The sequence below is a fragment of the Pseudomonas sp. GL_103 genome (genome assembly GCF_057835175.1).
This window is the reverse complement of record NZ_CM174420.1, coordinates 5,591,483-5,645,818: the sequence shown is the minus strand read 5'-3', so window position 1 is coordinate 5,645,818 and position 54,336 is coordinate 5,591,483. Positions and strand designations below refer to the sequence as shown.

At 60.5% G+C, this 54,336-nt stretch carries 62 protein-coding genes (2 of these 62 only partly in view); 45 read left to right on the top strand and 17 right to left on the bottom strand.

Annotated features, from left to right (window positions below):
* The 25 genes from rpsS to bfr all read left to right on the top strand — a co-directional run.
* Positions 1 to 107 carry the final stretch of a 30S ribosomal protein S19 gene (gene rpsS / locus AC3IP0_RS25500; protein WP_002555486.1) on the top strand. The gene continues 169 nt to the left of window position 1, outside the view, so the window shows 107 of its 276 coding nt (coding positions 170-276); the start codon falls outside the window, past its left edge; the stop codon is at positions 105 to 107.
* An 11-nt stretch (positions 108 to 118) separates the two neighbouring features.
* Positions 119 to 451 (top strand): 50S ribosomal protein L22, encoded by a 333-nt coding sequence (rplV, locus tag AC3IP0_RS25495; RefSeq protein WP_003103908.1) that lies wholly within the window; start codon positions 119 to 121, stop codon positions 449 to 451.
* Positions 452 to 464: 13 nt separating this feature from the next.
* Positions 465 to 1,151 (top strand): 30S ribosomal protein S3, encoded by a 687-nt coding sequence (rpsC, locus tag AC3IP0_RS25490; RefSeq protein WP_008065719.1) that lies wholly within the window; start codon positions 465 to 467, stop codon positions 1,149 to 1,151.
* A gap of 12 nt (positions 1,152 to 1,163) precedes the next feature.
* A complete protein-coding gene (gene rplP / locus AC3IP0_RS25485) occupies positions 1,164 to 1,577 on the top strand; it encodes a 50S ribosomal protein L16 (protein ID WP_003228729.1) in 414 nt (137 codons plus the stop codon).
* Positions 1,577 to 1,768: a 50S ribosomal protein L29 gene (gene rpmC / locus AC3IP0_RS25480; protein ID WP_002555481.1), complete on the top strand. Its 192-nt coding sequence runs from the start codon at positions 1,577 to 1,579 to the stop codon at positions 1,766 to 1,768. Before rplP ends, rpmC begins: the two co-directional genes overlap by 1 nt.
* A gap of 2 nt (positions 1,769 to 1,770) precedes the next feature.
* Positions 1,771 to 2,037, top strand: a complete 267-nt coding sequence (gene rpsQ, locus AC3IP0_RS25475; protein ID WP_003176419.1) for a 30S ribosomal protein S17 — start codon at positions 1,771 to 1,773, stop codon at positions 2,035 to 2,037.
* Positions 2,038 to 2,060: 23 nt separating this feature from the next.
* Complete coding sequence (rplN, locus tag AC3IP0_RS25470) at positions 2,061 to 2,429, top strand: 50S ribosomal protein L14 (RefSeq protein ID WP_002555479.1); 369 nt, start codon at positions 2,061 to 2,063, stop codon at positions 2,427 to 2,429.
* Between the two features lie 11 nt (positions 2,430 to 2,440).
* Complete coding sequence (rplX, locus tag AC3IP0_RS25465) at positions 2,441 to 2,755, top strand: 50S ribosomal protein L24 (protein WP_003176416.1); 315 nt, start codon at positions 2,441 to 2,443, stop codon at positions 2,753 to 2,755.
* Positions 2,756 to 2,777: 22 nt separating this feature from the next.
* Complete coding sequence (gene rplE, locus AC3IP0_RS25460) at positions 2,778 to 3,317, top strand: 50S ribosomal protein L5 (protein WP_003210069.1); 540 nt, start codon at positions 2,778 to 2,780, stop codon at positions 3,315 to 3,317.
* Positions 3,318 to 3,330: 13 nt separating this feature from the next.
* Positions 3,331 to 3,636, top strand: a complete 306-nt coding sequence (rpsN, locus tag AC3IP0_RS25455; protein WP_003176414.1) for a 30S ribosomal protein S14 — start codon at positions 3,331 to 3,333, stop codon at positions 3,634 to 3,636.
* 209 nt (positions 3,637 to 3,845) lie between these two features.
* Positions 3,846 to 4,238 carry a 30S ribosomal protein S8 gene (gene rpsH / locus AC3IP0_RS25450; protein WP_003186040.1) on the top strand — a complete coding sequence of 131 codons (393 nt, stop codon included), beginning with the start codon at positions 3,846 to 3,848 and terminating at the stop codon, positions 4,236 to 4,238.
* Between the two features lie 12 nt (positions 4,239 to 4,250).
* Complete coding sequence (gene rplF / locus AC3IP0_RS25445; protein WP_003176412.1) at positions 4,251 to 4,784, top strand: 50S ribosomal protein L6; 534 nt, start codon at positions 4,251 to 4,253, stop codon at positions 4,782 to 4,784.
* 10 nt (positions 4,785 to 4,794) lie between these two features.
* Positions 4,795 to 5,145 carry a 50S ribosomal protein L18 gene (gene rplR / locus AC3IP0_RS25440; RefSeq protein WP_003186037.1) on the top strand — a complete coding sequence of 117 codons (351 nt, stop codon included), beginning with the start codon at positions 4,795 to 4,797 and terminating at the stop codon, positions 5,143 to 5,145.
* Between the two features lie 3 nt (positions 5,146 to 5,148).
* Positions 5,149 to 5,649: a 30S ribosomal protein S5 gene (gene rpsE, locus AC3IP0_RS25435; protein ID WP_003186035.1), complete on the top strand. Its 501-nt coding sequence runs from the start codon at positions 5,149 to 5,151 to the stop codon at positions 5,647 to 5,649.
* A gap of 2 nt (positions 5,650 to 5,651) precedes the next feature.
* Entirely contained in the window at positions 5,652 to 5,828 is a 177-nt protein-coding gene (rpmD, locus tag AC3IP0_RS25430; protein WP_003176408.1) for a 50S ribosomal protein L30, read from the top strand.
* A 3-nt stretch (positions 5,829 to 5,831) separates the two neighbouring features.
* Positions 5,832 to 6,269 carry a 50S ribosomal protein L15 gene (rplO, locus tag AC3IP0_RS25425; protein WP_003228720.1) on the top strand — a complete coding sequence of 146 codons (438 nt, stop codon included), beginning with the start codon at positions 5,832 to 5,834 and terminating at the stop codon, positions 6,267 to 6,269.
* Entirely contained in the window at positions 6,270 to 7,598 is a 1,329-nt protein-coding gene (gene secY / locus AC3IP0_RS25420; RefSeq protein WP_003228718.1) for a preprotein translocase subunit SecY, read from the top strand. It abuts the gene before it with no gap.
* A 24-nt stretch (positions 7,599 to 7,622) separates the two neighbouring features.
* Positions 7,623 to 7,739: a 50S ribosomal protein L36 gene (rpmJ, locus tag AC3IP0_RS25415; protein ID WP_002555468.1), complete on the top strand. Its 117-nt coding sequence runs from the start codon at positions 7,623 to 7,625 to the stop codon at positions 7,737 to 7,739.
* 130 nt (positions 7,740 to 7,869) lie between these two features.
* Positions 7,870 to 8,226, top strand: coding sequence for a 30S ribosomal protein S13 (gene rpsM, locus AC3IP0_RS25410; protein WP_009045849.1), 357 nt, complete (start codon positions 7,870 to 7,872; stop codon positions 8,224 to 8,226).
* Positions 8,227 to 8,256: 30 nt separating this feature from the next.
* On the top strand, positions 8,257 to 8,646 hold the full coding sequence (gene rpsK / locus AC3IP0_RS25405) for a 30S ribosomal protein S11 (RefSeq protein ID WP_002555466.1): 390 nt from the start codon (positions 8,257 to 8,259) through the stop codon (positions 8,644 to 8,646).
* Positions 8,647 to 8,664: 18 nt separating this feature from the next.
* A complete protein-coding gene (rpsD, locus tag AC3IP0_RS25400) occupies positions 8,665 to 9,285 on the top strand; it encodes a 30S ribosomal protein S4 (protein ID WP_003176404.1) in 621 nt (206 codons plus the stop codon).
* A gap of 22 nt (positions 9,286 to 9,307) precedes the next feature.
* Positions 9,308 to 10,309 carry a DNA-directed RNA polymerase subunit alpha gene (locus tag AC3IP0_RS25395; RefSeq protein ID WP_007970428.1) on the top strand — a complete coding sequence of 334 codons (1,002 nt, stop codon included), beginning with the start codon at positions 9,308 to 9,310 and terminating at the stop codon, positions 10,307 to 10,309.
* Positions 10,310 to 10,351: 42 nt separating this feature from the next.
* Positions 10,352 to 10,738 (top strand): 50S ribosomal protein L17, encoded by a 387-nt coding sequence (rplQ, locus tag AC3IP0_RS25390; RefSeq protein WP_046041617.1) that lies wholly within the window; start codon positions 10,352 to 10,354, stop codon positions 10,736 to 10,738.
* Positions 10,739 to 10,975: 237 nt separating this feature from the next.
* Positions 10,976 to 12,430 carry a catalase gene (locus tag AC3IP0_RS25385; RefSeq protein WP_489326171.1) on the top strand — a complete coding sequence of 485 codons (1,455 nt, stop codon included), beginning with the start codon at positions 10,976 to 10,978 and terminating at the stop codon, positions 12,428 to 12,430.
* 148 nt (positions 12,431 to 12,578) lie between these two features.
* A complete protein-coding gene (gene bfr, locus AC3IP0_RS25380; protein WP_007970123.1) occupies positions 12,579 to 13,043 on the top strand; it encodes a bacterioferritin in 465 nt (154 codons plus the stop codon).
* Positions 13,044 to 13,107: 64 nt separating this feature from the next.
* On the opposite strand, the gene uvrA is transcribed toward bfr, so the two are convergent.
* The gene (gene uvrA, locus AC3IP0_RS25375) at positions 13,108 to 15,942 is read right to left on the bottom strand and encodes an excinuclease ABC subunit UvrA (protein ID WP_223445010.1); all 2,835 of its coding nucleotides are present in this window, start codon (positions 15,940 to 15,942) and stop codon (positions 13,108 to 13,110) included.
* Positions 15,943 to 16,133: 191 nt separating this feature from the next.
* Between uvrA and AC3IP0_RS25370 the strand changes: the two genes are divergently transcribed.
* Positions 16,134 to 17,531, top strand: coding sequence for an MFS transporter (locus tag AC3IP0_RS25370; RefSeq protein ID WP_489317406.1), 1,398 nt, complete (start codon positions 16,134 to 16,136; stop codon positions 17,529 to 17,531).
* Positions 17,532 to 17,540: 9 nt separating this feature from the next.
* Positions 17,541 to 18,059 (top strand): single-stranded DNA-binding protein, encoded by a 519-nt coding sequence (locus tag AC3IP0_RS25365; RefSeq protein WP_007984430.1) that lies wholly within the window; start codon positions 17,541 to 17,543, stop codon positions 18,057 to 18,059.
* 104 nt (positions 18,060 to 18,163) lie between these two features.
* Here the strand turns inward: AC3IP0_RS25365 and AC3IP0_RS25360 are convergent, their stop codons facing one another.
* Positions 18,164 to 18,712: a cysteine hydrolase family protein gene (locus AC3IP0_RS25360; RefSeq protein ID WP_489317405.1), complete on the bottom strand. Its 549-nt coding sequence runs from the start codon at positions 18,710 to 18,712 to the stop codon at positions 18,164 to 18,166.
* 101 nt (positions 18,713 to 18,813) lie between these two features.
* Between AC3IP0_RS25360 and AC3IP0_RS25355 the strand changes: the two genes are divergently transcribed.
* The 3 genes from AC3IP0_RS25355 to AC3IP0_RS25345 all read left to right on the top strand — a co-directional run bounded on the left by AC3IP0_RS25355 (position 18,814) and on the right by AC3IP0_RS25345 (position 21,868).
* Positions 18,814 to 19,806, top strand: a complete 993-nt coding sequence (locus AC3IP0_RS25355; protein ID WP_489317404.1) for a GlxA family transcriptional regulator — start codon at positions 18,814 to 18,816, stop codon at positions 19,804 to 19,806.
* Between the two features lie 198 nt (positions 19,807 to 20,004).
* Positions 20,005 to 21,111: a DUF3182 family protein gene (locus tag AC3IP0_RS25350; protein ID WP_489317403.1), complete on the top strand. Its 1,107-nt coding sequence runs from the start codon at positions 20,005 to 20,007 to the stop codon at positions 21,109 to 21,111.
* Positions 21,101 to 21,868 (top strand): alpha/beta hydrolase family protein, encoded by a 768-nt coding sequence (locus AC3IP0_RS25345; protein WP_489326169.1) that lies wholly within the window; start codon positions 21,101 to 21,103, stop codon positions 21,866 to 21,868. Before AC3IP0_RS25350 ends, AC3IP0_RS25345 begins: the two co-directional genes overlap by 11 nt.
* A gap of 36 nt (positions 21,869 to 21,904) precedes the next feature.
* Here the strand turns inward: AC3IP0_RS25345 and AC3IP0_RS25340 are convergent, their stop codons facing one another.
* The 4 genes from AC3IP0_RS25340 to AC3IP0_RS25325 form a co-directional block, all read right to left on the bottom strand.
* Complete coding sequence (locus tag AC3IP0_RS25340) at positions 21,905 to 22,891, bottom strand: lysylphosphatidylglycerol synthase domain-containing protein (protein ID WP_489317401.1); 987 nt, start codon at positions 22,889 to 22,891, stop codon at positions 21,905 to 21,907.
* Entirely contained in the window at positions 22,878 to 24,170 is a 1,293-nt protein-coding gene (gene clsB / locus AC3IP0_RS25335; protein WP_489317400.1) for a cardiolipin synthase ClsB, read from the bottom strand. Before clsB ends, AC3IP0_RS25340 begins: the two co-directional genes overlap by 14 nt.
* Positions 24,167 to 24,931 (bottom strand): endonuclease/exonuclease/phosphatase family protein, encoded by a 765-nt coding sequence (locus AC3IP0_RS25330; RefSeq protein ID WP_489319824.1) that lies wholly within the window; start codon positions 24,929 to 24,931, stop codon positions 24,167 to 24,169. The genes clsB and AC3IP0_RS25330 overlap by 4 nt, the downstream gene beginning before the upstream one ends.
* Before the next feature lie 186 nt (positions 24,932 to 25,117).
* Complete coding sequence (locus tag AC3IP0_RS25325; protein WP_489317399.1) at positions 25,118 to 26,329, bottom strand: MFS transporter; 1,212 nt, start codon at positions 26,327 to 26,329, stop codon at positions 25,118 to 25,120.
* Between the two features lie 205 nt (positions 26,330 to 26,534).
* Here AC3IP0_RS25325 and AC3IP0_RS25320 point away from each other — a divergent pair, with 205 nt between their 5' ends.
* Complete coding sequence (locus AC3IP0_RS25320; RefSeq protein ID WP_489317398.1) at positions 26,535 to 28,658, top strand: mechanosensitive ion channel family protein; 2,124 nt, start codon at positions 26,535 to 26,537, stop codon at positions 28,656 to 28,658.
* Between the two features lie 153 nt (positions 28,659 to 28,811).
* Here AC3IP0_RS25320 and AC3IP0_RS25315 read toward each other — a convergent pair whose 3' ends face one another.
* Positions 28,812 to 33,119, bottom strand: coding sequence for a DEAD/DEAH box helicase (locus tag AC3IP0_RS25315; RefSeq protein ID WP_489326167.1), 4,308 nt, complete (start codon positions 33,117 to 33,119; stop codon positions 28,812 to 28,814).
* Positions 33,120 to 33,335: 216 nt separating this feature from the next.
* Here AC3IP0_RS25315 and AC3IP0_RS25310 point away from each other — a divergent pair, with 216 nt between their 5' ends.
* On the top strand, positions 33,336 to 34,220 hold the full coding sequence (locus AC3IP0_RS25310) for a sugar nucleotide-binding protein (protein ID WP_046041630.1): 885 nt from the start codon (positions 33,336 to 33,338) through the stop codon (positions 34,218 to 34,220).
* Entirely contained in the window at positions 34,213 to 35,142 is a 930-nt protein-coding gene (locus tag AC3IP0_RS25305; protein WP_489317396.1) for an NAD-dependent epimerase/dehydratase family protein, read from the top strand. Before AC3IP0_RS25310 ends, AC3IP0_RS25305 begins: the two co-directional genes overlap by 8 nt.
* 199 nt (positions 35,143 to 35,341) lie before the next feature.
* Here the strand turns inward: AC3IP0_RS25305 and AC3IP0_RS25300 are convergent, their stop codons facing one another.
* The 5 genes from AC3IP0_RS25300 to AC3IP0_RS25280 form a co-directional block, all read right to left on the bottom strand.
* Positions 35,342 to 36,040 carry an OmpW/AlkL family protein gene (locus AC3IP0_RS25300; protein ID WP_489317395.1) on the bottom strand — a complete coding sequence of 233 codons (699 nt, stop codon included), beginning with the start codon at positions 36,038 to 36,040 and terminating at the stop codon, positions 35,342 to 35,344.
* 222 nt (positions 36,041 to 36,262) lie between these two features.
* The gene (locus AC3IP0_RS25295; protein WP_090451674.1) at positions 36,263 to 36,781 is read right to left on the bottom strand and encodes a DUF3299 domain-containing protein; all 519 of its coding nucleotides are present in this window, start codon (positions 36,779 to 36,781) and stop codon (positions 36,263 to 36,265) included.
* Between the two features lie 11 nt (positions 36,782 to 36,792).
* Positions 36,793 to 38,058, bottom strand: a complete 1,266-nt coding sequence (locus tag AC3IP0_RS25290) for an ABC transporter permease (RefSeq protein ID WP_489326165.1) — start codon at positions 38,056 to 38,058, stop codon at positions 36,793 to 36,795.
* 1 nt (position 38,059) lies between these two features.
* Complete coding sequence (locus AC3IP0_RS25285) at positions 38,060 to 38,770, bottom strand: ABC transporter ATP-binding protein (RefSeq protein ID WP_489317393.1); 711 nt, start codon at positions 38,768 to 38,770, stop codon at positions 38,060 to 38,062.
* Positions 38,771 to 38,893: 123 nt separating this feature from the next.
* Positions 38,894 to 39,484, bottom strand: a complete 591-nt coding sequence (locus tag AC3IP0_RS25280) for a DUF2796 domain-containing protein (RefSeq protein ID WP_489317392.1) — start codon at positions 39,482 to 39,484, stop codon at positions 38,894 to 38,896.
* Positions 39,485 to 39,619: 135 nt separating this feature from the next.
* On the opposite strand from AC3IP0_RS25280, the gene AC3IP0_RS25275 reads away from it, so the two are divergent.
* Complete coding sequence (locus AC3IP0_RS25275) at positions 39,620 to 39,961, top strand: hypothetical protein (protein ID WP_489317391.1); 342 nt, start codon at positions 39,620 to 39,622, stop codon at positions 39,959 to 39,961.
* Between the two features lie 89 nt (positions 39,962 to 40,050).
* On the opposite strand, the gene trxA is transcribed toward AC3IP0_RS25275, so the two are convergent.
* The 3 genes from trxA to AC3IP0_RS25260 all read right to left on the bottom strand — a co-directional run bounded on the left by trxA (position 40,051) and on the right by AC3IP0_RS25260 (position 42,178).
* On the bottom strand, positions 40,051 to 40,923 hold the full coding sequence (gene trxA, locus AC3IP0_RS25270; protein ID WP_489317390.1) for a thioredoxin: 873 nt from the start codon (positions 40,921 to 40,923) through the stop codon (positions 40,051 to 40,053).
* 137 nt (positions 40,924 to 41,060) lie between these two features.
* A complete protein-coding gene (locus AC3IP0_RS25265; protein ID WP_489317389.1) occupies positions 41,061 to 41,717 on the bottom strand; it encodes a class I SAM-dependent methyltransferase in 657 nt (218 codons plus the stop codon).
* Positions 41,714 to 42,178: a YbaY family lipoprotein gene (locus AC3IP0_RS25260; protein WP_489317388.1), complete on the bottom strand. Its 465-nt coding sequence runs from the start codon at positions 42,176 to 42,178 to the stop codon at positions 41,714 to 41,716. Before AC3IP0_RS25260 ends, AC3IP0_RS25265 begins: the two co-directional genes overlap by 4 nt.
* Before the next feature lie 127 nt (positions 42,179 to 42,305).
* Between AC3IP0_RS25260 and nrdR the strand changes: the two genes are divergently transcribed.
* From nrdR to AC3IP0_RS25205, 11 genes are all read left to right on the top strand, one after another.
* The gene (gene nrdR, locus AC3IP0_RS25255; RefSeq protein ID WP_003228656.1) at positions 42,306 to 42,770 is read left to right on the top strand and encodes a transcriptional regulator NrdR; all 465 of its coding nucleotides are present in this window, start codon (positions 42,306 to 42,308) and stop codon (positions 42,768 to 42,770) included.
* Entirely contained in the window at positions 42,767 to 43,900 is a 1,134-nt protein-coding gene (ribD, locus tag AC3IP0_RS25250) for a bifunctional diaminohydroxyphosphoribosylaminopyrimidine deaminase/5-amino-6-(5-phosphoribosylamino)uracil reductase RibD (RefSeq protein ID WP_489317387.1), read from the top strand. Before nrdR ends, ribD begins: the two co-directional genes overlap by 4 nt.
* Before the next feature lie 47 nt (positions 43,901 to 43,947).
* Entirely contained in the window at positions 43,948 to 44,610 is a 663-nt protein-coding gene (locus AC3IP0_RS25245; protein WP_007906836.1) for a riboflavin synthase, read from the top strand.
* Positions 44,611 to 44,626: 16 nt separating this feature from the next.
* A complete protein-coding gene (ribBA, locus tag AC3IP0_RS25240; protein WP_223444950.1) occupies positions 44,627 to 45,718 on the top strand; it encodes a bifunctional 3,4-dihydroxy-2-butanone-4-phosphate synthase/GTP cyclohydrolase II in 1,092 nt (363 codons plus the stop codon).
* A 91-nt stretch (positions 45,719 to 45,809) separates the two neighbouring features.
* Complete coding sequence (gene ribH, locus AC3IP0_RS25235; protein ID WP_003228649.1) at positions 45,810 to 46,286, top strand: 6,7-dimethyl-8-ribityllumazine synthase; 477 nt, start codon at positions 45,810 to 45,812, stop codon at positions 46,284 to 46,286.
* Positions 46,283 to 46,783: a transcription antitermination factor NusB gene (gene nusB / locus AC3IP0_RS25230; protein ID WP_003185935.1), complete on the top strand. Its 501-nt coding sequence runs from the start codon at positions 46,283 to 46,285 to the stop codon at positions 46,781 to 46,783. Before ribH ends, nusB begins: the two co-directional genes overlap by 4 nt.
* A gap of 18 nt (positions 46,784 to 46,801) precedes the next feature.
* Positions 46,802 to 47,767: a thiamine-phosphate kinase gene (gene thiL / locus AC3IP0_RS25225; protein ID WP_489326163.1), complete on the top strand. Its 966-nt coding sequence runs from the start codon at positions 46,802 to 46,804 to the stop codon at positions 47,765 to 47,767.
* A complete protein-coding gene (locus AC3IP0_RS25220; protein ID WP_007970166.1) occupies positions 47,764 to 48,267 on the top strand; it encodes a phosphatidylglycerophosphatase A family protein in 504 nt (167 codons plus the stop codon). The genes thiL and AC3IP0_RS25220 overlap by 4 nt, the downstream gene beginning before the upstream one ends.
* 173 nt (positions 48,268 to 48,440) lie before the next feature.
* A complete protein-coding gene (ribA, locus tag AC3IP0_RS25215) occupies positions 48,441 to 49,058 on the top strand; it encodes a GTP cyclohydrolase II (RefSeq protein ID WP_046041645.1) in 618 nt (205 codons plus the stop codon).
* A complete protein-coding gene (locus tag AC3IP0_RS25210) occupies positions 49,055 to 49,474 on the top strand; it encodes an MFS transporter (RefSeq protein ID WP_489317385.1) in 420 nt (139 codons plus the stop codon). Before ribA ends, AC3IP0_RS25210 begins: the two co-directional genes overlap by 4 nt.
* Positions 49,474 to 50,274, top strand: a complete 801-nt coding sequence (locus AC3IP0_RS25205; RefSeq protein WP_489317384.1) for a cobalamin-binding protein — start codon at positions 49,474 to 49,476, stop codon at positions 50,272 to 50,274. The genes AC3IP0_RS25210 and AC3IP0_RS25205 overlap by 1 nt, the downstream gene beginning before the upstream one ends.
* 108 nt (positions 50,275 to 50,382) lie before the next feature.
* Here the strand turns inward: AC3IP0_RS25205 and AC3IP0_RS25200 are convergent, their stop codons facing one another.
* Both AC3IP0_RS25200 and dxs read right to left on the bottom strand, forming a co-directional pair.
* Positions 50,383 to 52,287 carry a TonB-dependent receptor domain-containing protein gene (locus tag AC3IP0_RS25200; protein WP_489326161.1) on the bottom strand — a complete coding sequence of 635 codons (1,905 nt, stop codon included), beginning with the start codon at positions 52,285 to 52,287 and terminating at the stop codon, positions 50,383 to 50,385.
* Between the two features lie 151 nt (positions 52,288 to 52,438).
* Positions 52,439 to 54,336, bottom strand: partial view of a 1-deoxy-D-xylulose-5-phosphate synthase gene (dxs, locus tag AC3IP0_RS25195; RefSeq protein WP_489317382.1) — the 3' portion only. The gene runs 1 nt beyond the window's last position; the window shows 1,898 of its 1,899 coding nt (coding positions 2-1,899); only part of the start codon is in view: it crosses the right edge, with 2 bases visible at positions 54,335 to 54,336; it ends in the stop codon at positions 52,439 to 52,441.

The following is a 54,336-nucleotide window of genomic DNA, read 5'->3' as shown; positions in this document are numbered from 1 at the left end:
ACGTCCCAGTTCTCGTGAACGAAGACATGGTCGGCCACAAACTGGGCGAGTTCGCCGGTACCCGCACTTATCGCGGGCACGTGGCAGACAAGAAAGCCAAGCGTTAAGGGGTTAGGAAATGGAAGTAGCCGCTAAGTTGTCGGGCGCTCGAATCTCCGCCCAGAAAGCCCGCTTGGTCGCCGACCAGATCCGCGGGAAGAAGGTGGGCGAAGCGCTCAACCTGTTGGCTTTCAGCAGTAAGAAAGCCGCCGAGATCATGAAGAAAGTGCTGGAGTCGGCCGTAGCCAACGCCGAGCATAACGAAGGCGCAGACGTTGATGACCTGAAGGTCAGCACCGTTTTCGTCAACGAAGGGCGTTCGCTGAAGCGCATCATGCCACGTGCCAAAGGCCGTGCTGATCGCATCGTCAAGCGGTCTTGCCATATCACTGTCAAGGTTGCTGACAAGTAACGGAGTCGAAGAGATGGGTCAGAAAGTACATCCCATTGGCATTCGCCTGGGAATCGTCAAGGAGCACACCTCCGTCTGGTACGCAGACGGTCGGACTTATGCGGACTATTTGCTCGCAGATCTGAAGGTGCGTGAGTATCTCCAAGACAAACTAAAAAGCGCGTCCGTAAGCCGTATCGATATCCATCGTCCGGCCCAAACTGCACGTATCACCATCCACACCGCTCGTCCAGGTATCGTTATCGGGAAGAAAGGTGAAGATGTTGAGAAACTGCGTCAGGACCTGACCAAGCAAATGGGTGTGCCTGTGCACATCAATATCGAAGAGATCCGCAAGCCGGAGCTCGACGGTATGCTGGTTGCGCAGAGCGTAGCTCAGCAGCTGGAGCGTCGCGTAATGTTCCGTCGCGCTATGAAGCGCGCCGTACAGAACGCCATGCGCATTGGTGCCAAAGGCATCAAAATCCAAGTGAGCGGTCGTCTCGGCGGTGCTGAAATCGCACGTACTGAATGGTATCGCGAAGGTCGTGTGCCATTGCACACCCTGCGTGCCGACATCGACTATGCCAACTACGAAGCTCACACCACTTACGGTGTGATCGGTGTAAAGGTTTGGATCTTCAAAGGCGAAGTAATTGGTGGTCGCCAAGAAGAACTGAAACCACAAGCACCAGCGCCTCGTAAAAAAGCTGCTAAGTAAGGGGTACGCCAAATGTTGCAACCAAAGCGTACGAAGTTCCGCAAGCAAATGACTGGTCACAACCGTGGCCTGGCATTGCGCGGTAGCAAAGTCAGCTTCGGCGAGTTCGCGCTGAAGTCTGTTGCTCGTGGTCGTCTCACCGCTCGTCAGATCGAGTCAGCGCGTCGTGCTCTGACCCGTCACGTAAAACGTGGCGGCAAGATCTGGATCCGTGTATTCCCGGACAAGCCTATTTCCAAGAAGCCACTCGAAGTTCGGATGGGTAAAGGTAAGGGTAACGTCGAATACTGGGTTGCCCAGATTCAGCCAGGCAAAGTCCTGTATGAAATCGAGGGTGTTTCTGAAGAGCTGGCGCGTGAGGCTTTCGCCCTGGCTGCTGCAAAGCTGCCGCTCGCCACCTCCTTTGTTAAACGGACGGTGATGTGATGAAAGCGAATGAACTTCGTGAAAAATCCGCACAGCAGCTGAACGAGCAACTGCTCGGCTTGCTGCGCGACCAGTTCAATCTGCGTATGCAGAAAGCAACTGGCCAGTTGGGGCAGTCTCATCTGCTCTCGCAAGTTAAGCGTGACATCGCTCGCGTGAAGACTGTGCTCAACCAGCAGGCAGGTAAGTAATCATGGCTGAAGCCGAAAAAACTGTCCGTACGCTGACTGGCCGTGTTGTCAGCGACAAGATGGACAAAACCATCACCGTTCTGATCGAGCGTCGCGTTAAGCACCCGATCTACGGTAAATACGTTAAGCGTTCGACTAAGCTGCACGCGCACGACGAAACCAATCAGTGCCACATCGGCGACAAAGTCACTATTCGTGAAACTCGTCCTTTGGCCAAGACCAAGTCTTGGGCGCTGGTTGATGTTCTCGAACGCGCTGTGGAAGTCTAAGGACTAGGGGTCGGAGAAATTATATGATTCAGACTCAATCCATGCTCGATGTGGCCGATAACAGCGGCGCTCGCCGCGTTATGTGCATCAAGGTGCTGGGTGGCTCCCATCGTCGTTACGCTGGTATCGGTGACATCATCAAGGTTACCGTGAAGGAAGCAATTCCTCGCGGTAAAGTGAAAAAAGGCCAAGTGATGACTGCTGTTGTAGTCCGCACTCGTCACGGCGTACGTCGTGCTGATGGCTCCATTATCCGCTTTGATGGCAACGCTGCTGTTCTGTTGAACAACAAGCAAGAGCCGATCGGCACCCGTATCTTTGGGCCAGTGACCCGTGAACTTCGTACTGAGAAGTTCATGAAGATCGTCTCGCTCGCCCCAGAAGTGCTGTAAGGAGATCCGACATGCAAAAGATTCGTCGTGACGACGAGATCATCGTGATCGCCGGCAAAGACAAAGGTAAGCGCGGTAAGGTGCTTAAGGTTCTCGCTAACAACCGTCTGGTTATTGGTGGTCTGAACCTGGTCAAGCGTCATACCAAGCCTAACCCGATGTCGGGCGTGCAGGGCGGTATCGTCGAAAAAGAAGCTCCACTGGATGCTTCTAACGTCGCCATTTTCAACGGCGAAACCAACAAGGCTGACCGCGTTGGTTTCAAAGTAGAAGACGGCAAGAAAATTCGTGTCTTCAAGTCGACCCAAAAAGCGGTTGATGCTTGAACACTGCTAGGTAGATGAGACCATGGCACGACTAAAAGAGATTTACCGGAAGGAAATTGCTCCGAAACTTAAGGAAGAACTTAAGCTTTCGAACGTGATGGAAGTTCCGCGCGTTACCAAAATCACCCTGAACATGGGTCTGGGCGAAGCGATCGGCGACAAAAAAGTCATCGAGCACGCTGTTGCTGACCTGGAAAAGATCACCGGCCAGAAAGTCGTTGTGACCTACGCTCGCAAATCCATCGCTGGCTTTAAAGTCCGTGAAGGTTGGCCGATCGGCGTCAAAGTGACCCTGCGCCGTGAGCGTATGTACGAGTTCCTGGATCGTCTGCTGTCGATCTCCCTGCCTCGGGTTCGCGACTTCCGCGGCCTGAATGCCAAGTCCTTCGATGGTCGTGGCAACTACAGCATGGGCGTGAAAGAGCAGATCATCTTCCCGGAAATCGACTACGACAAGATCGATGCTCTCCGCGGTCTGGACATCACCCTGACCACCACTGCCAAGAACGATGATGAAGGCCGCGCTCTGCTGCGTGCGTTCAAATTCCCGTTCCGCAACTGATTGGAGTAGGACCATGGCCAAGATGAGCATGAAAAACCGCGAGCTGAAGCGTCAGCTCACGGTTGCCAAGTACGCCAAGAAGCGTGCAGCACTGAAAGCTATCATCGTTGATCTGAACGCAAGTCCAGAAGCGCGTTGGGAAGCTACAGTAGCCCTGCAGAAGCAGCCACGTGACGCAAGCGCTTCGCGCATGCGTAACCGCTGCCGCCTGACCGGTCGTCCACACGGCGTTTACCGCAAGTTCGGCCTCGGCCGTAACAAGCTGCGTGAAGCTGCCATGCGTGGTGACGTACCGGGTCTGGTTAAAGCCAGCTGGTAAGTACTGTCAAAGTCTCGGTGTCCAGGATCGCAAGATCCTGACCACCGGTGGCCTTGAATCTGGATCAAGCCCCTTTTGGGGCTTGATTCATTTCCGGGGTGTGTCTAGAATACCCGGCTCGCCTGAGCCCGTGTTTTTCATGCTCGGAGATTCTCGGCGACACGTAATAGCCGCAAGGCTAATTTTTTTGTATTAGGAGCGTCTAGCCCATGAGTATGCAGGACCCGTTAGCGGACATGCTAACTCGTATCCGTAATGCCCAGATGGCTGAAAAGTCCGTCGTAAGCATGCCATCTTCCACGTTGAAGGTAGCTGTTGCCAAAGTCCTGAAGGACGAAGGTTACATTGCGGGTTATCAGATCAGCAGCGAAATCAAACCACTGCTGTCCATCGAGCTGAAGTACTTCGAAGGCCGTCCGGTTATCGAAGAAGTGAAGCGCGTTAGCCGTCCAGGCCTGCGTCAGTACAAGTCCGTCGATGATCTGCCAAAAGTTCGTGGCGGTCTCGGTGTGTCTATCGTCTCCACCAACAAGGGTGTGATGACTGATCGTGCTGCGCGCGCTGCCGGTGTCGGCGGCGAAGTTCTTTGCACTGTGTTCTAAGGGGGGATAAGCATGTCTCGCGTCGCTAAGAACCCCGTTAAGCTGCCAGCCGGTGTCGAAGTAAAATTCGCAGGCCAACAGCTTTCGGTGAAGGGTGCCAAGGGCACTCTCGAACTGAACATCCATTCGTCCGTTGAGATCGTTGAAGAAGCTGGTGAGCTGCGTTTCGCTGCTCGCAATGGCGATCAACAAACTCGCGCAATGGCTGGTACCACTCGTGCGTTGGTAAACAACATGGTCCAAGGCGTAAGCCAAGGCTTCGAGCGCAAGCTCCAGCTGGTCGGTGTTGGTTACAAAGCGCAAGCAAAAGGCACAGTGCTGAACCTGGCTCTTGGCTTCTCGCACCCAGTGGATTACGAACTGCCGGAAGGCATCACCGCTGAGACTCCTAGCCAGACCGATATCCTGATCAAGGGCATCGACAAGCAGCTGGTAGGTCAAGTGGCCGCCGAGATCCGCGACTTCCGTCCACCAGAGCCGTACAAAGGCAAAGGTGTGCGCTACGCGGACGAAGTCGTCCGTCGTAAAGAAGCCAAGAAGAAGTAGGGCATAGCAAATGACCGACAAAAAAGTTACTCGACTGCGTCGCGCTCGCAAAGCACGCCTGAAAATGCACGAACTCGAAGTCGTGCGTCTCTGCGTGTTCCGCTCTTCGCAGCACATCTACGCCCAGGTCATTTCGGCCGACGGCAACAAAGTCCTGGCAAGCGCCTCGACTTTGGATAAAGAACTGCGTGATGGTGCCACCGGCAACATCGACGCGGCCACTAAGGTTGGCCAGCTGGTCGCTACGCGTGCTAAGGCCGCTGGCGTCTCGCAAGTGGCTTTCGACCGCTCTGGCTTCAAGTACCACGGCCGCGTTAAAGCGCTGGCTGATGCTGCTCGTGAAGCTGGGCTGGAGTTCTAAGTTATGTCAAATAACGACCAAAAGCGCGACGAAGGCTACATTGAGAAGCTGGTTCAAGTTAACCGCGTAGCCAAAACCGTTAAAGGCGGCCGTATCTTCACTTTCACCGCGTTGACCGTGGTTGGTGATGGTAAAGGGCGTGTTGGCTTCGGCCGTGGCAAGTCGCGTGAAGTGCCTGCTGCGATCCAGAAGGCAATGGAAGCTGCTCGCCGCAACATGATTCAAGTTGACCTGAACGGCACCACTCTGCAGTACGCCATGAAGTCCGCTCACGGCGCTTCGAAGGTGTACATGCAGCCTGCTTCTGAAGGTACCGGTATCATCGCTGGCGGCGCTATGCGTGCTGTCCTCGAAGTTGCTGGCGTTCAGAACGTTCTGGCCAAGTGCTACGGCTCGACTAACCCGGTAAACGTGGTTCACGCCACTTTCAAGGGTTTGAAAGCAATGCAGTCTCCTGAATCCATTGCCGCCAAGCGTGGCAAAAGCGTCAAGGAGATCTTCTGATCATGGCTACCGTAAAAGTAACGCTGATCAAAAGCATGACCGGCCGCATCCCTAACCACAAACTGTGCGTTAAGGGTCTGGGTCTGCGTCGCATCGGTCACACTGTAGAAGTCCAGGATACTCCCGAGAATCGCGGGATGATCAACAAGGCTTACTACATGCTGCGTGTCGAGGGTTAATCGATGAAACTCAATGATCTGAGTCCAGCGCCGGGTTCCCGTCGCGAAAAGCATCGTCCGGGCCGTGGTATCGGTAGCGGTTTGGGTAAGACTGGTGGCCGTGGTCACAAAGGTCAGACCTCCCGCTCCGGTGGCACCATTGCTCCAGGCTTTGAAGGCGGTCAACAGCCGCTGCATCGTCGCCTGCCGAAGTTCGGTTTCGTTTCCCTGAAGGCCATGGACCGCGCAGAAGTGCGTCTGTCCGAGCTGGCTAAAGTGGAAGGCGACATCGTCACCGTGCAGTCCCTGAAAGATGCCAACGTGATCAACGTCAACGTACAGCGTGTGAAAATCATGCTGTCCGGTGAAGTGACTCGCGCTGTCACTATCGGCAAGGGAATCGGCGCCACCAAAGGTGCGCGTGCGGCTATCGAAGCAGCTGGCGGCAAGTTCGAGGAATAAATGGCTAAGCAAGGTGCTCTCTCTGCGCTCGGCAAAGGCGGTATGTCTGAACTCTGGGCTCGTCTGCGTTTTCTGTTCCTGGCGATTATCGTCTACCGAATAGGCGCACACATCCCGGTTCCAGGTATCAACCCGGACCGACTCGCGGACCTGTTTCGACAGAATGAGGGGACCATTCTTAGCTTGTTCAACATGTTTTCCGGCGGCGCGCTGGAGCGGATGAGCATCTTTGCACTGGGGATCATGCCGTACATCTCGGCATCGATCATCATGCAACTGATGACAGCCGTCAGCCCGCAGCTGGAGCAGTTGAAGAAGGAAGGTGAAGCTGGCCGTCGCAAGATCAGCCAGTACACCCGCTACGGCACTGTCGTCCTCGCTCTCGTCCAGGCCATTGGCATGTCCATTGGTCTGGCGGGGCAGGGCGTTGCGTTCACTGGTGACTTTGGCTTCCATTTCGTCGCGGTATCCACGTTTGTGGCTGGTGCGATGTTCATGATGTGGCTGGGTGAGCAGATTACTGAGCGTGGTGTTGGCAACGGTATCTCGATGTTGATTTTTTCGGGTATCGTCGCCGGTCTTCCGAGGGCGATCGGGCAGTCTTTCGAGTCTGCACGTCAGGGTGATATCAACATCTTCGCCCTGGTTGCCATCGGTTTGCTGGCAGTAGCGATTATCGGTTTCGTGGTGTTCATTGAGCGTGGTCAGCGTCGTATTGCTGTTCACTACGCCAAGCGTCAGCAGGGCCGCAAGGTCTTCGCTGCGCAGACCAGCCACTTGCCGCTGAAGGTGAACATGGCCGGTGTTATTCCGGCTATTTTCGCGAGCAGCATTTTGCTGTTCCCGGCTTCGTTGGGTGCCTGGTTCGGTCAGTCTGAAGGTATGGGCTGGTTGCAGGACATCTCGCAGTCGATCGCTCCTGGTCAGCCGTTGAATATTCTGCTGTTTAGTGCAGGGATTATTTTCTTCTGCTTCTTCTATACGGCGTTGATGTTCAATCCGAAAGACGTAGCGGAAAACCTGAAGAAGTCCGGTGCCTTTATTCCGGGCATCCGTCCAGGTGAGCAGTCTGCGCGCTACATTGATGGCGTTCTGACCCGCTTGACCATGTTCGGTGCTCTTTACATGACGGCCGTCTGCCTGTTGCCCCAGTTCCTGGTGGTTGCAGCCAACGTACCGTTCTACCTTGGCGGGACCTCGTTGCTGATCGTCGTCGTGGTTGTGATGGACTTCATGTCCCAAGTACAATCGCACCTCGTTTCGCACCAGTACGAATCCCTGATGAAGAAAGCCAACCTGAAGGGTTACGGCAGCGGCATGCTGCGCTGACCCATAAGGTTCGAGGAGTTGGTGATGAAAGTTCGTGCATCGGTGAAAAAGCTGTGCCGTAACTGCAAGATTATTCGCCGCGAAGGTGTTGTTCGAGTAATTTGCAGCGCGGAACCGCGTCACAAACAGCGCCAAGGCTGAGTGTGATTGTGCTTCAAGCCCGGCAGCTAGTGCGCTGCCGGGTTGATTATTTGTTATTACAGCGATATTATCTCGCGCCCTATTTCTTGGCTTCCGGGGCGTAGGTAGCTGTCAATTGGAGTCCCACTGAATGGCCCGTATTGCAGGCGTTAACATTCCAGATAACAAGCATACTGTTATCTCGCTGACCTACATCTATGGTGTTGGTCGCACTACTGCACAGAAAATTTGTGCAGAGACTGGGGTAAACCCAGCAGCAAAGATCAAAGATCTGAGCGACGAGCAAATTGAACAGCTGCGTGGCGAAGTGGCGAAGTTCACCACTGAAGGTGACCTGCGTCGCGAAATCAACATGAAAATCAAGCGCTTGATGGACCTCGGTTGCTATCGCGGTCTGCGTCATCGTCGCGGTCTTCCAGTACGCGGTCAGCGTACCAAGACCAACGCGCGTACCCGTAAAGGTCCGCGTAAGCCGATCCGCAAGTAATCGCCCCAGCGAATCGACAGGAATTTAATCATGGCAAAACCTGCTGCTCGTCCTCGTAAAAAAGTTAAAAAGACAGTGGTTGATGGCATCGCCCACATCCATGCATCTTTTAACAACACCATCGTGACCATCACCGACCGTCAAGGTAACGCTCTTTCCTGGGCTACCTCCGGTGGTTCGGGTTTCCGCGGTTCCCGCAAGTCCACCCCGTTTGCTGCTCAAGTAGCTGCTGAACGTGCTGGTCAAGCTGCGCTGGAATACGGCCTGAAAAACCTCGACGTCAATGTCAAAGGTCCAGGTCCAGGTCGTGAATCCGCAGTCCGCGCTTTGAACGGCTGTGGCTACAAGATCGCCAGCATCACCGACGTGACGCCAATCCCGCACAACGGGTGCCGTCCGCCGAAGAAGCGCCGCGTGTAATCCAGGAGATTGTAAAGAATGGCTCGTTACATTGGTCCAAAATGCAAACTCGCTCGTCGCGAAGGCACCGATCTCTTCCTGAAGAGCGGCGTGCGCGCGATCGAATCGAAGTGCAACATTGAAGCAGCACCTGGTATCCACGGCCAACGCCGCGGTCGCCAGTCCGACTACGGCACCCAACTGCGTGAAAAGCAGAAGGTCCGTCGTATCTACGGCGTTCTCGAGCGTCAATTCAGCGGCTACTACAAAGAAGCTGCTGGCAAGAAAGGTGCAACCGGTGAAAACCTGCTGCAACTGCTCGAATGCCGTCTGGACAACGTTGTGTACCGTATGGGCTTTGGTTCGACTCGTGCCGAATCCCGTCAGCTGGTATCGCACAAGTCGATCAGCGTAAACGGTCAGACCGTTAACGTTCCGTCCTACCAGGTTCGTGCTGGTGACGTGGTCGCTGTTCGCGAGAAAGCAAAAAATCAACTTCGCATTGTCCAAGCTCTCGATCTGTGTGCCCAACGTGGCCGCGTAGAATGGGTAGAAGTAGACACTGAGAAGAAGTCGGGCGTTTTCAAGAACGTTCCAGCTCGCAGTGATCTGTCCGCCGACATCAACGAAAGCCTGATTGTCGAGCTCTACTCCAAGTAAGGGCTAGAAAATAGGTGCATCCATGCAGATTTCGGTAAATGAGTTCCTGACACCCCGCCACATTGATGTGCAGGTTGTCAGTCCAACCCGCGCCAAGATCACTCTCGAGCCTCTCGAGCGTGGCTTTGGCCATACCCTGGGCAACGCGCTGCGCCGCATCCTGTTGTCCTCAATGCCCGGCTGTGCAGTAGTCGAGGCCGAGATTGACGGTGTGCTCCACGAGTACAGCGCCATCGAAGGTGTACAGGAAGACGTAATTGAAATCCTGTTGAACCTTAAAGGTCTGGCTATCAAGCTGCACGGTCGTGACGAAGTTACGCTGACCTTGTCGAAGAAGGGTTCGGGGGTGGTTACCGCTGCCGATATTCAGCTGGATCATGATGTCGAGATCGTTAATCCCGATCACGTAATCGCTAACCTGGCGTCTAACGGCGCCCTGAACATGAAGCTCGTAGTAGCTCGTGGTCGTGGTTATGAACCGGCAGATTCGCGTCAGAGCGATGAAGACGAAAGCCGCAGCATCGGTCGCTTGCAGCTTGACTCTTCGTTCAGCCCGGTTCGCCGTATCGCATACGTGGTGGAAAACGCCCGTGTCGAGCAGCGTACTAACCTGGACAAGCTGGTTATTGATCTGGAAACCAACGGTACTCTGGATCCTGAAGAGGCAATTCGCCGCGCTGCAACCATCCTGCAACAGCAGTTGGCTGCGTTCGTCGACCTCAAGGGTGACAGTGAGCCAGTGGTTGTCGAGCAGGAAGACGAGATCGATCCGATCCTGCTTCGCCCGGTTGACGATCTGGAACTGACTGTACGTTCGGCTAACTGCCTTAAGGCGGAAAACATCTACTACATCGGTGACCTGATTCAGCGTACCGAAGTAGAGCTGTTGAAGACTCCGAACCTGGGCAAGAAATCCTTGACTGAAATCAAGGACGTTCTGGCCTCCCGCGGTCTGTCCCTCGGCATGCGCCTCGACAACTGGCCGCCTGCAAGTCTTAAGAAGGACGACAAGGCGACTGCCTGATCGTCGTAATCACCGAACGTAGTGTTTGGTAAGGAATGAACCATGCGTCATCGTAAAAGTGGTCGTCACCTGAGCCGCACCAGCTCGCACCGCAAGGCAATGTTCCAAAACATGGCGGTGTCGCTGTTCGAGCACGAGCTGATCAAAACTACTCTGCCAAAAGCTAAAGAACTGCGCCGCGTTGCCGAGCCGCTGATCACTTTGGCCAAGATAGATAGCGTTGCTAACCGCCGTCTGGCTTTCGACCGTACTCGTTCGAAAGCTATCGTTGGTAAGCTCTTCAACGACCTGGGCAAGCGTTACGCTACCCGTGAGGGTGGCTACCTGCGCATCCTCAAGTGCGGTTTCCGCGCTGGCGACAACGCGCCTATGGCGTACGTCGAGTTGGTTGATCGTGCTACTGCCGGCGAAGCTGTATCTGCCGAGTAAGACGTCAGTCTGAAACAAAGAACCGGGCCTAGTGCCCGGTTTTTTGTGCCTGTAAAAAACGCGCCGTTTGTACAAGCGTCTCCTCCGTCCACGTCGTCATGATGTGATGGGGATGATCATTAGTTTTTCTCTATCGATGTCTGCAAGTTAATGAATTTGTAGCTGTCATATTGATGATCAATACTCTTTCTCAGCCGATAGCCGGCAGTTCAAGACCGACAGAGGAAGGAAGATCGCATGAGCCAAAACAAAACGCTTACCACCGCCAGTGGCGCTCCTGTTGCCGATAACCAGAATTCCCGTTCCGCCGGCCCTCGTGGCCCGCTGCTGCTCGACGACTTTCACCTGATCGAGAAGCTTGCCCACTTCAACCGTGAAAACATCCCTGAGCGCCGTGTACACGCCAAAGGCTCGGGTGCCTACGGTACGTTCACCGTGACGCGCGATGTCACTCAATACACCAGCGCGAAGCTGTTTGAGGCAGTCGGCAAGCAAACCCCGACTTTCCTGCGGTTTTCCACCGTGGGTGGCGAGCGTGGTTCGGCCGATACCGAGCGTGATCCGCGCGGGTTCGCCTTGAAGTTCTACACCGAGGAAGGCAACTGGGACATCGTTGGCAACAACACCCCCGTGTTCTTCATTCGCGATCCACTGAAGTTTCCCGACTTTATCCACACCCAGAAGCGATTGCCGCAAAGCAACCTGAAGAGTGCCCAGGCGATGTGGGACTTCTGGTCGCATTCGCCCGAGGCGCTGCACCAGGTCACCATCCTGTTCTCCGACCGGGGTATCCCTGATGGATACCGCCACATGCACGGCTTCGGCAGCCACACTTACAGCCTTATCAACGCTCAAGGTGAGCGTCACTGGGTGAAGTGGCACTACAAGACCAAACAGGGGATCAAGAACCTTGCACCTGCAGAGGCTGCGCGCCTGGCGGGTACTGATCCGGATTACGCCCAGCGCGACCTGTTCAATGCCATCGAGCAGGGTGATTTCCCGAAATGGCGCGTGTGCATTCAGATCATGAGCGAGGATCAGGCAGCGGCGCACTACGAGAACCCGTTTGATGTCACCAAGACCTGGTCGCAGAAAGAGTTTCCACTGATTGAAGTCGGAGACCTGGAGCTCAATCGCAATCCGCAGAACTACTTTGCGGAAGTCGAACAAGCGGCGTTCGGTCCCAGCAATATGGTTCCAGGCGTTGGGCTGTCGCCGGATCGCATGCTGCAAGGTCGGGTCTTCGCCTACGCGGATGCTCATCGCTACCGTGTCGGCACCAATCACCAGCAGTTGCCAGTCAACGCCCCACGGAGTCCGGTCAACAGTTACCAGCGCGACGGTTCGATGGCTTTTGGCAGCAATGGCGGTGCGACGCCGAACTACGAGCCGAACAGCTATGTCGCTTCGCCGAAGCAGGCGCCTCGTTACGCAGAGCCGGCGTTGGCCCTCAGTGGTGCCGCCGATCGTTACGACCACCGTGAAGACACTGATTACTACAGTCACGCCGGCGCGTTGTTCCGCTTGATGACTGAAGAGCAGAAATCACTGCTGGTCAGCAACATCGCCGGTGCGATGGCGGGTGTGTCGAGTGATGTGGTTGACCGTCAGTTGCAGCATTTCTACAAGGCTGACCCGGCGTATGGAGAAGCAATCGCAAAGCTGCTCAACGTACAGCTTAACGAAGTCTAAATGAGAAGCAGAACCGCCCTTGTTTTGGCGGTTTTTGCGTTATTTCAGCCGTTTTTCTCAGAATATCTTCGCTTTTATTGCGTCTTGCGAGTGACGATAAGGGCATGTTGGTTCAAACTACAACTTTCAAGCAGGGAGATGTAGGGCGATGCAAGGCCACCCAGATGTGATCGATTACCTCAACACGTTGCTGACCGGCGAACTGGCCGCGCGTGATCAATATTTCGTCCACTCGCGGATGTATGAGGACTGGGGTTTCACCAAGCTCTACGAACGAATCAACCACGAGATGGAAGAGGAAGCAGGGCACGCCGATGCCCTGATGCGCCGGATTCTGATGCTCGAAGGCACACCGCGCATGCGTCCGGACGATCTCGATGTCGGCACCACGGTGACCGAGATGCTCGAAGCGGATTTGCGCCTGGAGTACAAGGTGCGGGCTGCGCTGTGCAAGGGCATCAAGCTCTGCGAGCAGCACAAGGACTATGTCAGCCGCGAAATGCTGCGGGTTCAATTGCATGACACCGAAGAAGATCACACCTACTGGCTCGAGAAGCAGTTGGGTCTGATCAAGTTGATCGGGCTTGAGAACTACCTGCAATCCCACGCCTGATTGCTGCGAATAAAAAAAGCCCCTGTCACTGATGAAGTGACAGGGGCTTTTTCATGGGGGCCGGTTAAGCCCTGTCACGCTCCAGCAGGGGCTTGAGGTAGTAACCGGTGTGGGATTGCTTCATTTCTGACACTTCCTCCGGCGTGCCGACGGCAATGATCTGCCCGCCCTTGGAACCACCCTCCGGACCCAGGTCCACCAGCCAGTCAGCGGTCTTGATCACGTCCAGGTTGTGCTCGATCACTACCACCGTGTTGCCGTGGTCGCGCAGGCGATGCAACACGTCCAGCAGTTGCTGGATATCCGCGAAGTGCAGCCCGGTGGTGGGTTCATCGAGAATGTACAGGGTCTTGCCGGTATCACGCTTGGACAGCTCGCGGGACAGTTTCACCCGCTGGGCTTCACCGCCGGACAGCGTGGTCGCCGATTGCCCCAGCTTGATGTACGACAGGCCGACGTCCATCAAGGTTTGCAGCTTGCGCGCCAGGGCCGGTACGGCATCGAAGAACACCCGTGCTTCCTCGATGGTCATCTCGAGGGTTTCGTGGATGCTCTTGCCCTTGTACTTGATCTCCAGGGTCTCGCGGTTGTAACGCTTGCTCTTGCACACGTCGCAGGGCACGTAGATGTCCGGCAGGAAGTGCATTTCCACCTTGATCAGGCCGTCGCCCTGGCAGGCTTCGCAGCGGCCGCCCTTGACGTTGAAGGAGAAGCGCCCCGGCCCGTAGCCCCGGGAACGGGACTCCGGTACGCCGGCGAACAACTCGCGGATCGGCGTGAACAAACCGGTGTAGGTCGCCGGGTTGGAGCGCGGTGTGCGACCGATCGGGCTCTGGTCGATGTCGACGACCTTGTCCAAGTGCTCCAGGCCCTTGATGCTGTCGTGGACGGCCGCCTCAAGCGTCGTTGCGCCGTTCAGCGCCGTGGCGCTCAGCGGGAACAGCGTGTTGTTGATCAGCGTTGATTTACCCGAGCCGGACACACCGGTCACACAGGTCAGCAGACCGATCGGAATCTCCAGGTCGACATTGCGCAGGTTGTTGCCGCGCGCGCCCTTGAGCGACAGCGACAGCTTCTTGTTGCGCGGCGTGCGCTTGGCCGGGACTTCGATCTTCACCCGGCCCGACAGGTATTTGCCCGTCAGCGAGTCCGGGTGCGCCATGACCTCGGCCGGTGTGCCTTCGGCGACGATATGCCCGCCGTGCACGCCAGCACCCGGGCCGATGTCCACCACGTAGTCGGCCAGACGGATCGCGTCTTCGTCGTGCTCGACCACGATCACCGTGTTACCGATATCGCGCAGATGCTTGAGGGTGCCCAGCAGCCGGTCGTTATCGCGCTGATGCAGGCCAATGGAGGGTTCGTCGAGGATGTACAGGACGCCCACCAGGCCGGCGCCAATCTGGCTCGCCAGACGAATACGCTGGGCCTCGCCACCGGACAATGTGTCCGCGCTGCGATCCAGCGACAGATAGTCGAGGCCGACGTTGACCAAAAACTGCAGGCGTTCGCGGATTTCCTTGAGGATCTTGTCGGCGATTTCGCCACGCCGGCCGGTGAGCTTGAGCCCGCCAAAATAATCGGACGCATCGCCGATCGGCAGGTTGGTCACTGCCGGCAGGGTTTTCTCGCCAACCCACACATGCCGCGCCTCACGCCGCAGGCGGGTGCCGCGGCAATCCGGGCACGACTGGGTGCTGAGGAACTTGGCCAGTTCTTCGCGCACCGATGCCGATTCGGTTTCGCGGTAACGGCGCTCCAGGTTCGGCACGATGCCTTCGAACGGGTGCGAGCGTTTGACGATATCGCCACGGTCGTTCAGGTATTTGAAGTCGACGTTTTGCGAACCGCTGCCGTGCAGGATGAATTTCTGCTGATCGGCCGGCAGTTCGTTGAACGGAACTTCGAGGCTGAACTTGTAGTGCGAGGCCAGCGAGCCGAGCATCTGGAAGTAATAGACGTTGCGCCGGTCCCAGCCACGAATCGCCCCTTCGGCCAGGGTTAGTTCGCCATTGACCAGGCGCTTGATGTCGAAGAACTGCTTCACCCCCAAACCATCACAGGTCGGGCAAGCGCCGGCCGGGTTGTTGAAGGAGAACAGCTTGGGTTCCAGTTCGCTGATAGCGTGGCCGCAGATCGGGCAGGCGAAGCGTGCGGAGAAGATCATCTCTTCACCCGGCTCGTCGTCCATCGGCGCCACCAGGGCGATGCCGTCCGCCAGCTTCAGCGCGGTCTCGAAGGATTCGGCCAGGCGTTGTTGCAGGTCGGCGCGAACCTTGAAGCGGTCGACCACGACATCGATGGTGTGTTTTTTCTGCTTGTCGAGCTTGGGCGCTTCGTCCAGCTCATAGAGCTTGCCGTTGATTCGGGCGCGTACGAAGCCCTGTGCGCGCAGCTCTTCGAAAACCGACAGGTGCTCGCCTTTGCGCTCGCGGATGACCGGCGCCAACAGCATCAGCTTGCTGCCCTCCGGTTCGGCGAGGACCAGGTCGACCATCTGGCTGACGGTCTGCGCTTCCAGCGGGATGTCGTGATCCGGGCAACGGGGAATACCCACGCGTGCATAAAGCAGACGCAGGTAGTCGTAGATTTCGGTGATGGTGCCGACCGTCGAACGCGGGTTGTGCGAGGTCGACTTTTGTTCGATGGAGATCGCCGGCGACAGGCCTTCGATGGTGTCGACGTCGGGCTTTTCCATCATCGACAGGAACTGCCGGGCGTAGGCCGACAGCGATTCGACGTAGCGGCGCTGACCTTCGGCGTACAGGGTGTCGAAAGCCAGGGACGACTTGCCGGAGCCGGACAGGCCGGTGATGACGATCAGCTTGTCCCGTGGCAGGGTCAGGTCGATGTTCTTCAGGTTGTGGGTTCGAGCCCCACGAATCAGGATCTTGTCCAAGGTGGCCTCGCTCGGCGGGCGTCGAAAACGTAGGAGTATACGGCCAAATACTGGATGGATGCACACTATCAAACGAGTGGGCTACTGTCTTACATGAAGAGTGTGTCTGCAATGCGCGTCAAAGCGTCGCGATATACCCTGCCAATCGATGGGACTGGTAGAATCGCCGCCGGTTCACATGAGGTTTTTCCATGCACGATCCCCACAGCGAGCGCATGAGTGGCAGCGAGACCCGCGCGGCAAGCGGTCTGGCCCTGGTGTTCGCCTTCCGTATGCTTGGCATGTTCATGGTGTTGCCGGTACTGGCGACCTATGGGATGGATCTGGCCGGAGCCACGCCGGCCCTGATCGGTCTGGCGATTGGCGCTTATGGCCTGACCCAGGCTGTGTTCCAGATTCCTTTCGGTTTCATTTCCGACCGCATCGGTCGTCGCCCGGTGATTTACCTGGGTCTGATCGTGTTTGCCCTCGGCAGTCTGCTGGCAGCCAATGCCGACTCGATCTGGGGCGTGATTGCCGGCCGGATCCTGCAGGGCGCCGGGGCGATTTCCGCGGCGGTCATGGCCTTGCTGTCCGACCTGACCCGCGAGCAGCACCGGACCAAGGCCATGGCCATGATCGGCATGACCATCGGCCTGTCGTTTGCGGTGGCCATGGTGGTCGGCCCGCTGCTGACCCGCGCCTTCGGGCTGTCCGGGCTGTTCCTTGCCACCGGCGGCATGGCGTTGCTCGGCATCTTGATCGTGATGTTCATGGTGCCGCGGTCCAACGGGCCGTTGCAGCATCGTGAGTCCGGTGTGGCGCGCCAGGCGCTGATCCCGACCCTCAAGCACCCAGACCTGCTGCGCCTGGACCTGGGCATTTTTGTGTTGCACGCCATGTTGATGTCGAGCTTCGTTGCCTTGCCGCTGGCCTTGGTGGAAAAAGCCGGCCTGCCCAAGGAGCAGCACTGGTGGGTATACCTGACCGCACTGCTGATTTCTTTCTTCGCCATGATCCCGTTCATTATCTACGGCGAGAAGAAACGCAAAATGAAACGAGTTTTACTCGGCGCCGTCGTGACGCTGATGCTCACTGAGCTATTCTTCTGGCAGTTCGGCGACAGCTTGCGGGCTCTGGTGATCGGTACGGTGGTGTTCTTCACCGCGTTCAATCTGCTGGAAGCTTCGTTGCCGTCGCTGATCAGCAAGGTTTCACCAGCAGGCGGCAAGGGCACGGCGATGGGGGTTTATTCCACCAGTCAGTTCCTCGGATCGGCACTGGGCGGTATCCTCGGCGGCTGGTTGTTCCAGCATGGCGGTTTGTCGGTTGTGTTCCTGGGATGTGCCGGTCTGGCTGCACTTTGGCTGGTCTTTGCTGTTACCATGCGTGAACCTCCCTACGTCACGAGCCTGCGCTTGCCGTTGTCGCCCGAGGCGATCCGCGAAGCGGGTCTGGTCGAGCGCCTGAAGGCCGTCGTAGGGGTAACAGATGCAGTGATAGTCGCTGATGAGGCGGCCATTTACATCAAATTGGACACCGAACTATTGGATCGCACCACCCTTGAAAGCCTGGTGAACAACCCGGCCGGGGCAGCGTGCGTAGCCTAGGAGAACGTAATGGCCCGTGGGGTTAACAAAGTCATATTGGTCGGCACTTGCGGCCAGGATCCTGAAGTTCGCTACCTGCCGAACGGTAACGCCGTGACCAACCTGAGTCTGGCGACCAGCGAGCAGTGGACCGACAAGCAAACCGGTCAGAAAGTCGAAAAGACCGAATGGCACCGTGTGTCGATGTTCGGCAAAGTTGCAGAAATCGCTGGCGAGTACCTGCGTAAAGGTTCGCAGGTCTACATCGAAGGCAAACTGCAGACCCGCGAGTGGGAAAAAGACGGCATCAAGCGTTACACCACTGAAATCGTGGTCGACATGCAAGGCACCATGCAACTGCTGGGCGGCCGTCCACAGGGCGACCAGCAAGGCCAGGGCGGCGGTAACAACTACCAGCAATCCGCTCCGCGCCAGCAGGCTCCGCGCCCACAGCAGTCGGCGCCGCAACAGTCGCGCCCGGCTCCACAGCAGGCTGCTCCTCAGCCGGCTCCGGATTTCGACAGCTTTGATGACGATATTCCGTTTTAAAGCAGCTGCAAGCCTCAAGCTACAAGCGGCAAGCTGACAAAACAGAACCCGCGCTTCGGTCTGAAGTGCGGGTTTTTTATGGGCGGTGGAATTTAATCGCAGACTCAGGCTGCCAGGAACTCGTTGGTCGACACCACGCTGGCATAGGCAAACGCCAGGGCCGCCATGAACGCCGCATGAACCTGCGCCGCCGGAACCGTCACGCCATTGAACTCCAGGTCACGGGTGGCGCAGGCATCGTGGATCACGGTGACCGTATAGCCAAAATCCGCCGCCGCACGGGTGATGCCGTCGACGCACATGTGGCTCATGCTGCCCACGACCACCAGTTCCTTGATGCCCTGCTCGTCGAGGATCGATTTCAGCTCGGTTTCGCGGAACGAGTTGACGAAGTGCTTGAGTACCACCGGTTCGTCGGCGCGGTTGAGCACTTTCGGGTGCAGCTTGGCGCCTTCGGAGTTCGGGGTGAAAAACGGCGCCTCTTCGGAAGTGAATTCGTGGCGGATGTGCACCACAGAGTCCCCCGCGTCGCGGAAGGCCTTGATCAGGCGGACGGCGTTGTCGGCAGCGGCGTCGGCACCGACCAGTGGCCACTTGCCTTGGGGGAAGTAGTCGTTCTGGATATCGACTACGATGAGCGCTTGCTTGGCCATGACTGATTCCTCGAAGTGTGAGTTTGTGTGGAGTGAAGTATTGGCTCTGGCAGGCGATCCGAGGATTGGCCGCACCGACAATAGAAGGGGGAAAACTGACAATGGACGCAGAAAGGGCAATCGCCGAACTCGGTGTGCTGATCTATCCCGGCGCGCAGATGGCGGCGGTGCATGGGCTGACGGACTTGTTCGGGGTGGCCAACCGGATTGCAGCCGAACATCAGTCTGCGCAGTTGCCGCTGTTGCGGGTCAGCCATTGGCAGGTCGAGGGTGATCAGCCGCCGGTTCGGGTCTTCGACAGCCATCCTGGCCCGGAGCGCGCCCTGGTGGCCGTGTTGATTCCGCCGTCGATCGGTGGTTTTTCCGAGGGTCAGGCGCCACAGGGATTGATCCGCTGGTTGCGTGAGCAACATGCCAGCGGCGCGACACTGGGCGGGGTTTGCGTGGGCTCTATCCTGTTGGCCGAAAGCGGTCTGCTCGACGGTCGTAGCGCCACCACCCACTGGACCTCGGCCAAAGCCTTCGCCGAACGTTATCCGGCGATACGGCTCAAGGCCGATACGCCGATCGTCGATGACGGCGACCTGATTACCACCGCCGGGCTGATGGCCTGGTCCGAACTGGGTCTGCGCCTGGTCAACCGGCTGCTGGGGCCGAGCATCGCCACCAAGACCGCGCGTTTTCTGGTGGTGGAACACAGCGACAGCGCCAGTGAGTGCGGCAGTAATTTTGCGCCGATCCTCAGCCATGGCGATGCGGCGATCCTCAAGGTGCAACACTGGCTGCAAAGCACCGGGGCGACCGATGTGTCGCTGGCGGCGATGGCCGAAAAGGCAGGGCTGGAAGAACGCACCTTCCTGCGCCGCTTCCGCGCGGCCACCGGGCTCAAACCCACCGAATACTGCCAGCATCTGCGAGTCGGCAAGGCCCGGGAAATGCTTGAGTTCACCAACGGCACCATCGATCACATCGCCTGGACCGTGGGGTATCAGGACCCCGGGGCGTTTCGTGCGACGTTCAGGAAAATCACCGGGTTGGCGCCGAGTGATTATCGGACGCGGTTTGGGGTGACGCCGGGAGCCACTGCACGGTAAGTGGAACACCGAAAATCCAGTGTGGGAGTCGTGCAAAATGCCGGAATATCAAAGGGCGTCGTGCAGAATAAAACAGGCCCCATGCCATCACGTTCTGCGCAACAGACTGATTTGAAAACCCTTTCCCTTCAGGGCAGCTTGGCCTGATCTCTGCACCCCTTCAGCTACATTCATCAAGCGTCGACTGAAGGGGGATGCATGACCCCAACAAACCGCAGGAAACTGGTGGTCGCCCATTCGGTGCTCGCCGACGCACCGCAGCACGAAGTTGAAACCAATCGTGCACTGGCCCGCTGGCTGGCGCAGATACTGGGGCTCAAGTACGGCGGTAGCTACGACCCGCAACTGCATGTCGGACGGGACATTTACCTGTTGCCGACGCAGACCCTGGTGGGCGCTGCGGCTGCCCGGCAACTGGGGGTCAAGGGGCCTGAGGACTTGTGGGGCGGTTATGTCGACCACGACTTCATCTGCACCAAGGCCATCAGCCACGGATTGCTCAACCGTCACGCCCATGCGCCGCCAGGCTGGGCGCCGTTGTTTTCCGAGCGGGTGCGTAGTGTGGTGCTCGACGGTCTCAGCGTGTTCTCCCTGAAAGATGCGCGCCCGGCGGCGGAGCATCTGTTGTACACCGGGCCGATCCGCCTGAAGCCGATCCATGCTTGTGCCGGACGTGGTCAGGAAGTGATCAAAAGCCTCGACGATTTCGATGAAGTGCTTGCCAGGCCAGAGGCTGAGGCTACGTTCTGCGGCGTGGTGCTCGAACAGGACCTGGACCAGGTAATCACCCACAGCGTCGGCCAGAGTTTTATCGGCGGCAAGGTACTCAGTTACTGCGGTGATCAATACTTGACCGAGGACGCTCAGGGTGAACAGGTGTATGGCGGGTCTAACCTGCTGGTGGTGCCAGGCGGCTATGACCAATTGTTGAAACTGGATCTGCCGGAAGACGTGCGCCTGGCGATCCATCAGGCACAGGTGTTCGACAACGCGGCGGATGAAGCCTATCCCGGTTTCTATGCCTCGCGGCGCAACTACGACATCGCCCAGGGCGTCGGCAGCGACGGCCGGCCACGCAGTGGCGTGCTCGAACAATCCTGGCGCATGGGCGGTGCCAGCAGCGCCGAGGTGGCGGCCTTGCAGAGTTTTGTCAACGATCCGGGGATGTGCGCCATTCGTGTGTCTTCGGTGGAAACCTACATCGATCAACCGCTGCCGGCGGACGCCATCGAGGTGTACCGCGGGCCGGCGCAGACCAGTGACTTTCTCCTCAAGTACGTGACGGTTAAATCCTATGACGGCTAGAAGCGAATCCATTCAGATCGACATCGACGACGAACAGATGAGCGGGACCTTCCTGAGCCCCAAATCGAAAGTCCCCGGCGTGCTCTTCGTGCACGGTTGGGGCGGCAGCCAGGAGCGGGATCTGGAACGCGCCAAAGGCATCGCCGGGTTGGGTTGTGTATGCCTGACCTTCGACCTGCGCGGTCACACCGGTCACACCGGTGGCACCGGCATCCCATTGACCCGGGTGACCCGGGAAGACAATTTGCGCGACTTGCTGGCGGCCTATGACCGCCTGCTTGCGCACCCGGCCCTCGATACCTCGGCGATTGCCGTGGTCGGCACCAGTTACGGGGGGTATCTGGCCTCGATCCTGACATCGCTCAGACCGGTGCGCTGGCTGGCGCTGCGGGTGCCGGCGCTGTATCGCGACGAGCAATGGCACGCGCCGAAACGCGACCTGGACAAGCTGGATCTGCGTGATTACCGCAGCACTCTGGTGCGTGCCGACAGCAATCGTGCCTTGCATGCCTGCTCGCAATTCACCGGGGATGTCCTGCTGGTGCAGTCGGAGACCGACGACTACGTGCCCCATTCGACGATCATGAGTTACCGCGCGGCGTGCCAGCAGACTCACTCGCTGACCCATCGCATCATCGATGGCGCCGACCACGCGCTGAGCGACCCGGTTTCGCAGCAGGCCTACACCTCGATTCTTGTCGGCTGGATTACCGAGATGGTGGTGGGGGAGCGGTTGAGCATTATTCAATCCCGGTGATTTGCGGTGTGCTTGCGGGCAAGAGAACACCCCAGATCACTTGGGTTTCCTGGCAACCCGCAACGACTTGGCCTTGGCTTCCACCAGCAGGTACATCACCAGGGCAATCAATAGCGGCAGGATGAAATAAATTGCCCGATAGGCCAGCAGTCCCGCCACCAGGCTGCCCCGCGAAACCTCGTGTTGCAGCAACGCCACGAACACTGCCTCCAGCACGCCGAGCCCGGCCGGGATGTGAGTGATGACCCCGGCGATGGCGCTGATCAACAGCACGCCCAATACCAGTGGATAGTCCAGTTTGCTCGGCAGCAAGGTGAAAATCACCGCCGCCATCAGCGACCAGTTCAGGGCACCGAGCGCCAGTTGCAGCACCGCCATGCGCAGCGACGGCAAGTCAATTTCCACGCCGCGAATCGCCCACTCCCGACGCTTGGCAAACCGGCACGCCGCCAGGTATCCGGCGCTCAGCAGCAACAGCAAAACCCCTACGCCTTGCAGCGCGCTACTGCTGAGCTTCCAGCCCGGCGGCATGCGCACCAGCCCGCTGCTGAACACGGCACCGGCAATCACCATGTACCCAAACCAGTTGGTCGCAAGGCTCAGGCCGAGGATTTTCGCGATGTTGCTTTTGCTGACCCCTAGCCGCGAATACAGCCGGTATCGCATGGCGATGCCGCCGACCCAGGCGCTGAGGTTCAGGTTGAAGGCGTAGCTGATGATCCCCACGGGCAGAATCTGCTTCCATGTCAGGTTCTGGCGGATGTAGGTGCGGCCGATCAGGTCGAAGCAGGCGTACACCAGAAAACTCACCAGGGTCAGCCCCGACGCAATGATCAGCGTGCGCACCTTGAAATCGGCCAGGTTATCGAACACTTCGCTCCATTCGAGGCGCTGGGCGAGCATCGTGAACAGCACGATCAGCATCAGGAAAAACAGCATCGTCAGCGGTCGTTTCCAGCGGCTCCAGTGCGACTTGCCAGGGCTTTTGGCGTGAGTTGCCGTGTTGGACTCAGCGCGGTTCATGGTCAGCGCTACCGGTCGGAGGGGGGAAGGGTTTCAGGCGAGGTTTATGCGCCGGCAACCAACCGGCCCATGCCGGGAAATGCCGCAGGAAGTGAAACACCAGAAAACCGATGGTCATGTGCCAGACACGCCCGCGTGGCGCGATGTCGTGAGACATGATTTTGCAATGGTTGTCGCTGAGGTCTTCCAGGCGATCGAACAGATGACGATTGAAACCACGGTCGCGGATCAGCACGTTGGCTTCCAGGTTCATCGACAGGCTCAACGGGTCGAGGTTGCTCGAGCCTACGGTGCTCCAGTCTTCATCCACCAGCGCGACCTTGCCGTGCAGTGGGCGGTCGCAATATTCGTAGATCTTCACCCCGGATTTGAGCAGGTAGTCATAGGTCATGCGCGCCGCGAGCCTGGCCACCCGCATGTCTGGCTGGCCCTGCAGGATCAGCCGCACATCCACGCCTCGGCGAGCCGCATTGCGGATCTCGCGCAGCAAGCGGAACCCGGGAAAGAAGTAGGCGTTGGCGATCACCACCCGGCGCTGCGCCTGGCGCAATACCTGGCGGTAAACCTCCTCGATGTCGGTCTGGTGTTCCCCGTTGTCGCGGTACACCAGCCGCACCTGGCCATCGTGATCACTGAAGGCCAGTTCCGAGCGCCGCTGCCGACGGCGGTGCCACCAGTATTTGGCGTGCGCCGGGCGACCGCATTGCAGCAGGGCAAAGTGATGGATATCGGCCACGGCCGGGCCTTGCACTTCTACGGAGTAATCCTGTTTGGCCTCGGGGCCGAAGTCGGCCAGATGATCGGCGGAAAAGTTGATCCCGCCGACGAACGCGACGGTGCCATCCACCACCACGATCTTGCGGTGCAGGCGCCGGAACCAGTTGGTGCGGATGCCCAGGCGTTTCGGTGCCGGGTCGAATATTTGCAGGTGCACGCCGGCGGCGGTCAGGGCGGTGAGGAACCCGGTACTCAGTTCGCCACAGCCAAAGCCGTCGAGGCTGACGGTGGTGCGCACGCCGCGTTGAGCGGCTTCGATCAGGATCTGTTGCAACTCATTGCCGACCTTGTCCTCGAACAGAATGAAGGTTTCCAGCAGGATTTCACTTTGCGCCCGGCGCAGGGCTTCAAACACCCGGGGAAAATACGCCTCGCCGTTTTCCAGCAACTCGACCCGATTGCTGCCTTGCCAGCCGTATTCGACATCGACCGCTGTCGGCTCGCGGGTCGGCGGAGCGGGGATGTGTTCCTGCGTGGTTTTTTCCATCGACTGGCTGCTCATAGCTCGATCTCCACCGACAGCGGGACGTGGTCGGAAAGGTGCGACCAGGGCCGGGAGGTCAGCACTCGCGGGTGGCTGGCCTTGAGGTTGCGCACGTAGATGCGGTCCAGGCGCAACGCCGGCAAGCGCGCGGGGAAACTGCGCGCCGGTTTGCCATGGTGCGCGGCGAAGACTTCGCGCAAACCGCTGGGCGTGAGCAATGCATCGGCGCGCTGGCGCCAATCGTTGAAGTCCCCGGCGACAATCACCGGGGCGTCGCCGGGCAGGGCGTCCAGGCGCTGGGCGAGCAGTTTCAGTTGTGCGGTGCGATGGGTTTCGCGCAGCCCAAGGTGCACGCAAATCGCATGCACTTCCTGGCCATCGCCGGGCAAGCGCAACACGCAATGCAGAATTCCGCGGTTCTCGTGGCCGCTGATGGACACGTCGAGGTTGTCGTGGCGGATGATCTGGAACTTCGACAACAGCGCATTGCCGTGATCGCCCGCTGGATACACCGCATTGCGGCCATAGGCGAACTGCGGCCACAGGCTGTCGGCGAGGAATTCGTATTGCGGCATCGTCGGCCAGTTGGTGTAGTGCCTGGGATGCTGCTCGTGGGTACCGTGGACTTCCTGCAAAAACACCACATCGGCAGACACGCTGCGCACCGCTTCACGCAGTTCCGGCAGGATGAAACGCCGGTTCAGCGCGGTGAAACCTTTGTGGGTGTTGACCGTCAGCACCGTGAAACGACAAGTGACGGACGAACCCTGTACCCGCATCTCGGTTGCGTTCGAGTGTGCGGGAATATCGGTGTGATTCGCTGTCATGTCGTCTCCCGCCTGACGGCTCCTGTCTTTGGATGACTCTGGGGCGGTGGCGAAAGTTTCGATGGGGCTACGGACGGTACATTTTCTGCAGAGCACCACCGAGCAACTGTGGGAGCAGGCTCGCTCCCACAGGGTTTATCAGTGGCCCGTGATAATGCGGGCAGAACCCTCAGCGTGTTCGGCATAGACCGGGCCGAGGCGATCAAGGCGTCCATTCCACGCGGTCAATGCCAGCGCCACCATCACCACCAGACCGCCGATCCACGCGGTGTGAATCAAGCCCATGTGGGCGACGATCAGGCCACCGCCCCAGGCGCCACCGGCAATGCCGAGGTTGAACGCCGCGATGTTCAGGCCGGATGCCACATCCACCGCCTGCGGGGCGTGATGCTCAGCCTGACGCACCACATACACCTGCAACCCTGGCACATTGCCGAATGCCACGGCGCCCCAGAACAGCACGGTGGCCAGCGCCAGCCACGGATTGCCGGCGGTGAAAGTCAGCACGAACAACACGGCGGCGAGCAGGGCAAAGATGATTTTCAGGGCGCTGATCGGGCCGCGCTTGTCCGCCAGTTTGCCGCCCCAGATGTTGCCGACGGCCACGGAGATGCCGTAGACCAGCAACACCAGGCTGACGGTGCCGGCGCTGAAGCCGGAGAGGTCCTGAAGAATCGGCGCGAGGAAGGTAAAGGCAATGAACGAGCCGCCGTAGCCGACGGCCGTCATGGCATACACCAGCAACAGGCGCGGTTGCTTGAGCACCTGCAATTGCTGCAACAACGATGCGGGTTTGCTGTGTGCGATATTTTTCGGCACGTAGAGCAGGCTGCCGATGAAGGCGATCACGCCCAGGGTCGAAACGGCGAGGAAGGTTTCACGCCAGCCGAAATGCTGGCCGATGAATGTCCCCAGCGGCACGCCAGTGACCAGCGCCACGGTCAGGCCGGTGAACATGATGGCAATCGCGCTGGCGGCTTTTTCCTTCGGCACTAGACTGGTGGCGATGGTCGAGCCGATCGAGAAAAACACCCCGTGGGCCAGGCCGGTGACGATTCGTGCGAGGATCAACGACTCGTAGCTCGGTGCTTGCCACGCCAGCAGATTGCCGAGGGTGAACAGCACCATCAGCGACAACAGCAGCAACTTGCGCGGAACCTTGCCGGTGAGGGCGGTCAGCACCGGGGCGCCGACGGCAACGCCAAGGGCATACAGGCTGACCAGCAGGCCGGCGGATGGCAGACTGACGCCGAGGTCGGTGCCGATGGTGGGTAACAGGCCAACGATGACGAACTCGGTCGTCCCGATGGCAAAGGCGCTGAGGGTCAGCGCGAGCAGGGCAATGGGCATGGCTGCAACTCCGGTGCAATGATGTGATGGAGCGCAGTGTCGGGATTTGGCTCGTTCAGAAAAATACAGGGATGGACATTTGATATTTGCCTTGGGCGCAAAGATCGCGAGCGCGGGTGTTAGTCTGTGGCGAGGGAGCTATATCCGAACTTGCCCGGCATTTCTCGATCAGTTCCATACAGACACAGCCAAAGGAGCGGGTGCTTTGATCAGGCTCAAGACCGCGATACTGCTGGGAGCGTTGCTGTTTGTGGGCAGCGAGCAACTGGAAGCCGCCGCGATACCGGGGCTGCCGGCCACCGCGACCGCCGCGACGCCGCCGGCCCACCCCGAACCGCTGGTGCAAGGCGGATTACTGGGGGCCATCAGTTCAAGCATCGACGAGGTCCAGACCAAACTCGATCTCAATGAAAACCTCGTCGACGTCTGGCGCCTGCGTGCCGACCGCGCGGCTGATGAGGTGGATCAGTTGGTCAATCAGCCTTCGGCCCGTTCGCCCTGGAGCGTCGCCGGCGATTTCCTGCTGCTGACCTGCGTGTGGGCGGTGGTGTTTGCCTGTCTATGGCTGCTTGGACGGATGGCCGCCCGGCGCCTGTGCGAGCATCGTCTGCTGCTCAGTCGTGAACGGGGCCAGGCTTTGCTCGGCTACGTGCTGCCCTACACCCTTGCGGCGGTGATCAGTCTGCCGTTGACGATTTATGCCAGTCACTTTTTGCCGATATCGGCGGGACGGGCGCTGGCGCTGTGTCTGACTTATGCCGCCAGCGCGGGGATATTTGCCGCGTCATTGGTGCTGTCGCTGGTAGTGGTGTTCAATACCGGGCACAAGCGGCGGGCGGTGCAGATCATCCGCGAGAAGAGTCCACGACCTTTGTTCGTTATCGGCTTTCTGGTGGCATTGAGCGATGCCCTGACCAGCCCGCAGATCGCTCATCAACTGGGCAACAATCTCACCAGCAGCATCGCCGTGTTCACCGGGTTGGCAGCGTCGATGTCCTTCGGCTTGCTGGTGATCCGCATGCGCCGCCCGGTCGCCCAGGTGATCCGCATCCTGCCGCTGGCCCAGCGCCTCAGGCAGCCGGCATTGCGTGAAACCCTGCGGATATTTTCCGGGCTCTGGTATTGGCCGATTCTGTTGATGGTACTGGTTTCGATCATCAACCTGATCGGCGCCGGGGCCGACAACCAGAGAGTGCTGCGCAGCGCCTTGTTCACCACGGTGTTGCTGATTGCCACTGTGTTCCTCAGCACCACGCTGCATCATCTGTTCAAGGCGCGCAGCGAAGCGGACCTGCGCCGCAGCAGCGCCTACAAGGAACGCTTTCTCAATTTGTCCCACGCCTTGCTGCGTATCGGCATGGCTATCGTGTTCATCGATATTCTCGGGCGGATCTGGGGCGTGTCGCTGTTCGAATTCGCGGTTAGCAATGCCGTGGGCCGGGCGATCAGTGATTCCCTGGGCCACATCGGTCTGATCCTGCTGGTGACCTGGATGGTCTGGGTGTTGCTCGACACGGCGATTCAGGAAGCCCTGAAACCACCGACCAACAAGCGCTCGGCGCGCCAGCCGAGTACGCGGGTTAAAACCATCCTGCCGCTGTTGCGCAACGCGATCAAAATCATCCTGGTGGTGATTTGCGCGATCACCACCATGGCCAACCTGGGGATCAACGTCGCGCCGTTCCTGGCCGGTGCCGGGGTCATCGGCCTGGCGATCGGTTTCGGTTCCCAGCAACTGGTACAGGACGTGATCACCGGGCTGTTCATCATCATCGAAGACACCCTGTCCATCGGTGACTGGGTGGTGCTCGATTCCGGTCACGCAGGCACCGTCGAAGGCCTGACCATCCGCACCTTGCGCCTGCGCGACGGCAAGGGCTTCGTGCACTCGGTGCCGTTCGGGCAGATCAAGGCCGTGACCAACCAATCGCGGCAATTCGCCTATGCGTTTTTCTCGGTGCAATTCACCTACGACACCGATGTCGACAAGGCCATCGAACTGATCCGCGAGGCCGGGCATTCCATCAGCAACGACCCGTTCCTGCGCTACAACCTGCAAGGGCCGCTGGATGTGTTTGGCGTCGACAAGATGGACCTCAACGGTGTGGTGCTGACCGCGCAATTCCGCACGGTGTCCGGTGGTCAATACGCGGTGAGCCGGGCCTTCAACCAGCGTTTGAAAAAGCTTGTGGATAACTGCCCGTGGGTGAACTTCGCGCAGACTTATCCACAGCAGGCGCTGGTGCCGCGGCATCCGGTCGAAGCGCCGCCGGAGATCGAGCCAGAGCATGCTGCTGTGTTGATGCCGGATCGGCCGCGGTCTCAGTAGAAGGTTTTGTCCTGAGGTTCTTTGTTGGCTGTGATGGCCTCTTCGCGGGCAAGCCCGCTCCCACAGGGTTTTGTGTTGGAACACCAATCTGCGTCCGAACATAGATCCAATGTGGGAGCGGGCTTGCTCGCGAAGGCGCCAGACCAGACAACCTCAATGCCGGATCAGTTTGTTGCGCACCTCGGCACCACTGTGCTGATCCAGCTCTCCCCAGAACTGCTGCTTGCCCGCGATCTCGGCAGCAACCGGCAAACCATCGCGATACACCAGCCGATTGCTCGCCAGTGCCGGGACTTTCGCGCCGGGCAATAGCGTGCCGGCGAGGTTCAGCGGATCGACCCCGCACACCGCGACCAGGCTGCCGTCATGGGGGCGACGCCGCACCTCCCGCAGCAATGGAATCGCCTCGGGCAGGGCGAATTGCTCGCCCGCCAGGCCACTGACGAACCGCCCGCCGCGAATCTCGCCGCGTGCCTCCAGGCGATGGAAAGTGCGCAGCAGTTCGCGCCAGCTCGGCAGCCAGTCCGCCTCACGTTCCAGCAAGCGCCAGAACACCACGCCATAGCGGCGCAGCAAGGTCATGGCGATGTGTTCAAGGGTTTCGGCAGGCGTCCGCTGGTTTTGTACCACCGGCGCGGCAGGTGCGCGTCGCAACAGGGCCCAGCGTCCGGCGTCGTCCATGCCGCCGATGAATGCCCCGCGTCCACGCCGACCGTTGCGCGGCTGGCGCTTGCTGGCCGGGGTGATCAGTGCGCGCAATCCGGCAAAGCTATCGGCATTCACCAGCCCGGCGCCCACCAGTTCCTGCAGGGCGATTTCCAGCTCCGAACGCAGCAGGTGGGCCTCATGGATCAGCTCATCGAAAAACAGCGCGCCATGCTGGCTGAGGGCGGCGTGGACCTTTTGCGTTTTCGGCGACAGTTCGCTGACCGGCGTTTGTTCGGTCAAGCCGCTCCAGAGGCCGACCCGGTTGCGCGGCAGCAACACAATCGGCGTGCTGCGCAGCGCGGTGCTGGCGCTTTTGTTGTGCGCAGTCAGGCGCGTCCACACTAGTTTGCCGCTGCGGCACAGCTCATCGAGCCAGGTTGCCGAGTAGTCCTTGATCCGTGCTGGCAGGATGTCGCTGTCCCAGGCTGAAGCGGCGGCGGGGTAGCCTTCGAATTGCGCAATAACGGCCGGCAAAACTGCCGCGCCCTGGCCCTGGCTTGCGCTCGACACATGCTGCCAGTCGAACAAAAATCGCATGAAATCCTGCAACGCCACCGGTTCGATTTCCCGGCGCAGGCGCTTGACCGTATAGCGGTGAATCCGCGCCAGCAAATGCCGCTCGCACCATTCTTCCTGGGCGGTGCCCGGAGTGAAGCGACCGCGCAGCACGTAGCCTTCGCGTTCCAGTTGCGCCAGGGCCTGGTTGACCTGTGCAGCGGGCAAGCCGAGTGGTTCGGCAATGCGATTGAGCGCTAGCGGCCCGAAGGCACTGAGCCGCGCGCGGATCAGTTCGAGGATGGCGTCGTCGGGTTCCCAGACCTCGTCGAAGTCCGGCAGCGCTTGCAGCGATGGCGTCAATTCGGCCTGTGGATAAATTGCCCGCAGGCAGGTCAGGCGCTCCAGTGCCAGCCACAGCGATTGCCCGGCATTGATCTGCAAACGGCTCGCGCGTCCGCAGTCGGCCAGGGTCGTGAGCCAGTCGAGCCACTGTGGATTAGCGCCGGCCTCGGCGTCGGTGATGCACGCCAGGCTCATCAAGGCCTCGTGCATTTCGTCGACACCGGAGGGCGCCGGCCAGGCTTCGTCGCACACGGCGGCAATCGCCTCGGCGTCCAGCGCACCGAGGTCGTCGGTGGATTGCGGGTCGCTCCAGCGCCGATTGAGCACCGCTTGGGTGCGGCGCTCCTCCAGCGGCGCATCGTCGAGAAAGGTATAGGGCCGGGCGCTGAGAATCTCCGCCGCCAGTGGCGAAGGCGCCGGCAAGTCGCGGCTGATCAGGCGAATGTCGCCGCGTTCCATGCGCCGCAACAGTGCCAGCCAACCTTCACTGTCCATGGCGTCGTGCAGGCAATCGTCGAGGGTCTGTTCCACCAGAGGATGGTCGGGAATCTCCCGTTCGCCGGCGAGGTTTTCCACGCAGGCGATTTGATCGGGAAACACGCTGGCGATCAGGTCTTCGCTTTTCATCCGCTGGATCTGCGGCGGGACTTTGCGCCCGCCGCTGTAGCGCGGCAGCGCCAGGGCCACGCCGGCATTCCAGCGCCAACGCACGCCGAACAGCGGCGCGTCGAGCACGGCTTGAGTCAGGATGTGTTCGGCGCTGTTGCTGTGCAGGTAGCGCCAGACGTCGTCCAGTTCAAAACTGTGGCTGGTGGACAGCGACAGCACGATGGCGTCTTCGCTGGCGGCGGCCTGCAATTCGAAGTTGAAGGTGCGACAGAAACGCTTGCGCAGGGCCAGGCCCCAGGCGCGGTTAATGCGGCTGCCGAACGGCGTGTGAATGACCAGTTGCGTGCCGCCGGACTCGTCGAAAAAACGCTCCATCAGCAGCGTGTCTTGGGATGGCAGGGCACCCAGCGTTTGCCGCGCGCGGGCCAGGTAGTCCACCAGTTGTTCGGCGCTGGCGAGGTTCAGGCCCAGTGTTCCGGTCAGCCAGTCGAGCGCTGTCTGCAAGTTGCCTGGCGCAGCCCCCAGCAGGTCGTCGAGTTGTGCCTGCAAGCGCGCCACCGCCGAGGACAATTCGGCGCTGCGCCCCGGTGCTTCACCGAGCCAGAACGGAATGGTCGGCGGCTGGCCCTGGGCATCCTCGACCCGGACCTTGCCGGTTTCCACCCGCAGGATCCGATAGGACGTGTTGCCTAACTGGAAGATATCCCCGGCAATGCTTTCCACGGCGAAGTCTTCGTTGATGCTGCCGATGTTCAGCCCTTGAGGCTCCAGCATTACGCTGTAGTCGGCGTTGTCCGGAATGGTCCCGCCACTGGTCACCGCCGTCAGTTTCGCGCCCCGGCGGCCGCGCAGGGTGCGGCTCACGGCGTCGCGGTGCAGATAGGCGCTACGGATGCCCTGTCGGCCGTTGTAACCCTCTGCGAGCATGTGCAGCAGCGCCTGATAGTGTTTGTCGTCGAGTGCGGCGTAGGGCGAGGCGCGGCGCAGCATTTCCAGCAGCGCTTGCTCCGACCATTCCTGACAACTGACCTCGGCGATGATCTGCTGCGCCAGCACGTCCAGCGGCGCTTGCGGGATCAGCAAGGTATCGAGTTCGCCCCGGCGCACGCAGTCGAGCAGCGCGGCGCATTCGATCAGGTCGTCGCGGGTGGTGGCAAACAATCGGCCCTTGGGCGTGCCGCCGACCTGGTGCCCGGAACGGCCGACCCGTTGCAGAAACCCGGCAATCGAACGCGGCGAGGCGACCTGGCACACCAGGTCGACGTCGCCGATGTCGATGCCCAGCTCCAGCGACGCCGTGGCGATCAGCACTTGCAGGTCGCCGCGCTTGAGACGCTGCTCGGCGTCCAGGCGAAATTCCTTGGCAAGGCTGCCGTGGTGGGCTGCCACGGCGTCCTTGCCCAGCCGTTCGCTGAGGTGCCGGCTCAGACGTTCGGCCAGGCGCCGGGTGTTGACGAAAATCAGCGTGGTCCGGTGTTCCCGGGCGAGGGCGGCGAGGCGGTCGTACACCAGTTCCCAGACATCGTTGGCCATCACGGCCGATAGCGGCACGGGCGGCACTTCGATGTCCAGGTCGCGGGGGCGGGCGTGGCCGATGTCGACGATCTCGCACGGGCGGTCGCGACCGACCAGGAAGCGCGAGACGGCTTCGATGGGCTTTTGCGTGGCCGACAGACCGATGCGCAGCAGCGGCTCCGGGCAGAGTGCTTGCAGGCGTTCAAGGCTCAGGGCCAGATGGCTGCCGCGTTTGCTGGCGGCCATGGCGTGGATCTCGTCGACGATTACCGTTTGTGTGGTGCCGAGCATCTGCCGGCCGGAATCGGAGCCGAGCAGCACATACAGGGATTCCGGCGTGGTCACCAGAATGTGCGGCGCTGTTTTGCGCATCGCCGAACGATCTTTTTGCGGCGTATCGCCAGTGCGCACGGCGGTGCTGATCTGCAATTGCGGCAGGCCCATCACGCGCAATTGCTCGGTAATGCCGGCCAGCGGGTTTTGCAGGTTGATCTGGATGTCGTTGGACAGCGCCTTGAGCGGCGAGACGTAAACCACCAGGGTGGCGTCGGGCAAGCCTTCGGGGCTTTCCAGGCCACGGTGCACCAGGTCGTCGATGACGGCGAGAAAGGCGGTGAGGGTCTTGCCGGAACCGGTGGGCGCGGCGACCAGGGTCGAACGGCGCTGGCGGATCAACGGCCACGCCCGGGCCTGGGCGGCGGTGACCGCCGGGAACGTGTGGCTGAACCAGGCGCTGACGGCAGGGTGGAAGCCGCTCAGGGCACTGTCTGCGGGGATGGGCAGGTTCATGCAGCAATTTATGCGGGTGGGGGGCGCAAGATGCAAGTCTCGCTGGCTGGCCGGTAAACCTGTGGCAGCACTGCAAAACTCAGGCATCTACACTTTACGGGTGACGGTTGCGCACTAAACCCGCAAAATGCAACGATTCCGGCAATTATCAACGACATCGCCTGGGCGCGGTGTCGATAACGCCATTGTTTCAATCAGACTGGGCCTGCTGACTCTATGCGAATGCGCCTTATGTTACTGGGCGGCGGAAATGCCCTTGGGCAGGCGCTGATTCGCCTCGGTGCGGAGGAAGACATCGGTTTCCTCGCCCCCCGCCCGCCGCAAGACGGCTGGGATGCCGCGAGCCTGACACAACTGCTCGACGACACCCGTCCCGATGCATTGATCAACCTTGCCTACTACTTCGACTGGTTTCAGGCCGAGGCAGTGAGCGAATCGCGCCTGGCCGGCCAGGAACGCGCGATCGAGCGTCTGGCCGAACTGTGCCAGCACCACAACATCGTCCTGCTGCAACCTTCCAGTTATCGCGTGTTCGACGGCTCCCGCGCCACCGCCTACAGCGAAAAAGACGAACCGGTGCCCTTGGGCCTGCGGGGTCAGGCGTTGTGGCGGATCGAGCAAAGCGTGCGCGCCACCTGCCCGCAACACGTGCTGCTGCGTTTCGGCTGGCTGCTGGATGACAGCCCGGATGGCGCCCTTGGCCGCTTCCTCGCCCGTGCCGAACAACCCGAAGAGCTGCTGATGGCCGACGACCGACGGGGCAATCCGACGCCGGTCGATGATGCCGCCCGCGTCATCATTTCAGTGCTCAAGCAACTCGATTGCGCCGCGCCGCTGTGGGGCACCTACCACTACGCCGGGCATGAGGCGACCACGCCGCTGGCGCTGGGGCAGGCGATTCTGACCGAAGCCCGCAGCCTGCATCCGCTGGCCATCGAAGCCCCGACCGCCCAGGCCCACGCCGCGCGTCCGGATGCTGCCGAAGAACCGCAACACGCGGTACTGGCCTGCAAGAAAATTCTGCACACCTTCGGGATCAAGCCACGCGCCTGGCGTGCGGCGCTTCCCGGTCTACTGGACAGGTTCTATCGCCATGGCTGACGGCCCCGTTTTGATCACCGGTGGTGCCGGTTTCATTGGTTCACACCTGACTGACGCGCTGCTTGCCAAGGGCCATGCGGTGCGGATTCTCGATGACCTGTCCACCGGCAAGCGCAGCAATCTGCCGCTGGACAATCCCAGGGTCGAACTGATCGTCGGCGACGTGGCCGATGCGGCTTTGGTTGCCCAGGCGATGGCCGGATGCAGCGCCGTGGCGCACCTCGCGGCCGTGGCTTCGGTGCAGGCCTCGGTGGACGATCCGGTACGCACGCACCAGAGCAACTTCATCGGCACGCTGAACGTCTGCGAAGCCATGCGCCAGAGCGGGGTCAAACGCGTGCTGTTTGCCTCCAGTGCGGCGGTGTATGGCAACAATGGCGAAGGTGAGTCGATCGACGAAGACACACCCAAGGCGCCTCTGACGCCTTACGCGGTGGACAAACTGGCCAGCGAGCAATACTTCGACTTCTACCGCCGCCAGCATGCGCTGGAACCGGTGATTTTCCGCTTCTTCAACATCTTCGGTCCGCGCCAGGATCCGTCCTCGCCGTACTCCGGGGTGATCAGCATTTTCAGCGAGCGCGCACTGAAGGGCTTGCCGATCACGGTGTTCGGCGACGGTGAGCAGACTCGGGATTTTGTCTACGTCGAAGACCTGGTCGACCTCCTGGTGCAGGCCATCGAGAAGCCCCGGGTTGAAGCCGGTGCGGTCAACGTTGGCTGGAACCAGGCGACGACCCTCAAGCAAATGCTCGAAGCGCTCGAAGCCGTGGTCGGCAAGCTGCCACCGGTGAGCTACGGCCCGGCGCGTTCCGGTGACATCCGTCATTCCCGGGCGAACAACCGGCGCCTGTTGGAACGCTTCAGTACCACGGAGCAGACTCCGATGCGTGTGGGGCTGGCGCGGTTGCTGGGGCGTTAGATCGCTGCCCTGCGGACATGAAAAAGGCGCCTTTTTACAGGCGCCTTTTTCACGGCCGGAATTTACTTACAGCTTGTGCAATTCCTGTGGCGAGGGAGCTTGTCGGATCGCCGCATCGTCCCGTTCGACTGCGAAGCAGTCGCCGTCAGTATTTAGTCTGTTCGCCACCAAGCCTCATTCACCACCACGTGAACGTTCTTTAGAACTTGTAACCCAGACCCACCATGTAGATGAACGGGTCTACATCGACGTCCACACGTGCCCGGGTACCTGGGGCAATCGAGTTGTTCTCGACGGTGGCGCGGGTATCGATGTCGATGTAGCGCACCTGGGCGTTGATCATGATGTTGTCGGTCAGCATGTAGTCAGCACCGACCTGCCACGCCAGGCCCCAGGAGTTTTCCGCCTTGAAGTTGCTGAAACCGGCGGACTGCGCCTGGCTGCCAACGTGTTCGTCGTAGATATACGTGTAGTTGATGCCGCCGCCGACGTACGGCTGGAAGGCCGACTTCGGATCCAGCGGGTAGTACACCAGGCTCAAGGTCGGTGGCAGGTGCTTGAGGGTGCCGAGTTTGCCGTTGGCCGCGCTCAGGGCCGTACCCTTGAGTTTCACGTCATGCTCGAACGGTGTGGCCGCCAGCAGCTCGATACCCAGGTGGTTGGTGAGCATGTAGGCGAAGTTCAAGCCCAGTTGCGTGTCGCTGCTCAGTGTCGCCTTGCCACCCAGGTCGGCACCCGCCAGCGGGCCTTGATCAACCTTGACGCTGGAGCTGTCGGCTTCCGGGTTGACGGTGATTGCACCGGCGCGAAGGAGAATGTCGCCGGCCTCGAAGGCGTGGGCGAGCGGGGCTGCGAGCGCGAGGGCAACCAGCGAAGCGCTGAGCATGGACTTGTTCATGGGGGCTCCAAAGGACGTTAAAAATGTTCGATGTCCAATGGTAAGCCGGCTAACTATTCGGTCTTTTGATGCAGCTCAATGAAAGTGGGAAGGGGTTGGATTTTGTGGTGATTTTGAAGGCCTCATCGCGAGCAGGCTCGCTCCCACAGGTGGAACGCATTCCAATGTGGGAGCGAGCCTGCTCGCGAAGAGGGACTGACAGACAGCACAAAACCACCGGACTCACTCCGGCAATTCATACAGGTAAATCTTGTCCGCCTCCATCTGATACCCGGCATCCGCCAACTCGCTGGTGGACGCCTTGACCTGCAGCGCGCCTTCGATCCAGTAAGGCTGATACAACTCGTCGAGCTTCACGCCGACTTCGCTCTTGACGTGCACGATCTGGTTCGACGGTGGTGGTGGCACATGGATGCAGGCGCCGAAATACGGCACCAGCAGAAACTCCGTGGTGCGGCCTTCCTCGCTCACTTCCAGCGGCACGATGTAGCCAGGCAAGCGAATGTTCTGGCCATCGAGGGTCTTGACCACCGGTGCGTTGGGCATGTCCTGTTTGGCTGCTGGCGCCGACTCTGCCGAGAGCGTGCTGCTCATCTGCGACAGATCGTGCAGCGGCGTCATGTTCGGCACTTCTTTCGGCGCGTCGGGCGGGATCATCTCCGACCAGGTCAGGTCTTTTGGCTGGGCCGCCCACAGGGGCAGGGCGACCAACATCAACAGCGCAAGTACAGCGCGGGGCATTTTCAACGTCCTCATAAACGGATCGACAGGCCATCGGCCAGGGATTGGCGATAGGCGCGCCAGGCCGGCACGCTGCCCATCAGCAGCGCGGCGATCAGGATGCCACCGAGCAGCGTCCATTCATACTCGCTCGGCCAGGACAGCGGCAGGAACAGACCGTAGTTGGCTTGCACATAACCCTGGGCCGCCACGATGCACACATACAGCAGCGCCACGCCGGCGATCACGCCCGACAGCGCCAGGGCAAAGGCTTCGAGTACCAACAGCGTCGCGATGTGCCAGGGGCGTGCGCCCACCGAGCGCAGGATCGCCATTTCCCGGCGGCGTTCATTGAGGCTGGTAAGAATGGCCGTGAGCATGCCGATCAATCCGGTCAGCACCACAAACAACGAAACCACGAACAAGGCTTTTTCCGCGGTGCCCATCAGGCTCCACAGCTCTTGCAACGCCACGCCCGGCAAGATCGCCAGCATCGGCTCACCGCGGAATTCGTTGATTTCCCGTTGCAGGGCAAAGGTCGAAATCTTGTTGTTGAGGCCGAGCATGAACGCGGTGATCGCTTGCGGCGTGAGGTCCATGTTGCGCGCCTGGTCGGCGGTGATGCGACCCTCGCCCCGGGCCGGCACACCGTTATGCCAGTCGATGTGAATGGCTTCCATACCACCAAGGCTGATGTGCAGCGTGCGGTCCACCGGGGTGCCGGTGCGCTTGAGAATGCCGACCACGGTGAACGGTTTGTCGTCGTGCTTGACCAGGCTGATCGCCGCCACGCCGTGGGCCAGCACCAGTTTGTCACCGAGTTTGTAGTGCAGTGCATCGGCCACTTCGGCGCCGAGCACCACTTCGAACGGGTCGGTGGCAAAGGCCCGGCCATCGGCCAGTTCCAGGTGTTGCTGGCGGCCGTACTGATAATGCTCGAAGTAGGCTTCGGTGGTGCCCATCACCCGGTAGCCGCGATGGGAATCGCCGAGGGACATCGGGATCGCCCACTTCACTTTCGGGTTGCTGGCGAAGTGTTCGAAGCTGTCCCAGCGGATGTTGTTAGTGGCGTTGCCGATGCGGAATACCGAGTACAGCAACAGATTCACTGAACCTGAGCGGGCACCGACGATCAGGTCGGTACCGCTGATGGTGCTGGCGAAACTGGCCTTGGCTTCGGTGCGCACGCGCTCCACTGCCAGCAACAGGCATACCGACAGGGCGATGGCGAACGCGGTGAGGATCGCGGTGAAGCGGCGGTTAGCCAGGCTGGCCATGGCTAGACGAAACAGATACATCTCAGACCTCGGACGGGGTAGCGGCGCGATTGAGTTCGGCCAGCGACAGGTTGTGGTCGAACAGCGGCGCCAGGCTCTGGTCATGGCTGACGAACAACAGGCTCGACCCGGCTTCGCGGCACTCGGCGAACAGCAGGCGAATGAAGTTCTCGCGGGCGTCGTAATCGAGGGCCGAGGTCGGCTCGTCGGCGATCACCAGTTCCGGTTGACCGATCAGTGCGCGGGCGGCGGCGACCCGTTGCTGCTGGCCGATGGACAACGAATCGGCGCGGCGACCGAGGATGTTTTCATCCTTCAAACCCAGGTGGGCGAGCAGCGTGGCGGCGGCTTTGTCGACACTGCCATGGCGTTGTTTCGCCCGTTCGGCGCGCAGTGTGGAGAAGTGGCAGGGCAGTTCGACGTTTTCACGCACCGACAGAAACGGCAGCAGGTTGAACTGCTGAAAGATGTAGCCGGTGTGATCGACGCGAAAGTGGTCGCGGGCGCCGGCCGAGAGTTGCGTCAGTTCCTGGCCGAGCAGGCGGATGCAGCCGCGATCAGGCTTTTGCACGCCGCCGAGCAGACCGAGCAGGGTGGTCTTGCCGCTGCCGCTGGGGCCTTTGAGGAACAGGGTTTCGCCGCGCTCCAGGCGAAACGCCGGGATGTCCAGCAGCGGCGGGTGACCGGGCCAGCTGAAGCCAAGGTCGGACAGTTCGATGAGTGCTTGGGTCATTTAGCCGATTTCATGGGTGTTGATTGACCTGTGTAGGAGCTGCCGCAGGCTGCGATCTTTTGATCGTTGAAGGTCAAAAGATCGCAGCCTGCGGCAGCTCCTACAGGGTGATCTTCAGTGGATTCAGAATTTTAGGGCAGCAGCCTTGGCAGTCACTTCAACCCCTTGCTGCCCGCTCGGGCCGATCAGTTGTACCTGAATTTTTTGGGTGGCCGGGAAGCGGGTGAAAATATTCGCCAGGTCCAGGGTCTTCAATGCATCCGGCGTGGCGCAGGTGAACTGATAGTGAGCGTGGATTTCGCTGTGATCATGGTGATGTTCGTGGCCGTCTTCGTCCTTGGCGTCTTCGTCATGATCGTCGTCGGCATCGGGCTTGTCGCCGAACAGCGGGCTTTCCAGTTCCTGGTTTTCCACCACGCAACCGGCGGCTTTTGGCAGGTTGAACAAGGCCAGTGGTTGCTCGAGTTGCGCGCGGGCGGCGGCGACTTTGGCTTTGTCTGCATCGCTGGTGGCGACATGCTCGAAACCCACCAGGTTCATGGCCGGGCTTTCCAGCTCCAGCTCCAGGGTCTTGCCGTCCAGCGTCGCGTTCAGGCGTCCCACGCCATGTTCGTGGGCGCCCAGGCTGCCATGCTCATGATCGTGTTCGGCGGCGGCATGGGCGACAGCCAGCGGCAACATGGCAAACGGCAGAGCGAGAAGCAGACGACGCATGACGAGTCTCCGAAAAGTAAAATGAAGAAATTGTTATGTAATCTTATAACGTAAGTGCGGAGAGTTTGACTGCCTGCTTGGCGTTGCACAAGTCCCATGGGAGCATGCCGGGAAGAAATGTGCGGGAGCAGACCTATGTTGCGAATTCGCGGAAGCATCGGCGACTGGCCGGTGGATTTGACCCTGGAGATGGACGACGCGGACTGGGCGCGGCTAGGGGCGCAGTTGCAGGTGGAAAAATCCCCGGTCAGCGCGCCAGCGGCGAAACCGCTGAATCAGGATGATGCGCTGTGGCAGATCGCCAGGGATTTGCTGCGCAAGGCAGGACAGCTCAGCGGGCCGGACCTGCTCGATCAACTCGAAGGGCTGACCGGCAGTGCGGCGGCGGGCAAACGCCTGCTGGTACGCCTGCGCCATAGTTCGGACGTGAAGGTAGTGAGCGGCGGGGATACGCCGCTCTACAGCTGGATCGAGTAGACCGTAAAAAGATCGCAGCCTGCGGCAGCTCCTACAGGGTGAATACATATCCTCTGTAGGAGCTGCCGCAGGCTGCGATCTTTTGATTTTTAATAGAGGGCGGCAAACAACTTGCGGCGGTACGTGCTCACCAACGGATGATCGTTGCCCAGCAACTCGAACACCTGCAGCAAGGTCTTGTGCGGCAAGCCTTCGCTGTAGCTGCGGTTACGGGTGAACAACTTGAGCAATGCATCCAGCGCGGCGTCGTACTGCTGACGGGCCAGTTGCTGGATCGCCAGTTGATAGACCGCCTCATCGTCCAGCGGGTCTTTCGCCAGTCGGGCCTTCAGGTCGGCGGCATCCGGCAAGTCCTTGGCCAGACCGAGAAACTTGATCTGTGCCTTGGCGCCGGCCAGCGCGGCCTTGTGTTCGTCGCTCTTGACCGCATCCAGCACGGCTTGCGCTTCGCCCAGTTCACCGCGCTCGGTCAGGCAGCGCGCGTACAGGATCAGTGCCTTGGCGTTGGTGTTGTCTTCACCCAGGATCACTTTGAGCAGGGCTTCGGCATCGGCAAAACGACTGTCGTCGAACAGCGCCTGGGCCTGTTCGAACGGATCGGCGGCGGCCGGTGGCGGCATCTGCACATGGGGTTCGAGCAGGGTACGCACGGCGGATTCCGGCTGGGCACCGGCAAAGCCGTCTACCGGCTGACCGTCCTTGAACAGCACCACGGTCGGCAGGCTGCGAATGCCAAAGCGGGCGACGATGTCTTGTTCGAGGTCGCAGTTGACCTTCGCCAACAGCAACTCACCCTGATAGCTCTCGGCAATGCTCTGCAACATTGGCATCAGCACTTTGCAGGGCGCGCACCATTCGGCCCAGAAATCCACCAGTACAGGCTTGTGGAAAGAGTTCTCGATCACCGACTGGTCGAAATCGGCAGTCGTGGCGTCGAAGATGTACGGCGTTTCCTGACTCATGGGGGATCTCTTGGAAGCGTGAATATGCTCACTATAAGGGCTGGCGTAAAAGATCGCAGCCTTCGGCAGCTCCTACATTGACCGAGTAAATATTCAACCCTGTAGGAGCTGCCGAAGGCTGCGATCTTTCTGCGATTTCAAACGCGCTGCGCATGGTACAGGCTTACATGCCGAAACTCGTGGGGCTCGGCCAGATCCGGCAGGGTCATGGCTTCAAGCATTTCGATGCGCCGGTACAACGGATGGCGAAAATCCCGCACTCGGGAATCCGCCACCAGCGCCTCTCGGCCGCGGCTGAGGAATTGGTCGAGCAGCGGCAGGTTGGCCCGGTCGTACAGCACATCCGCCACCAGGATCAGATCGAAGCGATCAGCCTCGGCGAAAAAATCCGTCGAGTAGTTGAGCTCTACGTCATTGAGCTCGGCATTGGCCCGACAGGCGGCAATCGCCAGCGGGTCGAGGTCGCAGGCTAGCACTTCCAGCGCCCCGGCCTTGGCTGCGGCAATCCCCGCTACCCCGGAACCGGCACCGAAATCCAGCACCCGCTTGCCTTCGACCCAATGCGGGTTTTTGGCCAGATAACGGGCCACGGCCAGGCCGCTGGCCCAGCAGAAGCTCCAGTACGGCGGCTCATGCAGAATGCGCCTGGTTTCTTCCGGGCTGAAGGCTCGGTCCATGTTGTCGCCGTCGATCAGCCACAACTTCAGGTCGGTCCCTGGTAACTCACAGGCAACCAATTGCGCATCACCGAGCAGTTCACCCAATGCCTTTTGCAGGTCGAGCGGTGCACTCATGGAGCTTTGACGAATTGCAGTTGGCCCAGGGCCTGGGTGGTCGGTTGGGTAATCAGCTGCGACGGCAAGTGCAGGATCAACTGCCCGGACTGACTGGCGCGGCCTCGCAGTTCAACGCGGGCCCCGGCCGGGAAGGATTCCGGATTGAAGCGCAGGTGAAAGGGCAGCACCTGGTTGTTGCCGATCAGGCTGGAACTGGCGAGCAATTGTTGCGGGCGGTCCTTATCGTCGATCACCAGCAATGCCAGTTCGACTTCAGCGCCGGCCGGTACGCCTTGCAAGGTGCCGCTCAGTTCACGCTGATAGGCGGGCAGAGGACCGAGATTGGCGGCCTCCCGGGCCTTCTTCTGCGCTTGCTGCGGCGCCGGGCCTGGCGTTGGCGGCTGGGGCTTGGGTGCATCGCTGCCGCAAGCCACCAGCAGGCTGAAAACACTGAGCAAAATGAGCGGACGTAACGACATTGGTGGCTCCATAAAGCTGAATTCCATGGATCAAGTGATCATCCCGTCTGTATACCGCAAACCCTATGGCTTGTCTTGCCACCGGGATGCGCTACCATGGCCCTCCCTTTTTTTGTTGCCTGCCACCATGCACTGTCCCTTCTGCGGTGCCAACGACACCAAGGTCATCGACTCGCGTCTGGTCGCCGAGGGCGAACAGGTGCGCCGCCGGCGTGAATGCCTGGCCTGCGGCGAGCGCTTCACGACGTTCGAGACGGCTGAACTGGTGTTGCCGCGCCTGATCAAAACCGACGGCAGTCGCCAGCCGTTCGACGAAGAAAAACTCCGCGCCGGCATGCAGCGCGCGTTGGAGAAGCGCCCGGTGAGTGTCGAGCGCCTCGAATCGTCGCTGGTGCACATCAAACACAAACTGCGCGCCACGGGCGAGCGCGAGGTCAAATCCCTCGTGGTCGGCGAACTGGTGATGGCCGAGCTGCAGAAGCTCGACGAAGTCGCCTACATCCGCTTCGCTTCGGTATATCGCCGCTTCCAGGACCTCAACGAGTTCCGCGAAGAGATCGATCGCCTGGCCCGTGAACCGGTGAAAGAATGACCACGCCCGCAGAACAAGCCATCCTCGATGCTCATTTCATGGCCCGTGCCCTGGAACTGGCGCGCAAGGGGCATTACACGACGCACCCCAATCCGCGGGTCGGTTGCGTGATCGTGCAGGGCGGGCAGATTGTCGGCGAAGGCTGGCATGAGCGCGCCGGCGAGCCCCACGCTGAAGTCCACGCCCTGCGCGCGGCCGGTGAGCAGGCTCGTGGCGCCACCGCTTACGTGACGCTTGAACCTTGCAGCCACCACGGCCGTACACCGCCCTGTGCCGACGCACTGGTCAATGCCGGTGTGGCCCGCGTGGTCGCAGCGATGCAGGACCCGAACCCGGAAGTCGCCGGTCGTGGTCTGCAACGTCTGACCCAGGCCGGTATCGCCACCGAAAGCGGCGTGCTGGAAGGCGAGGCGCGCAAGCTTAATCAAGGCTTTCTGAAACGCATGGAACACGGCTTGCCGTTCGTGCGGGTCAAACTGGCGATGAGCCTGGACGGGCGCACGGCGATGGAAAGTGGCGAAAGCCAGTGGATCACCGGTCCGGCGGCGCGCTCGGCCGTTCAGCGTCTGCGCGCCCAAGCCAGTGTGGTACTGACCGGCGCCGATACGGTGCTGGCAGACAACGCGCGGCTGACCGTGCGCGCCGATGAGCTGGGGCTGGATGCAGAGCAAACGGCCTTGGCCATGAGCCGCCCGCCGCTGCGGGTGCTGGTCGACGGTCGCCTGCGGGTGCCGCTGGATGCACCGTTCTTCAAGGCCGGCCCGGCGCTGGTCGCCACCTGCGTGGCAGTGGAAGAGCAATATGCCAACGGTCCGGAATGCCTGATCGTGCCGGGCTACGACGGCCAGGTCGATCTGCGTCAGCTGCTGGTTGAGCTCGCAACCCGTGGCGTCAACGAAGTGTTGGTCGAGGCCGGTCCACGGCTGGCCGGTGCCTTTGCCCAACTCGGTCTGGTGGACGAGTTCCAGATTTTCATTGCCGGCAAGTTCCTGGGTTCTTCGGCGCGGCCGCTGCTGGACTGGCCGCTCGCGCAAATGAAGGATGCGCCGGAACTCAAAATCACTGAAATTCGTGCCGTTGGCGATGACTGGCGAGTCATCGCCATTCCTTTGCCAGCAGCAAGCGTATAATTTCCGGCCATCGCGCAAGCTTTGGCTTTGTTCTCGAGGAGAACCTCATGTTTACCGGCATCATCGAATCCATCGGCAGTATTCGTGCATTGACCCCAAAGGGCGGTGATGTGCGGGTTCACGTCGAAACCGGCAAGCTCGACCTGAGCGACGTCAAACTGGGTGACAGCATCGCAGTCAACGGCGTGTGCCTGACTGCCGTTGAATTGCCGGGCAACGGTTTTGCGGCGGATGTCAGTCGCGAAACCCTCGACTGCACCGCCATGAACGACCTGAAAAGCGGCAGCCCGGTCAATCTGGAAAAAGCCCTGACCCCGACCACTCGCCTTGGCGGGCATCTGGTCAGCGGTCACGTCGACGGCGTGGGCGAAGTGGTTGCCCGTACCGAGAACGCGCGGGCCGTGGAATTCCGCATCCGCGCGCCGAAGGACCTGGCCAAGTACATCGCCCATAAAGGCTCGATCACCGTCGACGGCACCAGCCTGACCGTGAACGCAGTCGATGGCGCCGAGTTCCTGCTGACCATCATTCCCCACACCCTGAGCGAAACCATCATGGCGTCGTATCAGCCAGGACGCCGGGTGAACCTGGAAGTGGACTTGCTGGCCCGTTACCTGGAGCGCCTGTTGCTGGGCGACAAGGCTGCAGAGCCAACCTCCAGTAACATCACTGAAAGCTTTCTGGCCGCCAACGGCTACCTCAAATCCTGACTCAAGGGGGTGCCTTGTGGCGCTCAATAGCATCGAAGAACTGGTTGAAGACATCCGCCAAGGCAAGATGGTCATCCTCATGGATGACGAAGACCGCGAGAACGAAGGCGACCTGATCATGGCCGCCGAGTGCTGCAAGCCCGAGCACATCAACTTCATGGCCAAGCACGCCCGTGGCCTGATCTGCATGCCGATGAGCCGCGAGCGTTGCGAACTGCTCAAGCTGCCATTGATGGCGCCGCGCAACGGTTCCGGTTTCGGCACCAAGTTCACCGTATCGATCGAAGCGGCCACCGGCGTGACCACCGGCATCTCCGCCGCTGACCGCGCGCGCACCGTGCAGGCTGCCGCCGCCCGTGATGCCAAGGCTGAAGACATCGTCAGCCCGGGCCACATCTTCCCGCTGATGGCCCAGGCCGGCGGTACCCTGGCCCGCGCCGGCCACACAGAAGCGGCGTGCGACCTGGCGCGCATGGCTGGTTTCGAGCCGAGCGGCGTGATCTGCGAAGTGATGAACGACGACGGCACCATGTCCCGTCGCGCCGAGCTGGAAGCTTTTGCCGCTGAACACGACATCAAGATCGGCACCATCGCCGACCTGATTCACTACCGGATGATCCACGAACGTACCGTTCAGCGGATTGCCGAGCAGCCACTGGACAGCGAACTGGGCCAATTCAACCTGGTGACCTATCGTGATTCGGTGGAAGGCGACGTGCACATGGCGCTGACCCTGGGCAACGTTTGTGCCGAAGAACCGACCTTGGTTCGGGTGCATAACATGGACCCGCTGCGCGACCTGCTGATGGTCAAACAACCGGGCCGCTGGAGCCTGCGCGCCGCCATGGCCACGGTTGCCGAGGCCGGCAGCGGCGTGGTGCTGTTGCTCGGTCACCCGCTCGATGGCGACGTGTTGCTGGCGCATATCCGCGAAACCGCCGATCACGCCCCGGTGAAAAAACCGACCACCTACAGCACTGTCGGTGCCGGTTCGCAGATCCTGCGCGACCTGGGCGTACGCAAAATGCGCCTGATGTCGGCACCCATGAAATTTAATGCGATATCCGGTTTCGATCTGGAAGTTGTAGAATACGTGCCCTCCGAATAATGACCGGTTGTTTCCGGCCTTGAATTCGCGGTTCAAATATCACCGAGGGACGCGTACGAGACGCGTCCCGGCTCTTTAAGAGATCTATCGAATGACCCTGAAGACCATCGAAGGTACCTTCATCGCCCCTAAAGGCCGCTACGCTCTCGTAGTGGGCCGTTTCAACAGCTTCGTCGTTGAAAGCCTGGTCAGCGGTGCAGTTGATGCCCTGGTTCGCCACGGCGTGAGCGAAAGCGACATCACCATCATCCGCGCGCCTGGCGCCTTCGAAATCCCGCTGGTTGCGCAGAAAGTCGCCCAGAAAGGCGAATTCGCGGCAATCATCGCCTTGGGCGCGGTCATTCGTGGCGGCACTCCGCACTTCGAATACGTGGCTGGCGAGTGCACCAAGGGCCTGGCCCAGGTGTCCATGGAGTTCGGCGTTCCGGTCGCTTTCGGCGTCCTGACCGTTGATTCCATCGAGCAAGCCATCGAACGTTCCGGCACCAAGGCCGGCAACAAAGGTGCTGAAGCTGCCCTGTCCGCTCTGGAAATGGTCAGCCTGCTGGCGCAGTTGGAGGCCAAGTGATTAGCGACGAAAGCGATCGTTTCAACCCGCGCGATCCAAAGCCTGCGGATGCCGGCAAGCCATCGAAAAGCGTCAAGCGTCGCGAAGCCCGTCAGCTCGCGACTCAGGCGCTGTACCAATGGCACATGGCCAAGCAGTCGCTGAACGAGATCGAAGCGCAGTTCCGGGTCGATAACGATTTCAGCGATGTTGACGGCGCGTACTTCCGCGAAATCCTCCACGGGGTTCCGCAGTTCAAGACCGAAATCGACACCGCACTCACGCCATGCCTGGACTTGACCATCGAAGAGCTGGACCCTGTTGAACTGGCGGTTCTGCGCCTGTCCACCTGGGAACTGCTCAAGCGCGTCGACGTGCCGTACCGCGTTGTGATCAACGAGGGTATCGAACTGGCCAAGGTCTTCGGTTCCACCGACGGCCACAAGTTCGTCAACGGTGTGCTCGACAAGCTGGCCCCGCGTCTGCGTGAAGCTGAAGTGAAGGCGTTCAAGCGCTGATTGGCGTTTGAATCAGCAATGGGCGAGTTTGAGCTGATCCGCAATTTCTTCGCCGCCGCGCCTTGTGCGCAGGGCGGCGAAGGCGTTGCCCTCGGGATCGGCGATGACTGCGCCTTGCTGGCTGTTCCCTCCGGGGAACAGATGGCGATCTCTACCGATACGTTGGTGGCCGGCGTGCACTTCGCCGATCCCTGCGATCCGTTTCTGCTCGGCCAGCGCTCGCTGGCCGTGGCCGTCAGCGACCTGGCCGCCATGGGCGCCACCCCGGTTGCCTTTACCCTTGCCCTGACCTTGCCGACGGTGACCGCCGATTGGCTGCAAGCCTATGCCCGCGGTTTGAACCAGATGGCGCAAAGCTGTGGCGTAGCGCTGGTAGGCGGTGACACGACCCGTGGGCCGCTGAGCCTGACCATGACCGTATTCGGGCGTGTGCCGGCCGGTCTGGCGCTGACCCGCAGCGGTGCGCAACTGGGCGACCTGCTGTGTGTCGGCGGCAACCTGGGCAACGCCGCCGGTGCCTTGCCCTTGGTGCTCGGCCAGCGCACAGCCGAAGCGCGCATTGCCGAGCCGTTGCTGGCGCATTACTGGTCGCCTCAACCGCAGCTCGGTTTGGGGCAGGCGCTACGGGGCAAGGCCACTTCGGCAATGGATATCTCTGACGGCCTGCTCGCGGATTGCGGGCATATCGCGCTGGCTTCGAAGGTCGGAATCGAAGTCGAGCGGGATCGTTTGCCGCTGTCGCAGAGCCTGGTCGACTTTCTCGGTCATTCGGACGCACAGGTCGCGGCCCTGAGCGGCGGCGACGATTACGTCCTGGCCTTCACCTTACCGTCCGTCGAGTTGCCGCTATTGCTGGCCGACGGCTGGCCGATCCATGTGATTGGGCGGGTGGTAACCGGGCAGGGCGTGACACTGCTGGATGCCGATGGCAAAGACATCACCCCGCAAACCCGGGGTTATCAACATTTTCGGGAGTCACCGTGACAGATCATCCCAAGCAGGTCCCGGCGGAATTCGTACCGCCGTCGGTCTGGCGTAATCCATGGCATTTCCTGGCGTTCGGCTTTGGCTCGGGCACCTTGCCAAAAGCGCCGGGCACTTGGGGGTCGTTGGTTGCGCTGCCCTTTATTCCGTTGTGGCAAATGCTGCCCGACTGGGGTTACTGGCTGATGCTGGGCATCACCATGCTGTTCGGCTTCTGGCTGTGCGGAAAAGTGGCCGACGATTTGCGGGTACACGACCATGAAGGCATCGTCTGGGACGAAATGGTCGGGATGTGGATCACCCTGTGGCTGGTGCCGGAAGGCTGGCAATGGTTGCTGGCGGGTTTCTTGATGTTCCGCTTCTTCGACATTCTCAAGCCATGGCCGATCCGCTGGATTGACCGGCATGTACATGGCGGCGTCGGCATCATGCTCGATGATGTCCTGGCCGGGGTGTTTGCCTGGTTGGCGATGCAGGGACTGGTGTGGTTTTTCGCCTGACCGTTTGATTCGAACGCTTCCCAGATCCGATGACCGACACAGAACCCTGTGCCGGGGCGTATATCAAACATTTTGATAGTTATCGCCGATAATTCAGCCTAAGCGTCCTCCGGAACCTGCTGTTACAATGCCGGCTCTGCGAATCTTCAGACTTTTAGATCAGGAGCACACCGGTGCCTGTCGCTTTTGTCGCCGCTTGCAAGCTGCCAACACCTTTTGCGCAATTCACCATGCATGGCTTTCTCGATGAAGCCACCGGCCGCGAGCACGTTGTGCTCAGCCTGGGTGAGTTCGATGACGGTGCCCCGGTACTCGGCCGGTTGCACTCCGAATGCCTGACGGGCGATGCCCTGTTTAGCCAACGTTGCGACTGCGGCTCGCAACTGGAAGCTGCCTTGCAGGCCATCGCCCGTGAAGGTCGTGGCGTGTTGCTCTACTTGCGTCAGGAAGGTCGTGGCATTGGCCTGCTGAACAAGATCCGCGCCTATGAGCTGCAAGATGGCGGCGCTGATACCGTTGAAGCCAACGAACGCCTGGGCTTTGCCGCCGACCAGCGTGACTACGCCATGTGCCTGCCGATGCTGGAGCACATGGGCGTGAAGTCCCTGCGCCTGATGACCAACAACCCGCGCAAGGTCAAGGCCTTGACCGACATGGGTATCGTGGTCGCCGAGCGCGTGCCGCTGCACACCGGCCACAACCCGCATAACCGACTCTACCTGGCGACCAAGGCCAGCAAGCTCGACCACATGATGGGCAATGAGCATCAGGGCGAGGTAGACCGGGCGTGACCCGCGGTCAGGTGCGGCGGCGACTGTCCGTCAACTGGTGGCAATATCTGGCACTGGCCTTGTTGCCGCTGTTTGTGATCAACGCACTGTTCGGCCAGAGCGAAGCCATTCTGCCGGTGCTGGCGATGCCGATGTTCATCGCCGGAGTCGCCTCGATGTTTGTCAGCCTGAAGTTTTTCGGCGCCTACAAACACGCGCTGATCGCCACCCAGAAAGCCCTCGATACCCCTGAAGAACCTGCCGCCTGGATCAGTCTGGCGGCCAAGCGGCGCACCGCATTCCTGGCTGCCGGGCTACCGGCCTGGATCGGTGCCCTGGCGGTGTTCGTCGGTCTCGAAGCGGTGCCGCTGATGCTGCTGGCACTGTCGACCGCCGTGCTGTTCTACCTCTACCGTATTCCGCGTCAACTCGGTTGATGCGCGCGCTCTGTCTGGCGGTGTTGCTGCTGGCCGCCAGCGGCTCGGCATTCGCGGTCGAACGGGTTGTCAGTCTCGCCCCATCGCTCTCTGAAATCGTCGTTGAACTGGGCTCCGCCGACCTCTTGGTCGGTGTGCTGGACGCCGGTGAACGGCCTGCCGAACTCAAGGGCCTGCCCTCCGTTGGCCGCTATGGCCAGCTGGACATGGAACGCTTGCTCAGCCTGAAACCCGATCTGTTGCTGCTATGGCCCGGTAGTGTCGGCCCGGCCCAGCGTGACCAGCTCAAGCGACTGAATATCCCCACCTACGTCGCCGAACCCCACAGCCTGAACCAACTCGCCGCACAGATCGAGGCCATTGCCGCTCAGCTCGGTCGGCCTGAACGCGGAACTTCATTGGCCGGCGATTTACGCCAGCGGCTGGATGAATTGCGCCAGCGCTATCGCCGGGACAAGCCGTTACGAGTGTTCTATCAGGTCTGGGATCGGCCGCTGTACACGGTGGGTGGTGAGCAGATCATCAGCGATGCGCTGGAGGTCTGCGGTGCGCAAAACGTGTTTGCCGACCTGAAACTGCCGGCACCGCAAATTAGTGTGGAAGCCGTGTTGCAGCGTAATCCCGAGGTGATTCTGGCCAGCGAACAGACGCAGCTCGATGCGTGGAAAGCCTGGCCGCAGGTGGCGGCCGTGGCACAAGGACAGTTGCGCCTGGTGACAGACAAGGGCCTGGAGCGGCCGAGTGGGCAGATGATTGAGGCGACTGCCAAGCTCTGCCAGTTGATCGCGCCCGACCGCTGAGACCGAGTCGACTGTTTCGCGAGCAAGCCCGCTCCCACAGGATCGCGCTAAACCTGTGGGAGCGGGCTTGCTCGCGAAGAGGTCGGCCCAGACAGTACAAAGTCCGGATCAGATCTCCGGCGTCCACGTCACCCCGAACATCCACGCCCGACCCTCCTCGCGATACCCGTACTGATTACCTTGGAAGCTGTACAGCGCCCGGCTGTAACCCTTGTCCAGCAGGTTATCGACCTTCAGCTCCAGCTGGATTTCACGATTGAGCTCCCAACTGCTGCGCAGCCCCAGCAAGGCATAACCACCCAACGGTTGTTGATTGTTCAAGTCGTCATAGCTGCTGCTGACCGCTTGCCAACTCGCGCCGAGGCCCAGGCGATCGAACTGGCGGTCCAAGTCCCAGCTCAAGGTGCGCCGCGCACGACGGGCCAGGGTGTGGCCCGTGTCACGATCCCGTGGGTCGATGATCGCCACGCCAAGGTTGCTCTGCCAACCGAACAGTTCCTGCTTCAGCGCTGCTTCGAAGCCGTTGATCCGCGCCGAGGCGACGTTCTGGGGGGGCGAATTGCTGCCGGCGATGATTGCGTCTTCAAGGTCGGTGCGATACAGCGACGTCTCCAGGCGACTGCTCTCGGTCAATTGGCTGCGCCATTGCAGCTCATAGCTTTTCGAGGTTTCAGGTTTCAGGTCGGGGTTGCTGAAGTCCGGGTAGTACAGGTCGTTGAACGTCGGCGCGCGGAAGCCTTCGCTGTAGGTCAGCAGCACTTCGTTGTCCGGGTTCAGCGGCAGGGTGAAGGTGCCGCTCCAGGTGTTCTGGCTGCCGAACTGCTGGTTATCGTCGTGCCGCAAACCCAACTCGGTAGAGAAACTGTCTGCCTGAAAGCGATGCTGGATGAATGCGGCACGGTTCCAGCGGCTGTCTTCGTCAAGCGCTTTACGTTCTCCAAAAGCGTCGAAATCGCTATTGATCCGATCTTCGAACCAGTCGCCACCCAGCATCAGGCTGTTGCGTTCATTGAGCTTCAGGTCGTTTTGCCAGTTGACTGAGTCGCGGTAAGTATTGAAAACACTGTGCTCATCGCTGAGCTTGTCGAGGGTCGTCTCGCGGTTTTCGCTGTGACCGAGTTCGACACGGGTTTTCCACACCTCACTAATCTGCACATCAACATAGCTGCTGATGCTGCTTACATTGAAGTCGTTGTAGGGCTGCTGTTGATAGGACTTGTCCGTCACGTAATCGTAACGGCCGAACGGACTATCAAACTCGCTCTTGCCGCGGTTATCCAGCAGGTTGGCGCCGATCTCGATGTCATCGCCGAGCATGTGACTCAAGCTCAGGCTGAGGGATTTGTTGCGGTAGGCGTCGTGATCGCCATCACTGGGATACGACTCGTGGGTGCGATTGATCCCGGCGGTTTCATCGAGGCTGGCGCCGAGGTTGAAACGGGTTCGCTCATCACCACCGGACAGGCCAAGGCTGCGCTCCCAAGTCTGGTTGCTGCCAAACCCCGTGTGCAAGCGCGGTTGCAGGCCTTGTTCGCCGCCACGGCGGGTGAAGATCTGGATCACCCCGCCAATCGCATCGCTGCCGTAAATCACCGAGCGGGAGCCGCGCAGCACTTCCACGCGCTCGACCTGCTCGATGTTGATGTGTTGCAGGTTGCTGTCGCCGGAGGTCGAACTGCCGATGCGCTGGCCATCCACCAACACCAGGCTCTGGGCCGACTGGGTGCCACGGATGTAGACACCCGGAATGCTGCCGCGCCCGCCGGACTGCGAGACTTGCACGCCCGGCACCCGACGCAACAGATCAGTGACGCTATCGGGTTGCAGGCGATCGATGTCGTCGCGGGTAAACACTGTATTGGCGGCGCTGCTGTCATTGCGCGCTTCGACCTGGCGGTTGGCGCTGATCAGCACGTCGGGCAGCTTCAGGGCCTGGTCGCGTTCGAAGGTGTCGGCCAGCAATTGACCGGCCGGCAACAGGGTCAGCGTCAGGGCGAAGGGAGAGAGTTTCATGGAGTATCCGAAATTTCAGATGCGACGCAGCTCCCCGTAGGAGCTGCCGAAGGCTGCGATCTTTTGATTTTGATTTTTTCAGATATGGAGTTGTCGAAGGCCAGGATCAAAAGATCGCAGCCTTCGGCAGCTCCTACACAGAGTTTTGCGTTTAGATGTTGAGCAGTTGCAGGCGCTCGCGAATGGACGCTTCGATTCCCGCCTCATCCAGACCACACTCAGCCAGCATTTGCGCAGGCTTGGCGTGTTCGACGTAAATGTCCGGCAAGCCCAGGTGCAGCATCGACTTGAGGATGTTTTCGCGGGCGAGGAATTCGCTGACCGCGCCACCGGCGCCGCCCATGATTGCGTTTTCTTCGACGGTGACCAGTAGCTCGTGGCTGCCGGCGATTTCGCGAACCAGTGCTTCATCCAGCGGCTTGACGAAACGCATGTCGACCACGGTCGCGTCCAGCGTCTCGGCGACTTTCAGGGCTTCGGCCAGTTGCACGCCGAACACCAGCAGGGCGACTTTGCTGCCCTGGCGGCGAACTACGCCCTTGCCGATCTCGATCGGCTCGAGGTCTTTCTCGATAGTCGCGTTCGGGCCGTTGCCGCGTGGATAGCGCACCGCCGCCGGGCCTTCGTACAGGTGGCCGGTGGTGAGCATCTTGCGCAGTTCGTTTTCGTCGCTCGGGGTCATCACCAGCATGCCGGGGATGCAGCGCAGGTACGAAAGATCGAAGCTGCCGGCGTGGGTCGGGCCGTCTTCGCCCACCAGGCCTGCACGGTCGATGGCGAACAGTACGTCAAGATTCTGCACCGCGACGTCATGCACCAACTGGTCGTAGCCGCGCTGCAGGAAGGTCGAATAGATCGCTACGACCGGCTTCGCGCCTTCGCAGGCCATGCCGGCAGCGAGGGTGACGGCGTGCTGCTCGGCAATGGCAACGTCGAAGTAGCGCAACGGGAAGCGTTCGCTGAAAGCGACCAGGTCCGAGCCTTCCTTCATCGCCGGGGTAATCCCGACCAGACGCGGATCGGCCGCCGCCATGTCGCACAGCCATTCGCCGAACACACCGGAGTACTTGGGCCCGCTGGCCTTTTTCGGCGCGGCGGCCGGGGCGTCCAGCGGTTCGAGTTTGGTGATGGCGTGGTAACCGATCGGGTCGACTTCCGCCGGGGCGAAGCCTTTGCCTTTCTTGGTGACGACGTGCAGGAACTGCGGGCCTTTCAGATCGCGCATGTTGCGCAGGGTGGCGATCAGGGTCGGCAGGTCGTGGCCATCGATGGGGCCGATGTAGTTCCAGCCCAGCTCTTCGAACAGCGTGCCGGGAACCAGCATGCCTTTGGCATATTCTTCGGTCCGGCGAGCGATTTCCCAGGCGCCGGGCAGGCGCGACAGCACTTTTTTGCTGCCTTCGCGCATGCTCGCGTAGGTGCGGCTGGAAAGGATCTTCGCCAGGTAGTTCGACAGGCCACCGACGTTGCGCGAGATCGACATGTCGTTGTCGTTGAGGATCACCAGCATGTTGGCGTCCACTTCCGGCGCATGGTTCAGCGCCTCGAATGCCATGCCCGCGGTCAACGCGCCGTCGCCGATCACCGCGATCGCCTTGCGCTCGCTGTTTTGCAGGCGGGCGGCAATTGCCATGCCCAGCGCGGCGCTGATCGAGGTGCTGGAGTGGCCGACGCCAAAGGTGTCGTACTCGCTCTCGGAGCGGCGCGGGAACGCAGCGACGCCGTCCTTCTGGCGCAGGGTGCCCATGCGCTCGCGACGACCGGTGAGGATCTTGTGCGGATAAGCCTGATGACCCACGTCCCACACCAGCCGGTCGTCCGGGGTGTCGAAGACGTAATGCAGCGCGATGGTCAGCTCGATCACGCCCAGGCCGGCACCGAAATGCCCACCGGTCTGGCCGACCGTGTAGAGCAATTCCAGGCGCAACTCATCGGCCAGGGTTTCCAGCTCGGCTTCGCCTAACCGGCGCAGGCCGTCCGGCGTGTTCGCGCGGTCGAGCAGGGGCGTGGTCGGGCGCTTGCGGGGAATCTCATGAAACGTCGTGGGCA

Bases quoted from the DNA above. Each gene is read 5' to 3' on its own strand.
- rpsQ (WP_003176419.1), top strand. From the start codon at position 1,771: ATGGCTGAAGCCGAAAAAACTGTCCGTACGCTGACTGGCCGTGTTGTC.
- rplN (WP_002555479.1), top strand. From the start codon at position 2,061: ATGATTCAGACTCAATCCATGCTCGATGTGGCCGATAACAGCGGCGCT.
- AC3IP0_RS25200 (WP_489326161.1), bottom strand. From the start codon at position 52,287: ATGAAACTCTCTCCCTTCGCCCTGACGCTGACCCTGTTGCCGGCCGGT.
- bfr (WP_007970123.1), top strand. From the start codon at position 12,579: ATGCAAGGCCACCCAGATGTGATCGATTACCTCAACACGTTGCTGACC.
- rplP (WP_003228729.1), top strand. From the start codon at position 1,164: ATGTTGCAACCAAAGCGTACGAAGTTCCGCAAGCAAATGACTGGTCAC.
- AC3IP0_RS25370 (WP_489317406.1), top strand. From the start codon at position 16,134: ATGCACGATCCCCACAGCGAGCGCATGAGTGGCAGCGAGACCCGCGCG.
- AC3IP0_RS25345 (WP_489326169.1), top strand. From the start codon at position 21,101: ATGACGGCTAGAAGCGAATCCATTCAGATCGACATCGACGACGAACAG.
- AC3IP0_RS25205 (WP_489317384.1), top strand. From the start codon at position 49,474: ATGCGCGCGCTCTGTCTGGCGGTGTTGCTGCTGGCCGCCAGCGGCTCG.
- AC3IP0_RS25365 (WP_007984430.1), top strand. From the start codon at position 17,541: ATGGCCCGTGGGGTTAACAAAGTCATATTGGTCGGCACTTGCGGCCAG.
- clsB (WP_489317400.1), bottom strand. From the start codon at position 24,170: ATGAGCAGCCAGTCGATGGAAAAAACCACGCAGGAACACATCCCCGCT.
- AC3IP0_RS25350 (WP_489317403.1), top strand. From the start codon at position 20,005: ATGACCCCAACAAACCGCAGGAAACTGGTGGTCGCCCATTCGGTGCTC.
- rpmC (WP_002555481.1), top strand. From the start codon at position 1,577: ATGAAAGCGAATGAACTTCGTGAAAAATCCGCACAGCAGCTGAACGAG.
- rplQ (WP_046041617.1), top strand. From the start codon at position 10,352: ATGCGTCATCGTAAAAGTGGTCGTCACCTGAGCCGCACCAGCTCGCAC.
- AC3IP0_RS25305 (WP_489317396.1), top strand. From the start codon at position 34,213: ATGGCTGACGGCCCCGTTTTGATCACCGGTGGTGCCGGTTTCATTGGT.
- AC3IP0_RS25310 (WP_046041630.1), top strand. From the start codon at position 33,336: ATGCGAATGCGCCTTATGTTACTGGGCGGCGGAAATGCCCTTGGGCAG.
- rplF (WP_003176412.1), top strand. From the start codon at position 4,251: ATGTCTCGCGTCGCTAAGAACCCCGTTAAGCTGCCAGCCGGTGTCGAA.
- rplX (WP_003176416.1), top strand. From the start codon at position 2,441: ATGCAAAAGATTCGTCGTGACGACGAGATCATCGTGATCGCCGGCAAA.
- rpsN (WP_003176414.1), top strand. From the start codon at position 3,331: ATGGCCAAGATGAGCATGAAAAACCGCGAGCTGAAGCGTCAGCTCACG.
- AC3IP0_RS25330 (WP_489319824.1), bottom strand. From the start codon at position 24,931: ATGCGGGTACAGGGTTCGTCCGTCACTTGTCGTTTCACGGTGCTGACG.
- rplR (WP_003186037.1), top strand. From the start codon at position 4,795: ATGACCGACAAAAAAGTTACTCGACTGCGTCGCGCTCGCAAAGCACGC.
- rpsM (WP_009045849.1), top strand. From the start codon at position 7,870: ATGGCCCGTATTGCAGGCGTTAACATTCCAGATAACAAGCATACTGTT.
- AC3IP0_RS25340 (WP_489317401.1), bottom strand. From the start codon at position 22,891: ATGAACCGCGCTGAGTCCAACACGGCAACTCACGCCAAAAGCCCTGGC.
- AC3IP0_RS25360 (WP_489317405.1), bottom strand. From the start codon at position 18,712: ATGGCCAAGCAAGCGCTCATCGTAGTCGATATCCAGAACGACTACTTC.
- rplV (WP_003103908.1), top strand. From the start codon at position 119: ATGGAAGTAGCCGCTAAGTTGTCGGGCGCTCGAATCTCCGCCCAGAAA.
- rpsC (WP_008065719.1), top strand. From the start codon at position 465: ATGGGTCAGAAAGTACATCCCATTGGCATTCGCCTGGGAATCGTCAAG.
- AC3IP0_RS25395 (WP_007970428.1), top strand. From the start codon at position 9,308: ATGCAGATTTCGGTAAATGAGTTCCTGACACCCCGCCACATTGATGTG.
- secY (WP_003228718.1), top strand. From the start codon at position 6,270: ATGGCTAAGCAAGGTGCTCTCTCTGCGCTCGGCAAAGGCGGTATGTCT.
- rplE (WP_003210069.1), top strand. From the start codon at position 2,778: ATGGCACGACTAAAAGAGATTTACCGGAAGGAAATTGCTCCGAAACTT.
- nrdR (WP_003228656.1), top strand. From the start codon at position 42,306: ATGCACTGTCCCTTCTGCGGTGCCAACGACACCAAGGTCATCGACTCG.
- AC3IP0_RS25265 (WP_489317389.1), bottom strand. From the start codon at position 41,717: ATGAGTGCACCGCTCGACCTGCAAAAGGCATTGGGTGAACTGCTCGGT.
- AC3IP0_RS25325 (WP_489317399.1), bottom strand. From the start codon at position 26,329: ATGCCCATTGCCCTGCTCGCGCTGACCCTCAGCGCCTTTGCCATCGGG.
- thiL (WP_489326163.1), top strand. From the start codon at position 46,802: ATGGGCGAGTTTGAGCTGATCCGCAATTTCTTCGCCGCCGCGCCTTGT.
- AC3IP0_RS25295 (WP_090451674.1), bottom strand. From the start codon at position 36,781: ATGCCCCGCGCTGTACTTGCGCTGTTGATGTTGGTCGCCCTGCCCCTG.
- ribD (WP_489317387.1), top strand. From the start codon at position 42,767: ATGACCACGCCCGCAGAACAAGCCATCCTCGATGCTCATTTCATGGCC.
- AC3IP0_RS25290 (WP_489326165.1), bottom strand. From the start codon at position 38,058: ATGTATCTGTTTCGTCTAGCCATGGCCAGCCTGGCTAACCGCCGCTTC.
- ribH (WP_003228649.1), top strand. From the start codon at position 45,810: ATGACCCTGAAGACCATCGAAGGTACCTTCATCGCCCCTAAAGGCCGC.
- AC3IP0_RS25260 (WP_489317388.1), bottom strand. From the start codon at position 42,178: ATGTCGTTACGTCCGCTCATTTTGCTCAGTGTTTTCAGCCTGCTGGTG.
- AC3IP0_RS25315 (WP_489326167.1), bottom strand. From the start codon at position 33,119: ATGAACCTGCCCATCCCCGCAGACAGTGCCCTGAGCGGCTTCCACCCT.
- rpmD (WP_003176408.1), top strand. From the start codon at position 5,652: ATGGCTACCGTAAAAGTAACGCTGATCAAAAGCATGACCGGCCGCATC.
- rpmJ (WP_002555468.1), top strand. From the start codon at position 7,623: ATGAAAGTTCGTGCATCGGTGAAAAAGCTGTGCCGTAACTGCAAGATT.
- AC3IP0_RS25355 (WP_489317404.1), top strand. From the start codon at position 18,814: ATGGACGCAGAAAGGGCAATCGCCGAACTCGGTGTGCTGATCTATCCC.
- rpsE (WP_003186035.1), top strand. From the start codon at position 5,149: ATGTCAAATAACGACCAAAAGCGCGACGAAGGCTACATTGAGAAGCTG.
- AC3IP0_RS25275 (WP_489317391.1), top strand. From the start codon at position 39,620: ATGTTGCGAATTCGCGGAAGCATCGGCGACTGGCCGGTGGATTTGACC.
- trxA (WP_489317390.1), bottom strand. From the start codon at position 40,923: ATGAGTCAGGAAACGCCGTACATCTTCGACGCCACGACTGCCGATTTC.
- rpsK (WP_002555466.1), top strand. From the start codon at position 8,257: ATGGCAAAACCTGCTGCTCGTCCTCGTAAAAAAGTTAAAAAGACAGTG.
- AC3IP0_RS25285 (WP_489317393.1), bottom strand. From the start codon at position 38,770: ATGACCCAAGCACTCATCGAACTGTCCGACCTTGGCTTCAGCTGGCCC.
- rpsH (WP_003186040.1), top strand. From the start codon at position 3,846: ATGAGTATGCAGGACCCGTTAGCGGACATGCTAACTCGTATCCGTAAT.
- rplO (WP_003228720.1), top strand. From the start codon at position 5,832: ATGAAACTCAATGATCTGAGTCCAGCGCCGGGTTCCCGTCGCGAAAAG.
- AC3IP0_RS25300 (WP_489317395.1), bottom strand. From the start codon at position 36,040: ATGAACAAGTCCATGCTCAGCGCTTCGCTGGTTGCCCTCGCGCTCGCA.
- AC3IP0_RS25245 (WP_007906836.1), top strand. From the start codon at position 43,948: ATGTTTACCGGCATCATCGAATCCATCGGCAGTATTCGTGCATTGACC.
- AC3IP0_RS25280 (WP_489317392.1), bottom strand. From the start codon at position 39,484: ATGCGTCGTCTGCTTCTCGCTCTGCCGTTTGCCATGTTGCCGCTGGCT.
- AC3IP0_RS25385 (WP_489326171.1), top strand. From the start codon at position 10,976: ATGAGCCAAAACAAAACGCTTACCACCGCCAGTGGCGCTCCTGTTGCC.
- rpsD (WP_003176404.1), top strand. From the start codon at position 8,665: ATGGCTCGTTACATTGGTCCAAAATGCAAACTCGCTCGTCGCGAAGGC.